At 30.4% G+C, this 53,231-nt stretch carries 58 protein-coding genes; 32 read left to right on the top strand and 26 right to left on the bottom strand.

What is annotated here, in order from left to right; translation table 11 throughout:
• Positions 1-190 precede the first annotated feature (190 nt).
• The 7 genes from ABD816_RS20275 (at position 191) to ABD816_RS20250 (ending at position 5,531) form a co-directional block, all read left to right on the top strand.
• Positions 191-823 (top strand): hypothetical protein, encoded by a 633-nt coding sequence (locus tag ABD816_RS20275; RefSeq protein WP_344930536.1) that lies wholly within the window; start codon positions 191-193, stop codon positions 821-823.
• 193 nt (positions 824-1,016) lie between these two features.
• Positions 1,017-1,952 carry an alpha/beta hydrolase gene (locus ABD816_RS20270; protein WP_344930535.1) on the top strand — a complete coding sequence of 312 codons (936 nt, stop codon included), beginning with the start codon at positions 1,017-1,019 and terminating at the stop codon, positions 1,950-1,952.
• A 164-nt stretch (positions 1,953-2,116) separates the two neighbouring features.
• Positions 2,117-2,746: a hypothetical protein gene (locus tag ABD816_RS20265; protein ID WP_344930533.1), complete on the top strand. Its 630-nt coding sequence runs from the start codon at positions 2,117-2,119 to the stop codon at positions 2,744-2,746.
• A gap of 212 nt (positions 2,747-2,958) precedes the next feature.
• The gene (locus tag ABD816_RS20260) at positions 2,959-3,807 is read left to right on the top strand and encodes an AraC family transcriptional regulator (protein ID WP_344930531.1); all 849 of its coding nucleotides are present in this window, start codon (positions 2,959-2,961) and stop codon (positions 3,805-3,807) included.
• 70 nt (positions 3,808-3,877) lie between these two features.
• The gene (locus tag ABD816_RS20255; RefSeq protein WP_344930530.1) at positions 3,878-4,597 is read left to right on the top strand and encodes a metallophosphoesterase family protein; all 720 of its coding nucleotides are present in this window, start codon (positions 3,878-3,880) and stop codon (positions 4,595-4,597) included.
• Positions 4,587-4,796 (top strand): DUF7220 family protein, encoded by a 210-nt coding sequence (locus ABD816_RS22340; protein WP_425549131.1) that lies wholly within the window; start codon positions 4,587-4,589, stop codon positions 4,794-4,796. Before ABD816_RS20255 ends, ABD816_RS22340 begins: the two co-directional genes overlap by 11 nt.
• A 96-nt stretch (positions 4,797-4,892) precedes the next feature.
• Positions 4,893-5,531, top strand: coding sequence for a DUF6624 domain-containing protein (locus ABD816_RS20250; protein ID WP_344930527.1), 639 nt, complete (start codon positions 4,893-4,895; stop codon positions 5,529-5,531).
• Positions 5,532-6,027: 496 nt separating this feature from the next.
• On the opposite strand, the gene ABD816_RS20245 is transcribed toward ABD816_RS20250, so the two are convergent.
• Together ABD816_RS20245 and ABD816_RS20240 are read right to left on the bottom strand one after the other, a co-directional pair.
• Positions 6,028-6,516, bottom strand: a complete 489-nt coding sequence (locus ABD816_RS20245) for a hypothetical protein (RefSeq protein WP_344930526.1) — start codon at positions 6,514-6,516, stop codon at positions 6,028-6,030.
• A 104-nt stretch (positions 6,517-6,620) separates the two neighbouring features.
• Complete coding sequence (locus ABD816_RS20240) at positions 6,621-7,097, bottom strand: Hsp20/alpha crystallin family protein (RefSeq protein ID WP_344930524.1); 477 nt, start codon at positions 7,095-7,097, stop codon at positions 6,621-6,623.
• Between the two features lie 484 nt (positions 7,098-7,581).
• Between ABD816_RS20240 and ABD816_RS20235 the strand changes: the two genes are divergently transcribed.
• From ABD816_RS20235 to ABD816_RS20140, 20 genes are all read left to right on the top strand, one after another.
• Positions 7,582-8,166 carry a Crp/Fnr family transcriptional regulator gene (locus ABD816_RS20235; protein ID WP_344930523.1) on the top strand — a complete coding sequence of 195 codons (585 nt, stop codon included), beginning with the start codon at positions 7,582-7,584 and terminating at the stop codon, positions 8,164-8,166.
• Between the two features lie 78 nt (positions 8,167-8,244).
• The gene (locus ABD816_RS20230; protein WP_344930521.1) at positions 8,245-10,008 is read left to right on the top strand and encodes an alpha/beta fold hydrolase; all 1,764 of its coding nucleotides are present in this window, start codon (positions 8,245-8,247) and stop codon (positions 10,006-10,008) included.
• 216 nt (positions 10,009-10,224) lie between these two features.
• Positions 10,225-10,392 (top strand): hypothetical protein, encoded by a 168-nt coding sequence (locus tag ABD816_RS20225; RefSeq protein WP_344930520.1) that lies wholly within the window; start codon positions 10,225-10,227, stop codon positions 10,390-10,392.
• A 32-nt stretch (positions 10,393-10,424) separates the two neighbouring features.
• Positions 10,425-10,835 carry a hypothetical protein gene (locus ABD816_RS20220; RefSeq protein ID WP_344930518.1) on the top strand — a complete coding sequence of 137 codons (411 nt, stop codon included), beginning with the start codon at positions 10,425-10,427 and terminating at the stop codon, positions 10,833-10,835.
• Positions 10,836-11,108: 273 nt separating this feature from the next.
• Positions 11,109-12,149 carry an alpha/beta hydrolase family protein gene (locus ABD816_RS20215; protein ID WP_344930516.1) on the top strand — a complete coding sequence of 347 codons (1,041 nt, stop codon included), beginning with the start codon at positions 11,109-11,111 and terminating at the stop codon, positions 12,147-12,149.
• A 75-nt stretch (positions 12,150-12,224) separates the two neighbouring features.
• The gene (locus tag ABD816_RS20210) at positions 12,225-12,965 is read left to right on the top strand and encodes a YqjF family protein (protein WP_344930515.1); all 741 of its coding nucleotides are present in this window, start codon (positions 12,225-12,227) and stop codon (positions 12,963-12,965) included.
• A 70-nt stretch (positions 12,966-13,035) separates the two neighbouring features.
• Positions 13,036-13,425, top strand: coding sequence for a hypothetical protein (locus tag ABD816_RS20205; protein WP_344930513.1), 390 nt, complete (start codon positions 13,036-13,038; stop codon positions 13,423-13,425).
• 345 nt (positions 13,426-13,770) lie between these two features.
• A complete protein-coding gene (locus ABD816_RS20200) occupies positions 13,771-16,569 on the top strand; it encodes a bifunctional aconitate hydratase 2/2-methylisocitrate dehydratase (protein ID WP_344930512.1) in 2,799 nt (932 codons plus the stop codon).
• Between the two features lie 344 nt (positions 16,570-16,913).
• Positions 16,914-17,621: an ATP-grasp domain-containing protein gene (locus ABD816_RS20195; protein ID WP_344930511.1), complete on the top strand. Its 708-nt coding sequence runs from the start codon at positions 16,914-16,916 to the stop codon at positions 17,619-17,621.
• Between the two features lie 81 nt (positions 17,622-17,702).
• Positions 17,703-18,137, top strand: a complete 435-nt coding sequence (locus ABD816_RS20190) for a hypothetical protein (protein ID WP_344930509.1) — start codon at positions 17,703-17,705, stop codon at positions 18,135-18,137.
• Positions 18,138-18,376: 239 nt separating this feature from the next.
• Positions 18,377-18,598: a DUF6500 family protein gene (locus tag ABD816_RS20185; protein WP_344930507.1), complete on the top strand. Its 222-nt coding sequence runs from the start codon at positions 18,377-18,379 to the stop codon at positions 18,596-18,598.
• A 16-nt stretch (positions 18,599-18,614) separates the two neighbouring features.
• On the top strand, positions 18,615-18,917 hold the full coding sequence (locus ABD816_RS20180; protein ID WP_344930505.1) for a hypothetical protein: 303 nt from the start codon (positions 18,615-18,617) through the stop codon (positions 18,915-18,917).
• A gap of 391 nt (positions 18,918-19,308) precedes the next feature.
• Positions 19,309-19,887 carry a Crp/Fnr family transcriptional regulator gene (locus tag ABD816_RS20175; RefSeq protein WP_344930503.1) on the top strand — a complete coding sequence of 193 codons (579 nt, stop codon included), beginning with the start codon at positions 19,309-19,311 and terminating at the stop codon, positions 19,885-19,887.
• Between the two features lie 82 nt (positions 19,888-19,969).
• Positions 19,970-20,416, top strand: a complete 447-nt coding sequence (locus ABD816_RS20170) for a nuclear transport factor 2 family protein (protein ID WP_344930502.1) — start codon at positions 19,970-19,972, stop codon at positions 20,414-20,416.
• A 423-nt stretch (positions 20,417-20,839) separates the two neighbouring features.
• Positions 20,840-21,631 (top strand): YHYH protein, encoded by a 792-nt coding sequence (locus ABD816_RS20165; protein ID WP_344930501.1) that lies wholly within the window; start codon positions 20,840-20,842, stop codon positions 21,629-21,631.
• Positions 21,632-22,019: 388 nt separating this feature from the next.
• Entirely contained in the window at positions 22,020-22,931 is a 912-nt protein-coding gene (locus ABD816_RS20160) for a DUF6892 domain-containing protein (protein WP_344930499.1), read from the top strand.
• Between the two features lie 514 nt (positions 22,932-23,445).
• Positions 23,446-23,928, top strand: a complete 483-nt coding sequence (locus ABD816_RS20155) for a hypothetical protein (protein WP_344930498.1) — start codon at positions 23,446-23,448, stop codon at positions 23,926-23,928.
• 135 nt (positions 23,929-24,063) lie between these two features.
• A complete protein-coding gene (locus ABD816_RS20150) occupies positions 24,064-24,909 on the top strand; it encodes a DUF2911 domain-containing protein (protein WP_344930496.1) in 846 nt (281 codons plus the stop codon).
• Positions 24,910-25,224: 315 nt separating this feature from the next.
• Entirely contained in the window at positions 25,225-25,590 is a 366-nt protein-coding gene (locus tag ABD816_RS20145; protein ID WP_344930494.1) for a hypothetical protein, read from the top strand.
• A 295-nt stretch (positions 25,591-25,885) separates the two neighbouring features.
• Entirely contained in the window at positions 25,886-26,434 is a 549-nt protein-coding gene (locus tag ABD816_RS20140) for an ASCH domain-containing protein (RefSeq protein ID WP_344930491.1), read from the top strand.
• 102 nt (positions 26,435-26,536) lie between these two features.
• Here the strand turns inward: ABD816_RS20140 and katG are convergent, their stop codons facing one another.
• From katG to ABD816_RS20020, 24 genes are all read right to left on the bottom strand, one after another.
• Complete coding sequence (katG, locus tag ABD816_RS20135) at positions 26,537-28,786, bottom strand: catalase/peroxidase HPI (RefSeq protein ID WP_344930489.1); 2,250 nt, start codon at positions 28,784-28,786, stop codon at positions 26,537-26,539.
• A 471-nt stretch (positions 28,787-29,257) separates the two neighbouring features.
• On the bottom strand, positions 29,258-29,395 hold the full coding sequence (locus ABD816_RS20130) for a hypothetical protein (protein WP_344930487.1): 138 nt from the start codon (positions 29,393-29,395) through the stop codon (positions 29,258-29,260).
• A gap of 63 nt (positions 29,396-29,458) precedes the next feature.
• The gene (locus ABD816_RS20125) at positions 29,459-29,830 is read right to left on the bottom strand and encodes a hypothetical protein (protein WP_344930485.1); all 372 of its coding nucleotides are present in this window, start codon (positions 29,828-29,830) and stop codon (positions 29,459-29,461) included.
• Between the two features lie 10 nt (positions 29,831-29,840).
• Positions 29,841-30,281: an SRPBCC family protein gene (locus ABD816_RS20120; protein WP_344930484.1), complete on the bottom strand. Its 441-nt coding sequence runs from the start codon at positions 30,279-30,281 to the stop codon at positions 29,841-29,843.
• Positions 30,282-30,339: 58 nt separating this feature from the next.
• Positions 30,340-30,918 carry a Crp/Fnr family transcriptional regulator gene (locus tag ABD816_RS20115; protein WP_344930483.1) on the bottom strand — a complete coding sequence of 193 codons (579 nt, stop codon included), beginning with the start codon at positions 30,916-30,918 and terminating at the stop codon, positions 30,340-30,342.
• A 187-nt stretch (positions 30,919-31,105) separates the two neighbouring features.
• Positions 31,106-31,543, bottom strand: coding sequence for a hypothetical protein (locus ABD816_RS20110; protein WP_344930481.1), 438 nt, complete (start codon positions 31,541-31,543; stop codon positions 31,106-31,108).
• Between the two features lie 246 nt (positions 31,544-31,789).
• Positions 31,790-32,524 (bottom strand): septal ring lytic transglycosylase RlpA family protein, encoded by a 735-nt coding sequence (locus ABD816_RS20105; RefSeq protein ID WP_344930480.1) that lies wholly within the window; start codon positions 32,522-32,524, stop codon positions 31,790-31,792.
• Positions 32,525-32,778: 254 nt separating this feature from the next.
• Positions 32,779-33,276: a thioredoxin family protein gene (locus tag ABD816_RS20100; RefSeq protein ID WP_344930478.1), complete on the bottom strand. Its 498-nt coding sequence runs from the start codon at positions 33,274-33,276 to the stop codon at positions 32,779-32,781.
• A gap of 314 nt (positions 33,277-33,590) precedes the next feature.
• Positions 33,591-34,088 carry a hypothetical protein gene (locus ABD816_RS20095; protein ID WP_344930477.1) on the bottom strand — a complete coding sequence of 166 codons (498 nt, stop codon included), beginning with the start codon at positions 34,086-34,088 and terminating at the stop codon, positions 33,591-33,593.
• Positions 34,089-34,119: 31 nt separating this feature from the next.
• Positions 34,120-35,214, bottom strand: a complete 1,095-nt coding sequence (locus tag ABD816_RS20090) for a hypothetical protein (protein WP_344930475.1) — start codon at positions 35,212-35,214, stop codon at positions 34,120-34,122.
• Positions 35,215-35,719: 505 nt separating this feature from the next.
• Positions 35,720-35,869: a hypothetical protein gene (locus ABD816_RS20085; RefSeq protein WP_344930474.1), complete on the bottom strand. Its 150-nt coding sequence runs from the start codon at positions 35,867-35,869 to the stop codon at positions 35,720-35,722.
• Positions 35,870-36,100: 231 nt separating this feature from the next.
• Positions 36,101-36,934 (bottom strand): oxidoreductase, encoded by an 834-nt coding sequence (locus ABD816_RS20080; RefSeq protein ID WP_344930472.1) that lies wholly within the window; start codon positions 36,932-36,934, stop codon positions 36,101-36,103.
• 4 nt (positions 36,935-36,938) lie between these two features.
• The gene (locus ABD816_RS20075; RefSeq protein ID WP_344930470.1) at positions 36,939-37,598 is read right to left on the bottom strand and encodes a peroxiredoxin-like family protein; all 660 of its coding nucleotides are present in this window, start codon (positions 37,596-37,598) and stop codon (positions 36,939-36,941) included.
• A 100-nt stretch (positions 37,599-37,698) separates the two neighbouring features.
• Complete coding sequence (locus ABD816_RS20070; protein WP_344930468.1) at positions 37,699-38,298, bottom strand: Crp/Fnr family transcriptional regulator; 600 nt, start codon at positions 38,296-38,298, stop codon at positions 37,699-37,701.
• A 75-nt stretch (positions 38,299-38,373) separates the two neighbouring features.
• Positions 38,374-39,402 carry a DUF7638 domain-containing protein gene (locus tag ABD816_RS20065; RefSeq protein WP_344930467.1) on the bottom strand — a complete coding sequence of 343 codons (1,029 nt, stop codon included), beginning with the start codon at positions 39,400-39,402 and terminating at the stop codon, positions 38,374-38,376.
• Between the two features lie 656 nt (positions 39,403-40,058).
• On the bottom strand, positions 40,059-40,553 hold the full coding sequence (locus ABD816_RS20060; RefSeq protein ID WP_344930465.1) for a VOC family protein: 495 nt from the start codon (positions 40,551-40,553) through the stop codon (positions 40,059-40,061).
• Positions 40,554-40,629: 76 nt separating this feature from the next.
• Positions 40,630-41,445 (bottom strand): AraC family transcriptional regulator, encoded by an 816-nt coding sequence (locus tag ABD816_RS20055; RefSeq protein WP_344930464.1) that lies wholly within the window; start codon positions 41,443-41,445, stop codon positions 40,630-40,632.
• Positions 41,446-41,645: 200 nt separating this feature from the next.
• Complete coding sequence (locus tag ABD816_RS20050) at positions 41,646-42,194, bottom strand: GNAT family N-acetyltransferase (RefSeq protein WP_344930462.1); 549 nt, start codon at positions 42,192-42,194, stop codon at positions 41,646-41,648.
• 19 nt (positions 42,195-42,213) lie between these two features.
• Positions 42,214-42,876 carry a suppressor of fused domain protein gene (locus ABD816_RS20045; RefSeq protein ID WP_344930461.1) on the bottom strand — a complete coding sequence of 221 codons (663 nt, stop codon included), beginning with the start codon at positions 42,874-42,876 and terminating at the stop codon, positions 42,214-42,216.
• A gap of 100 nt (positions 42,877-42,976) precedes the next feature.
• Entirely contained in the window at positions 42,977-44,113 is a 1,137-nt protein-coding gene (locus tag ABD816_RS20040) for a hypothetical protein (protein WP_344930460.1), read from the bottom strand.
• Between the two features lie 187 nt (positions 44,114-44,300).
• The gene (locus ABD816_RS20035; RefSeq protein WP_344930459.1) at positions 44,301-45,206 is read right to left on the bottom strand and encodes an ATP-grasp domain-containing protein; all 906 of its coding nucleotides are present in this window, start codon (positions 45,204-45,206) and stop codon (positions 44,301-44,303) included.
• Positions 45,207-45,285: 79 nt separating this feature from the next.
• Positions 45,286-46,185, bottom strand: a complete 900-nt coding sequence (locus tag ABD816_RS20030; RefSeq protein ID WP_344930458.1) for a hypothetical protein — start codon at positions 46,183-46,185, stop codon at positions 45,286-45,288.
• Positions 46,186-46,416: 231 nt separating this feature from the next.
• The gene (locus ABD816_RS20025; RefSeq protein ID WP_344930457.1) at positions 46,417-47,016 is read right to left on the bottom strand and encodes a hypothetical protein; all 600 of its coding nucleotides are present in this window, start codon (positions 47,014-47,016) and stop codon (positions 46,417-46,419) included.
• A gap of 236 nt (positions 47,017-47,252) precedes the next feature.
• Complete coding sequence (locus ABD816_RS20020) at positions 47,253-49,568, bottom strand: neutral/alkaline non-lysosomal ceramidase N-terminal domain-containing protein (RefSeq protein WP_344930455.1); 2,316 nt, start codon at positions 49,566-49,568, stop codon at positions 47,253-47,255.
• A gap of 175 nt (positions 49,569-49,743) precedes the next feature.
• Between ABD816_RS20020 and ABD816_RS20015 the strand changes: the two genes are divergently transcribed.
• The 5 genes from ABD816_RS20015 to ABD816_RS19995 all read left to right on the top strand — a co-directional run bounded on the left by ABD816_RS20015 (position 49,744) and on the right by ABD816_RS19995 (position 52,976).
• Complete coding sequence (locus ABD816_RS20015; protein WP_344930453.1) at positions 49,744-50,130, top strand: DoxX-like family protein; 387 nt, start codon at positions 49,744-49,746, stop codon at positions 50,128-50,130.
• Positions 50,124-50,864: a DUF2071 domain-containing protein gene (locus tag ABD816_RS20010; protein ID WP_344930451.1), complete on the top strand. Its 741-nt coding sequence runs from the start codon at positions 50,124-50,126 to the stop codon at positions 50,862-50,864. The genes ABD816_RS20015 and ABD816_RS20010 overlap by 7 nt, the downstream gene beginning before the upstream one ends.
• Complete coding sequence (locus tag ABD816_RS20005) at positions 50,852-51,616, top strand: class I SAM-dependent methyltransferase (protein ID WP_344930450.1); 765 nt, start codon at positions 50,852-50,854, stop codon at positions 51,614-51,616. Before ABD816_RS20010 ends, ABD816_RS20005 begins: the two co-directional genes overlap by 13 nt.
• A gap of 109 nt (positions 51,617-51,725) precedes the next feature.
• Entirely contained in the window at positions 51,726-51,995 is a 270-nt protein-coding gene (locus ABD816_RS20000) for a hypothetical protein (protein WP_344930449.1), read from the top strand.
• Positions 51,996-52,358: 363 nt separating this feature from the next.
• Positions 52,359-52,976, top strand: a complete 618-nt coding sequence (locus ABD816_RS19995) for a hypothetical protein (protein WP_344930447.1) — start codon at positions 52,359-52,361, stop codon at positions 52,974-52,976.
• Positions 52,977-53,231 lie beyond the last annotated feature (255 nt).

The following is a 53,231-nucleotide window of genomic DNA, read 5'->3' as shown; positions in this document are numbered from 1 at the left end:
CATAATTTGGAATATGGTCACTAAAGGAATCCCATATCAAAATCCAGAAGACTATCTCTACCTCGACCAAAAAAGAAAACTAGGTCTGGTCAAAAGAATTAGAAAACAAATTGATAAATTTGGATTAACTAATGATGATTTGCAAATAACTGTAAATCAGTGATGTATTTTTACGTTAGTCAGAAGAAAGATGAAACAGATAAACCTTCTAATTACTATATTTTTATGTATAAATTTTGGTTTTTCTCAAACCGTAAAGAAAATAATAAATGGGACAGAATTTAAAATTATTACTGTTACTATTAATGAAAATGAACAAACTGAATTTATTGAATTATATAGAAATAATAATAAATTGTTGACACACATTCTATCTAATTTTGATGGAGATTGTAGTAGTGAGAATATTGAATTAGGAGAATATGAAATAAAAGATTCTAAATTGATTTTCTATTCATATTGGGCAAGTGGAGATAGAATGATGAAAAATATTTATCCTTACGGTTTTAGAAAACAAATTTATTTAGTAAATGAAAAAGGTTTTGTGAGCCTAGAAAGTTCAAAATTATATATAGAAACATATGTAGACGAATGGAACGAACACAAAGGAATGAAATTTCTAAAAATTAAACCAAAGACTGATAGCGAAACTGAATTGATGAATGATTATATTTCAAAGGCTGAAAAAATGTATTTTGGGAATTTCGTTTTTGGAGATCATAAGAATATATTAGAAAATGAAGTTCGCAAAAAAATTGGAGAAACCATTATAGAGAATACTAAATATTGGAAAGAAGTTTATGGAGAAAATTGTAGAATGTAAAAATACCTGTGGCTAACAACGTGTCCTATGAAATCAAAGTTGAGTGCGAATCGAAAAGTTTATATCTTTTAGGCAAGGCGCAATGCTTGCAAAATTAAAAAGTTAATAACTAATGCGCAAAAAAATCAAAAAGCAAGATAACGTCTTGCTCTGCTACGACACATATATTAAACCAACAGCATACACTTAAAGAATGAAAAAATATTTCTACCTACTTACTTTATTCATCCTATTAATTGCTTGTAATAAAAAGAATGAATATGAATCAAACCTGAAAATTGAAAATCAAAGTTTAAGAAATAAAATAAACGACCTTGAAACTCAAATTCGATTGTCTGACAGTTTGAAAAGAACTTCTCAGGTTACTATTGCAAATACTGACGTTAAAGAATTAATCTCAAAATTTAACAATCAGAAATATCAAATTAAAATTTCTTATCCCAAAAGTTATTTTCAGAATAAGGATATAACTTATCCTGTTTTATATGTAATTGATGCAGAAACAAACTTTGGAGGTGTCAGCTACATAGTACAAAGACTTATTAAAGATAAGCTAATTCCAGAAATATTGGTTGTGGGAATTGCCTATAATACGGATTACAAGAACTTTTATAGGTTAAGAAGCAGAGATTTGACACCTGTAGAGGATAAAGACTTAAGAATGGGGAATAATGATGTTGACCCGACAGGTGGTGCATCAAAATTTAGTGACTTCCTCGAATTTGAACTTTTCCCATTTATCGAAAAAGAATTTAGAACTAAACAGGAAGATAGAGCTATGTATGGTCACTCTTACGGAGGACTTTTTGGTTCATATGCTTTCTTAGACAAACCACATCTTTTTAACAGATATTTACTATTAGGACCTTCATTATGGTATAAAGACAAATTATTAGTTAATCAAGCTTCAAGTAAAAGTTTAAATTTCAACAAACGGATAAAATTATATATGGCTTCAGGAGAATTAGATGTTAGAACAAATAACTATCAGGAAGAGTTCATTCAATTTTTAAAACAGAAAAATATATCAAATTTAAAGCTTGAATCAGAAGTTATTGAAAATGAAACTCATCGTACCATTTTTGGAGTGGGTTTCACAAATGGTTTAAGATTTATTTATGGAAAATAAAAACATATGCTAACAAAACATCCTAATTAATAGCGGTTTAAGTAACAAAACGAAAGTACAAACATAAAAAAAGATCAGTACAAAACCGAAAGGTTTGTGAGTAAAAACCAGCCACTACTCATACACAAACCATTGTATACAATAGCTCAAAAATTTAAAACAAAATGAAAAAAACAACTATTATATTATCTCTTTTTATTCTTTTTTCTTGTACTTCAAATAACGACAAAATAATTGCAGATCCAATTACCGGATTTACTCTAAATATAAAGGATGAATACACTGAATTAAATAAAAACGAACTGTTAGAACGATTTTTAAGCAGTCATAAAGAAACTCCAGAATTTGAGGAAATAGGATACGATAAAAAGGAATTAATAAAAACTTATAATAATAGACCCAACACAATATTTTTACACCTTGAGAAAAATAATACGAACTATTTAGAAGCTAGCACATTTCCTATTTATAAAGAGTATCAAAATGATCCAAAAAAAGAAAAAGGATATGTTGATATGATGTACGACTACATTAAAGAAAATGTGCTTATTGAAATTAGATCTGCAAATTTAACCCAAAAGAACCTAAAAGAAGATTTAAAAGAAATTGATAAAAAAGATTTTCGACATTTTTCGATGGATATTTTTCGAAATGACAGTTTAATTGCTAATCAATCATTTTACATAGGAGCTGTTAATGAAGGAGTTGTTTTTTTAAAAATAAGATCCTCACAAAATGACTTTAAACTTGACATAGATAAAAGTATTTTAAAAGCCGAAATAATAGAAAACTAGGTGCAACTATGTAAAAAACATAGCAAGCTTTTGAGAAATCGAAAAGTCCAGTCTTTTTCAAAAACCGCTAAATTTTTAATTTGATTATATTTAGTTAAAAAACTATACATAAAAATTAAAATTTGGCTCAATGTTGAATCGAAATCATTGTATACTTATGATGCGTTTCATATACTGAACATTGCCACTTAAAACAACAATTCTTTACTCATATGATTCAGTTTGAAGAAATAACTTCAACCCCCACCTTTTCCAATCAAATGGAAAATAAAATATTGTATTCTAATCATTCTGAAAGAGTTTCAATTACTTACCAGTCTACCTATACATTAAAATATGTTATTGACGGCACTAAATATTACAACATTGGTCATAAAGATATCAAAGTTTCAAGAAGTGAATATGTAATTTTAAACGATTGTCAAATTATTACCGAAGCTAAAAAAGGAACGAAAGGTTTATCATTGTTCTTATCACCTAAGCTAATTAATGAAATATCACATTTTTACCTTGGTGATAACTCTTCATTACAATTTCTTGAAATAATTCATAAAAGTTCTAATCAAAAAGTCAAAAACTTACTTCATAAAATAGTTTATTTATATGAACATGACCAAGTCCATTTAAATCAACAAATTGAAGAGTTATTCTTGACAATTTCTGAACTAATTATTCAGGAACAAGTCTCAATTGACACCAACTTTAAAAAGTTAAAAATAATAAAGCATGATACTAAAAGAGAATTATACAAATCAATTATAGAAACAAAAAAATACCTGAATGATAATTTTAGAGATAAAATATCACTTGAGAAAATTAGTAAGGATATTGGGATTAGTAAATATCATTTACATAGACTCTTCAGAGAAATAAACGGGAATACACCCCTTGAATATTTAACTGCTATTCGATTAGAAAATGCAAAGAATAAACTTCGATACTCAAAGGATTCTATTTTTGAAATTGCAATTTCCTGTGGTTTTGATAGTTTACCTTATTTTTCAAATATTTTTAAAAAGTTTGTAGGTCTTTCACCCACAACATACAGAAAAATGTTTTAAAATGAGCAAGATTTTATAACTGCTAAACTTAATATGAAATTATTTTTGATGTACTTAAATATCAATTATAGTGTATAAAATAGCTCAAATTACAGATTTACATTTAGACGAATCCTACCCATTTGAAAATAAATCAGTAGCTAGAAAACGTCTTGATATTATTTTAAAAGATATAGAATGTAGAGATATCTCTCAAGTTGTGTGTACTGGTGATATTGGAGAAAATGAAGGGATAGAATATTTTTTCAAGCGATTAAATAAAAGAAAATTATCAATTACCCTTGGTAACCACGATAAGTTCTCAATATTATCTAAATATTATTTTAATGGAATAAATAGTAGTTCAAAAAAAATTTACCGAGCCGACTCAAGAAAATTTTATAAATACATATACCTAGATTCTTCAAAAGGTATTATCGATGATAAACAACTCTTATGGCTTGAAAAAGAACTCAAGGTTTCAAAAACTATGATAATTTTTATTCATCACCCAATTATTGGACTTAATCTTAAAGTAGATGCCATAGGTAAGCTAATTAACCAAGACAAGGTTATAAATATATTAACATCTAGTTCCAACAAGATCACTATATATTGTGGGCATTATCATATGGAAAGTCATAAAATATATAAAAATATAACCCAATTTATCACACCTGCAGTATCGTTTCAAATTGAAAAAAACATTGATACTATCGAAATCAATTCAAAAAAATTTGGATACCGAATTATTAAATTATATAAACATGCTATGTCTTCTGAAGTTATAATATTTAAAGATGCAAACTAAAAAACAATCATTCATGGAAAGTATTTTTAATGTAACCGTAGACTTTGTTATAACTATGGTCTCGCTACATATTATTTTCCCGGTATTGGAAGTGGAGAATAATTCAGGAAAAAATATAATTATTACAACTTATCTAACTGTATTGAGCATTTTAAGAAACTATTTAATAAGAAGATATTTTAATAAAAAAAATAAGTAGAAACCTAGGTTACAATTGACACTAGTCATTAAAATTAAACTAACCCTTAGTTCAACTAAAGGTTTATTTGTATTCACACTCATTTAAAATTTAGATATGAAATATTTATTTACAATACTATACTTTTTTGTAGTAACATCATTATTTTCTCAAACAAGTTTTCATTTTGAAATACCGACCAAAAAGCAGTTAGATTCATTAAAAACTGAATTAGAAACGATATTTATGAAAGATCAAACTTTTAGGCGTATCTATATTGAGGCGGAAAAAAAACTTGGAAAAGATTCTGATGCTTATGAATATTTTTGGGAGGTTGTAGAAGCGCAAGATAAGATTCTTGAAAAAGAAGTGACAAATATTATAGATACATATGGCTGGTTAGGAATTTCTCAAATTGGTAGATTAGCAAATACAGCTCTATGGGGTGTTTTACAACATGGAAGTATCACTTCTAAAGAAAAGTATGCATCGTTATTAAAAAATTCTGTTTTAAAAAAGGAATCACAATCAATTCATTATGCTCGACTAATTGATAGAATGTTGATTAATTCTAATAAAGCTCAATTATATGGTACGCAAATCAACTATGATAATGAAGAACCCGTATTTTACGAAATAAGCCAACCTGAATTTGTAGATAAAAGAAGAAAAAAAATAGGTTTAAGTACAATTAAAGAATATGCAAAGTCAAGAAAAATTGAATGGACTATAACTCAAAAAAAAAGAAATAAATAAACTTAGCATACTTTCTTGGAATTAGCCTTCACTTATTGCGCAAAATGTTAGCTATTACAAGTAATTATGACACAATCATGCTTTATCATTTATATAAATTACAGGAATTCACCCTGTAGATTGTAATACTACTAGCAAAACTTCTCATTACATTTTCAAATACGATAGATTAAACAGAATATCTAAAATAACAAACAATCATTATGACTTATAAATAAATTCATCCTTTAGCCTTTTTGGGTACTCATAAAGTTTTAATTGCCTATAGAAGATGGTAAAAAGTTACATCATAAATTAGGAAATAATATTCAACTTAATCTATACGACGTCATACATAAAATCATTAGTACTCGATATATATTTAAACACTTCAATCAGATGAAGTCAAACTGCTTCAAAAAAAGATTCAATAGAAATAACAAAAAAATCTTTAGACTACATTTTTAGGAAAGGCTATAAAATAACCCAACTCAAAAAAGGAAAAGACGAAAACTATTTAGTTTTCGTCTTCAGGTTTATTAAAGTCTGACTGATATTTTTCTAAAAACAATTTCTGCCTGGTAATCATCTGTTGCCTGATTTTGTCGATATCCATAAATTCTGAACCAAAATCACTTTCAAAAAAATCATCATTAAAAAAATGGTTGCTAAAAAGTGAATCTTTAGAAAAAACATCTTCAAACCCTTGATTTTTAAATCCCGAAAACTTGGTGAAAAATCTAGATTTAAAAGATTGCATCAAACTATCACGCTCTGACAATGATAGATTATCGTACTTATCATTAGAAGACCAGGAATAAATACTGTCATATCTAATTAAATTTCCATTTTCGTCAAACTCTTTATTTACTTCCCAATTACCTTTTGGTTCTTTTACTACTTTTTCATCGATTTCCTTTGATTCCGTATTTTTTATCTCACTATCCTGACTATTACAATTGACACTTACTAAGCCAATCATAAATAATAAAACATATTTTTTCATCTCTTTAAATTTTAAAAATTAAATTAAATCAGAAGTATTTAGGAGACCGATTAATCGGTCTCCTTTAAAATACTACATTCTTCAATCAAAAATTAATGATTCAATTATGATATTTTAATGCTTCTTACAGGCTTTTGTTTTGCCTCTTCTTTTTTTGGTAATAGAATGCTCAAAATACCTTGGTTATAACTCGCATTAATTTTTTCATCATTCACACTTTCAGGTAAAGTAAAGGTTCGTTTAAAAGAAGCGTAACCAAACTCTCTACGAGTATAATTTTCTTCTTTCTCTTCACTCTCTTCTTTAGTTTCTGTAGAAATTGATAAAATTTTATTGTCAATATCAATATGAAAATCTGACTTTTTCAGACCTGGAACTGCCATGTCTACCATAAAAGCATCAGCAGTTTCTTTAATATTTACTTTTGGCAAAGTAATTCCAGTATTGAAGTTTGAGTTAAATACTGATGGTAGATCTCGATTAAAAATATCATCTAACCAATTTGACAATGTCGGAAAGTGTTGATTTGAATTACTGTTCGCTAAACTTCCGTTTTTAGGAACACTAACTAAATTGCTCATAATTACAAAATTTTAAATTAAACATTATTTCAAATTTGAAATCTATATTGATTTCGACGTCAATAAAACAAAAAAAATACCAAAATAGATGAACCATATTTTATACTATATTTTTTATTAAAATAATTTGTTCTGTTGCCTATTTTCAAGACATATTGTCATTTTTTCACCAAAACAAATGTCAAATCGACGTTTTTGATAGAGGCAAAGTATAATATTGCTAACAGGAATTCCTTACATATACAATCTACCTGATGGGTGTATAAAACATATCTAACATCTGCTAAATTAAAAAGTAAATTCTTATTAAGAAGATGATCAAATTTTTAAATTTGAGTCTTGAAAAGAGAAAAAGAAAGAAAGAAAGAAAGAAAGAAAAAATTTGGCTTTGCGTTAATCTGAAAAGATACTATCTTTTTACTAGCTACGTTTCAAACACAAGATCCTTACTTTTAAGAGTAAAAACATTCAGTAATTAACTACAATGACAGAACAAAATGAATTAATCGACTACCTCAAAAAATTTGGTCACCTATCTAATGACGATATCACACTAATTTTAGAACAATCAGTGTTTAAAAGGTTTAAAACGGGAGCCATTTTTGTGGAAGCTGGTAGAAATGTAAATGAGGTAGGGTTTATAATATCAGGTGTTTTTCGATATTTTTTTTATGATAAAGAAGGTAACGAAATCACCTCACTATTTATGTCAGAAAGCGATTTTGTGACCAATATCAATAGTTTTAATGAGTATATACCTAGTTCAGGGACAATTATTGCTGAAACTGACTGTACCACAATTCTAATTTCTAGGGATGTATGGAAGATGTTTTCTGAAAAAATTTCTAGTTGGAATAGTATAATGCAAGCTATAACTAACAAAACCTTGTTAGCAAAAACCAACTTTCAACGAAAACTAATAAGTCAGGATGCTAAAACCTCATATCTGGATTTTTTAGAAAAATATCCTACCCTTATTAAAAGAGTTCCATTAGTGCATATAGCTTCCTTTTTAGGTATTACAAAATTTTCTTTAAGTAGAATTCGCAAACAAATTACGCAAGAATAGTATTTGTTGTCATATGACAATCTAAATTTATTTTAATCGACAGATATTTGATTCATAATAATTATCAAACGAACAATTATGAAAAAAATACTTAAAATAATTGGAGGGATTATAGGCTTTCTTATGCTTGCAATTGGAATTATTTATTTCTTTTTTCCTCAGAAATTAGTTGATTTCACTTATTCTCAAAACGCTATCTCAGCTGATTTAAAATCTAAAAATATCTTGGTAAATGGTAACAAAACTCACTATTATACGAACAATAATACATCGGCAAAAGATACACTAGTATTAGTTCACGGTCTTGGTGATGATAAAAATAGTTTTGTACAATCTGCTAAGTTTTTAACAAACGACTACTATTTAATTCTTCCAGACCTTCTAGCTTCGGGAGAAAACAATAAAGATAAATTTTTAGATTTAAGCATTAAAGGTCAAATAGAATTCCTACATAAATTTTTAACTAAGCTGGGAGTTAAAAAGTTTTATTTAGCAGGAAACTCCATGGGAGGACACATTTCTGCCGCTTATGCAATTGCTTATCCTGACGATGTAAAAAAGCTCGTGCTTATCAATGCAGCAGGTTTAAAATTAGATGACCATATGGTGTATACCGGATTTGATAATATTTTACAAAACGAGATCGATTTAGATAAAGTATTGTCCCGAGTTTTCTACAAAGTGCCAGATATGCCTAGGCCCCTAAAAAAAATGTATATCTCTCAAATTAATGATAGTCGCGATTTTTTAAATAATTCTATTATTCCACAAATCAAAAAAGGAAAGTATTTTGATTTGAAAGACAGCATCAATAAAATTAAAGCACCTACTTTAATTCTTTGGGGAAAGCACGATAAGGTTGTAAAATTTAATGTTGCAGAACGTTATAACAGAGATATTCCTATCTCTGAAATAGAAGTTATAAAAAATGCATCGCATTCGCCACAACTAGAAGTTCCAAACGTAGTAGCAACAAGTATTAATAAATTTATTCAAAAAAAAATGAAAGTATCTACCCCAACAACTAGAGAGCAACATTTAGCAAAAGTTCAATTGCACAGATGGTACCAGTTATACGAAAGAGAAATAAACCCTGAGCGTATTAGTAACCAAATGGAAATTTTGACAGATAATATCTATATGAAAACAGCTGCAGGAGAAATGAACGGTAAAGAAAATTACCCAGAAAGACTTACGGTTTATAAAAGCTGGAAAAATGCACATCACATCGATAATATTAAAATTCTTTCTGCTGAAAATAAAATAAAACTAGAAGCAGACATACATTATCAGAATATACGTCCAGACGGTGAAAAGAAAAGCTATACAATACATTATAATACCGAATTGACAAAAAGTGATACCTTGCCACAATTTTCACATATAGAAATAATTCCAACAGGAGAAACTAATGAAACTTTTATAGATGCTTATCCAGAAAACAGAACAAAATCTTTAATGTATTATTGGTTGGCTTCTATGGAAAGTTTAGATGGAAATGTAGAACCCTTTAAAGAGTTATTGGCGGATAACTTTACACTGAATTTCTCAACCAGCAGCCACATTAAATCTATTCAAGAGTTAGAATCTTGGTTGAATGGAACACCCATGCAACTAAAAAAAAGCAGTCATTATCCTGAAAACTTCTCGGTTAAAACCATTTTGGAAAATGAATATCAGGTAACCGTAGAATTTGATTGGAGAGGCATCACTAAAGATAATAAACAGGTAAAAGCAAAAACCAAACATATTTGGTATGTGGTTGATAACCCTAACAAACGATTTGCAAAAATTTTAAAAGCTGATGTTTCTCAAATAGAACCTTTTAGAATAATGGAATAAAGCTAACAACAAACGACATATTAGAAAAATAGCAGTGAAGATCATCATTGAAGTAATAGTTCTTTTCTGCTATCTTTGTTTATTAACTAAAAAACTATTTATTAAACTGTTATTTTTTCATCTACTAATACACATTGTAACTGAATAAGAAACTTCAAAACCATAAAAGAATACTCTAAAGCAACCGGAATACCACCTGCAAAATATGAACATTATGTGATAAGAAGCTTTCAAGAGAATATGCCTACGGTTGTTCATAAAATGCCAGCGTTTAGACATGCCTTTTATGCAATTGCATTAAAAATAAACGGAGATGGGAAGGCATTATCTGGTCATTATTCTGAATTTCCGGAAGGATCAGTAGTTTTTTTTATCGTATTTTAAAAGGGTACAAAGCAAAAAGAAATATAGTAGAAATGGAACAGGAAGAAAATCAAATTGTAGCAATGTGTCAAGAGTTTGCTCATAAAGCGGACAAATTAGAAACTATAGCATTCCATAATTTTGACTATAAAGAAAAACGATTTGTTACTGATTTTAATACATTGTTTGATCAGTACGCATTTGGAAAACAAAACAGAACAGTATCAGGTCTCAATTTTCGACAGCCTCCTAGATATTCCCATGTTAAAAAAGCAGTTTCTATTGAGTCAATCAAAGTGAATAAATCGAAATATGAAATCTATTTTTGGGCAGAAAGGTCTTTTAATTATATAAAATTTATAGTCCAGAAAAAAAGCGAGGTATGGAAACTAATTAAATTTCAAACTTGTTTAACATCAAATTCAAATGAACGAGACTGTAGTTGGAGAACCCATAAACTCTAAAAAAAACCTACACACCACACAACCTATAAATGATACAGACTTTATTGGTTCAAAGGTTTTGCGTATTTTTATAAAATCCGCAAAATTTTTTGGAATTTGTTATGCACAGGAAAAAATAAATGTACCGAAAAGATTTTGTTACAAGCGTAGCAGAAAGTAAATGCTAGTTTGATACCTTACCGTTTATAGCTCCACTATTGACAGTAATTTGGTGTGGTAAGTGCACATAGTATATTAAGAATTCAAACCATTGTCTTTAAGAAAATCAAAACAATGAATAAAACTATAATATCTATTTTCATTATTTTAATCGCAATTAATACTTATAGTCAGAATACCGAAAAATTATTAGATTTTTATTTTGAAGGAATTAAACTATCAGGAATTTTGAATCTGCCAGAAGACAAAGAGCCTAAAGGAATTGTATTAATTGTTCATGGAGATGGAAAAACTGATGCAGTATCCGGCAACTGGTGGTATGATGTTCGTAAATCAATATTAAAAGCAGGTTATGCCACCTTTATGTGGGATAAAATGGGTTGTGGTAATAGTGGTGGTACTTATCAGAAGGGAAGACCTGTTGAGAATGAAGCTTTAGAAGTAATTTCTGCTATTAAAAGTCTGAAAGAAAAGGAAATAAAAAGTTCTAACAACATAGGGTTATGGGGTATTAGTAGAGCTGGTTGGATTAATCCAATTGTTATTGACAAATTCAAGAAAATTAATTTTTGGATTTCTGTTAGTGGAGTCGATGATGATGAAACATTCAAGTATTTATTAGAAAAAAATTTACTTATTAATGGTCACTCAAAAGATTCTATCAACCTTATCGTGAATGAATGGCATAACAGTATCTTTTTATCGCGGGGTGGAGCGAGTTATCAATACTATCTCTCTGCAACCAAGAATCTTCAAAAAAATAAATTTTGGAAAAAAATCACTAACGGAGGAATTAGTGAAAAAAGTTATTATGACTATCAAAAAACTTTGAAAAAGTACACTTTAGACAAACAAACTGAATTACCATTATATGTCGAAAAATTTGACCAGATCTTATCAAGAATTCATATTCCGGTACTTGCTTTATTTGGAGAAACTGATATGACGGTAGATTGGACTAAAGCAAAGAAACTCTATGAAAAAGAATTGGAAACAAACGCTGATTTAACCATTAAAACCTTCCCAAATTGTAACCATAATATGTGGCAGGCTAAAACTGGAGGTCTTTATGAATTTGAAAATAACAACTCAGAATATGTTAGATGTGATGGTTTTTTAGATTCAATCACAGATTGGTTGAATAAGTTAAAATAAAACTATCTCCAACAAAAGATACTGTTTCCCACTACCCTATTTCCTATATATTCATCATTGTAGCCTATTTAAAAAATGACAATTCGAGAAATATTAAATACAACAGAACACAGGCCTTGGAAAATACCAACTGAGCATTGGAAATTTTATCAAGAATGGAATAATGTAATATTTCTTCATTGGCAAGTGGAACTATCTGAATTACAAAAATTTGTCCCTAAAGAGCTGGAAATTGATCTTTTTGATGGAAAACCCTGGATTTCGGTTGTTGCATTTACAATGGAAAAGATAAGACCAAAAAATCTACCTTCTTTCCCTCCTATTTCGGATTTTGATGAGATTAATATTCGAACTTATATAAAGTCAAATAATAAAAGTGGTGTGTACTTCTTAAGTATAGAAGGAGGAACAAGTTTGTCTTGTAAAATCGCAAAAGGAATGTCTCAGCTTCCCTACAGGTATTCTAAAATAAAACGGACTAAAAACAGATACGAATCCAGTAATGCGGAGTTTAATGATAAATTGAATGTAGAATATGTAATTGGGGGAACAAAAAAAAAGAAAACAGAATTAGACAAATGGCTGACAGAAAGGTATGCTCTTTTTCAGGATACAGAACAGTCGATTAACGAATTTGAGATTCATCATGTAGAGTGGCCAATAAATCAAATTGAATTAAAAAAAAACCAATTGGAGTACCCAAGATTTCGCAATCTCATCAAAAACAATCCTAATAAAATCCAGTTCTCAGAAGGAGTAAAAGTTATAGCTTGGGGGAAGAATACAAAAGAAAAAACTGATTACAATACTAAATAACAATACATAGCTTTCTATTTGCTCTGAAGCATTTGTTATTTTATATATCATACAAACAAAAAAAACGATTATGAAAATAGAAAAATTTACTCAAGTCTTAAACGACACCATAGATTATTTTCTATTAGGAGATGTTGAATTATTGAGAGATTATAAAACTAAAAAAAATCTCTCAAATGATTTAGCTACAGAATTTACAACTAGTGAAAATGGAGATAAAATAGTAGAAAACGGAATATTAATCCCAATGTCTAAAATCATCAATCAACCATATACTATAATTTTCAATTTAACAGAAAAAACTTCTGAGTTTGATCAGGAAGAAAACAATCTTATATTTAAAAAAGACGGATATATCCTCAATGTTGAAAATAATAAATTGATATTATTTACCTGGTGGATTCTTAATGATTTTAGTGATGAGAAAGTTCAAGAACTTGTTGAAAATCCTGCTACGTAGAACAGACCTTTCATAGAACTTGAAAATGGATGGTATGATGTTGAAATTTTAGGAGGGTTTACAAAACAGAATACAAAATTCAAGAATATAGAGGAGAAAATAATAGAGGAAACTTACTCTGAACCAACACTGGAATTTAAATTGATGAGGAGAGAGAAAAAAAGTTCTTTTAAAGCGAATATTAATGATTCTTTTGAATTGAAAGCTGATTGATAAACGGGAATTAAATGCTATTACTCCTTTTTAAAATTCTAAGATATGTTAAACTATATTAAAAATAGTCAATATAAAGCTATGATACAAACAGTCCAATTTTTAACTTTGTAGACTGAGATAACAAAATTTATGAGTGAATATAGTGAATACCTAGACGAGATTGAAGACAGAAAAAAGAAAAATCTTGACCCAAAACCGATTGATGATGCTAAATTGTTAAGTAAAATCATAGCGCAAATCAAAGATGTTGATCATAAACACAGAAAAGATTCAATAGAATTTTTTATTTATAATGTTTTGCCTGGCACTACAACTGCCGCTACTGTTAAAGCTGAATTTTTAAAAGAAATCATTCTTGGTGAATCTATATTAGAAGAAATTTCACCTGATTTTGCATTCGAGCAGTTATCACAAATGAAAGGTGGTCCTTCTGTAAAGGTATTATTAGATTTAGCCCTGGGTGATGATATTACTATAGCGCAAGAAGCTGCAAAAGTCCTAAAAACACAGGTTTTTCTTTATGAAGCAGATACAGATCGTCTAGAAGAAGCTTTCAAAGCTGGTAACACTATTGCTAAAGAAATTATAGAAAGTTATGCAAAAGCTGAATTCTTTACAAAACTACCAGACCTTCCTGAAGAAATAAAACTAGTTACTTTTGTTGCAGGTATAGGAGATATCTCTACAGATTTATTATCTCCGGGTGGTGATGCACATTCGAGATCTGATAGACAACTGCACGGACAATGTATGTTTGAACATAATAAAGAGCAACAAAAAGCACTATTGGCCTTACAAGCTAAACATCCTGATAAAAGAGTAATGTTGATTGCTGAAAAAGGCACCATGGGTGTAGGTTCTTCCAGAATGTCTGGTGTCAACAATGTTGCGCTTTGGATTGGAAAACAAGCTAGTAAATACATTCCATTTATCAATATTGCTCCGGTCGTAGCAGGTACAAATGGAATCTCTCCTATTTTCTTAACAACTGTAGGGGTTACCGGTGGTATTGGATTAGATCTTAAAAACTGGGTAAAAAAGCAGGATGCAAACGGTAACCTTATTTTGGATGAAGACGGAGAACCTGTTTTAGAACAAAAATACTCTGTAGATACCGGAACCATATTAACTATTAATACAAAAACAAAAAAACTCTATGACGGAGAGAAAGAATTGATGGACATCTCTTCTGCCTTTACGCCTCAAAAAATAGAGTTTATGAAAGCCGGAGGCTCATATGCCATTGTATTTGGTAAAAAATTGCAGGCATTTGCTGCAAAAACACTTGGTACAGAAATACTTCCTGTATTTGCTCCTTCAAAAGAAATATCACACGAAGGACAGGGACTAACGGCAGTGGAGAAAATTTTTAATAAAAACGCTGTAGGCACATCTGGTGCTACTCTTCATGCAGGATCTTATGTTCGTGTAGAGGTAAATATTGTTGGTTCTCAAGACACTACAGGTTTAATGACTTCTCAGGAATTGGAGATGATGGCGGCAACTGTAATTTCTCCTATAGTAGATGGTGGTTATCAATCTGGTTGTCATACAGCGTCTGTATGGGATTTAAAATCTCAGGAAAATATTCCAAGATTAATGAAATTCATGAATGATTTTGGTCTGATAACTGCTCGTCATCCGGAACACAAATACCACCCTATGACAGATGTTATTCACAAAGTATTGAATGACATTACAATAGACGACTGGGCTATCATCATTGGTGGTGACTCTCATACCAGAATGTCTAAAGGAGTTGCTTTTGGTGCTGACTCTGGTACCGTAGCTCTCGCATTAGCTACAGGAGAGGCTTCTATGCCAATTCCAGAATCAGTAAAGGTCACATTTAAAGGTAAAATGAAAGACCATATGGATTTTCGGGATGTCGTACATGCTACACAGTCCCAAATGCTTAAAGAGTTTAAAGGAGAAAATGTATTTCAAGGAAGAATTATTGAAGTGCATATTGGCACACTCCCTTCAGACCAAGCTTTTACATTTACAGATTGGACAGCAGAAATGAAAGCGAAAGCTTCTATCTGTATTTCTCAAGACGACACCCTTATTGAATCACTGGAGATCGCTAAAGGTCGAATCCAAATTATGATCGACAAAGGGATGGATAATGAAAAACAAGTGCTTCAGGGACTTATTGACAAAGCAAATAGCAGAATAGATGAGATAAAAACGGGCAAAAAACCACCACTAACTCCGGATGAAAATGCAAAATATCATGCAGAATTTGTAGTAGATTTAGATATTATAGATGAACCAATGATTGCTGACCCTGATGTTCATAATGAAGATGTTTCTAAGCGCTATACGCATGATACTATTCGTGAACTTTCATTTTACCAAGGAGAAAAGCATATAGACCTGGGCTTTGTAGGCTCTTGTATGGTGCACAAAGGAGATATCAAAATTGTGGCTAAGATGTTGAAAAACATGGAAGAACACTACGGAAAAGTTGAATTTAAAGCACCTTTAGTAGTGACCGCGCCAACTTACAATATCATCGATGAATTAAAAGAAGAAGGTGATTGGGAGATCCTCCAGAAGTACTCTGGATTTGAATTTGATGATTCCACTCCAAAAAGTACTGCAAGAACAGAATATGACAACATATTATATCTGGAACGCCCGGGATGTAACCTTTGTATGGGTAACCAAGAAAAAGCAGAAAAAGGTGACACTGTAATGGCTACTTCTACACGCTTATTTCAAGGAAGAGTCGTCAAAGATTCTGACCGTAAAAAAGGAGAATCATTACTTGGATCTACTCCAGTAGTAGTACTTTCTGCAATTCTAGGCAGAACACCTACACTCGAAGAATATAAAATTTCAGTTAAAGGTATTAAGCTTACTCGTTTTGCACCTCCTCTCAAGAAAATGATCTCAAAACCAAATCACCTACTATCTTATTAAATATGTAGAATGATACATCTATAAAGGTATAGAGTTTAGTTGTATTAAGTATAAAAATATAGCTTCAACTCATAAGTTCTTATAGAATAATCGGTATAATTTTATTTTTAAAAATTATACCGATTATTTTAGATTTTGAAGAGTTAGAGTTTCATTTCTCGTTAGATTAGTGTGGTAAAGCTATTATTCAATTAGAAATAATAAAGTTAAATATCTGTTTGCTGGAATTAGTAAAAATTTGCAACTATCACACAGTTAAAGACCACTATCAGACACATTAAATGTATTATATAATTCAAAAAAGCGTATTTCAAGATCCCTGTTATGATGAAATTTTCAACGTCATGAATAGGCTAAATCTTGCACACGAAATCATTGAATTTAAAGCAAATAGTTCTGTATTTGATATAAAAACCAAAAGAAAAGATATTTTTGTTTATGGTTCTGTTAAACTTGCCAAAGTAACCGCTGATTTTGATTGGAATCCTGGTTCTTTTTATGGAAGAAACCATGAGTTCGAAAAATACGCTAAAGGTTATGGAAAGAATAGTATTAATTACGAAAGTTATATTTGTAAGTTAACCGCTGATATTGATTGGTCCAGAACACCTAGATTATTTATTAAACCTAGTAAGGACGCTAAAGTATTTACCGGAAAAGTCTTTAATAAATCAGAATGGAAAGATTTTATGTATAATCGACTAAACGAATCGGATAATACAAGATTGACTTCAGCCACAATGATTCAAATTTCTCAACCATATTTTTTGATAAAAGAGGCGAGAATCTGGATTGTTGGAAAAAAAGTAATTACAAGTTCATATTATCGATTTCATGGTGATATTGAATTTGAAGAAAATGTTGCGGTTGATGGACTCGATTTCGCACAGCGAATGGCAGAATTGTATAATGTAGCTGACGCTTATGTTATGGATATTGCCATGACGCTTGACGGATGGAAAATCATGGAAGTAAACTGTATAAATAGCGCTGGGTTTTATAAAGGTGAGGTAACAAAAATAATTCAAGCTCTTGAAAACTTTTATAAGTAATAAACTACTTCAAGCCTATGGTTAGAAACTCATTTAGTATCAATCCTAATTGTCTATTAAAAAACATTACCTGCAATATGAATGAAAAATAAATTAAGAAAAATTAAACTAAATGATGAAACCTACCTATGGAAACGAGCTCATCATCATTTAACTGAATTTGAACACTCAGAATGTGTCGAAAAGATCACAATTTATCTGGAAGGATTTAAAAATTCGCCACTTCAGTTATCATTTAGAGAAGAAGATAATTTAATACTAAAAACCGATATTAAAGAAGAAAAATGGTGTGTTGGATATCCTGATAATGGAGTAATTTGGTTATCTAAACCTAGAGCCGATAAGAAACCACAAACGAACCATGTCAATATTAATTTAAACAGACCAGCAGTAATAATTGAATTTATTAAATACTTTAATTTAAATGGATGGAATCCAAGGAAAATGTCTAAGCCGTTTATAGAAGAAAATGCTTTAAAATTTCTTGAAATAATTAATCTACCTCAAGGAATTTAATTAAAAAACGAAAGGATAACAAATGCAGGCTTCTTTACCATGATTTCCTGAAAAATGATTGAAATTTAATGAAGACTATAAATGAAAAAACAAACTAAAGTATTGATAACTTAGGTTACAACAGAATAGGCTATTTAAGAATTCAAACAGATTTATTAAGTCATTATGAAACCTAAAATTAATATCCATTCAATCAAAATTGGTAATTAAATAAGGTTATTTATATAAAAAAGTGGTAAATGAATCAGGCAATATGTCATAAAATAATTTCGATTTGTAATAACAAAATAGAAAAAAAGGGAGAAAATGTAGGGCTTTCCTTCTATGCCTTTTTTGCTAATACTAATGATAATCCAGAACTTTTAATGGAAGTAGCCAATTGGTGGATTATGAAGCATCAACTTAACCATTTTGAAAAAGCAGTCAAAATCCGAATGATGGTTAAGAAAGAGTTAGTATAAATAAAATCAAAATGCAATGATACATATCACACAGTTAATTTATATAATTGAAGGAAAGGAAGATATATTTCATCAATTTGAAGAAATAGCAATACCGACAATTTCAAAATACAATGGACGACTTGCACTGCGAGTGAGACCCGAAGAAAAATCTATAATTGAAAATAATATTAAAGTTCCTTATGAAATTCATTTGGTTGAATTCGATACTCAAGAAGATTTTGATAATTTCAAAAAAGATGAAGAAAGAAAAAAGTTCTTACATATGAAACAAGAATCAATTAAATCTTCTATTTTGATACAAGGTGTAAAACTCTGAATAAAACAACCAGCATATTATACTCTACACGAATATTAACTGTTTTATATACATTTAAAGATACCTATTTATTTGAATAGTTATCAAAATAAAATTTAACGACTTTAAAAAAATTAGAAAACAATATAAAAAAACTGGTTTATCTTTATATTTTAAAGTAGGCCACATGTACTTATAGACAAATAAAAGATACCCTTATTGGTTACAATTGGTATATTCTTTTACTATCCTTAAGGATGCAAATACATATACTGGAGAAGTAATGATAATTAGAGGTAAACTCGTACATCCACCAAAAAAATTGTTTTTAACATCAATGTCTGTGACTTAGATCACATAAAATAACATCAACTATACTTATTATTGTGGGTATAATCATATGTAAAAACTGATGCACACTAAAGATGAAATATCTCTTCGCAAGACATTAGATAAATTCAACATATTAAACGATTCAGAATTTTCTGATTTTCTAAAAGTCTGTGAATACAAAGAATTTTCGAAAAAAGAATACTTACTCCTTTCGGGTAACTATAATCATGGGGTTTATTTTGTGATTTCTGGAACAATTGGACTATTCGAACTAATTAATGGAAAAGAATTGTATCAGAATTTCTTTTTAGAAAGTGAATTTGCGAATGAATTAAAAAGCTTAACTACACAAACACCATCAACAAAAAATCTTATTGCTCTTACTAAGACAACATCTTTTTATTTAAGTAGAACAAAACTTCTTGAACTATATGACAAATCAATTGAGTTTGAAAGATTAGGACGAAAACTTTTAGAACATATTTTAAATAGCCAAAATGAAATTTCGTACGTACTTCAGTCATTAAAGCCAGAGGAGCGTTACAAATATTTAGAAAATAAAAAACCAAGACTTCTAAAGTCCATACCTCTCACCTATTTAGCATCTTACTTAGGTCTGGCAAGAGAAACCTTAAGTAGAATACGAGCGAAAAAATAATCTTCTTCATTTTGTGATTATAGTCACTAATACACAGGAATTTACCATATAATTTTGTTTTATAATTAAACATCTGAATAGTATGAAAAACTTATCTGTATTATTACTGACTATGATCTCTTTAAGTTCAATCAATTGTAAATCTCAAACACTAAACAACTCAATAAAAATGGAAAAAGAAATAAAAAATGTAATTGAAACTTTTGTTAAAGCTGGAGAAGAAAGAAATGTAAGCATGTACAATGATATTTTACACGAAGATTTTAGGGTTATAGCTAATAGATATCCTACACCAGATAAAATATCAATCATTTCATCAGAAGATTATATTGCGTTAATTACTAAAAAAGTTATTGGTGGCAGTAAATATGGGATCGTGTATGAAAGCATCGATATTGCAGAACATTCTGCAACAGTCAGAATAGAGTTAAAAGCAAAAAAAGGCGGACAGATTGTTACATTTTTGTTGATACAAAACAATGAAAACAAATGGCTGATAATCGCTGATATGGCAATACAAAAAAAGTAGTATTACAATGCTAAGTCAAAAAACAATTATAATTAAACGATCTCCTTCCCAAAGGCTATAATGGCTAAAACACTTAAGACACACTTCACCTTTAAAACAAAAACTAACGATAAACAGAAATTGGTACTAAAACCACAACTTAGGTTATTCATAATATTTGGTTCTAAGAAAGGAGAATAAAACAATAAAATTCACTTTTATATTAAACCTTTCTAAAATAACAAAGTCAAATTCTAAAGCATTCAAAAATTATCAATTTGCCATTTACTATAACTTTTCCTTTTAGAGAAGTAACCAGTAATAAGAATTTTATAGTAAAGGAAAATAATATAATCGACCTTTTGATTATTTTTTTTAAGATCGAATTCCTTAACGATATTTTCTAAAATTAAATATTTAGTGTTAACCTAAAAAATTAATAAAATGAAAATTCTAACATTTTCAATTTTGCTTCTTTTTACAACCATTATTTTTATTTCTTCTTGTAATGACAATAATGATGATTCAAGTGATGACTCAAATGATTCATCCACTGAAGTCAGTACGCCGATAGCTGCGTTTGATGAATTTAATACCGATGGAGTAGTTACTTCGTTTGATGAAGATGAAATAACTATTGATTCAGATGGTTTCCCTAATCATACTACTCCATACTGGGAAGAGACTGATTCTCTTTATATTGAGCCAGTGGTAGCCATTGCACAGACTCCTGGTCGTATTGGTAGCTTTCGTGATCGTACTTTTACTCTTACCGTTCCTAGTGCACCAGAAATAGCTTCTTCAAGTACTGCAACTGGCTTAGGCCCAATTGGTATTTCTGTAACAGGAGTTCCTATATTTAACGATACAGAAGGAGCTAATAGACCAATAGAAGAAGAGATTGCAGAAACATTTGATTATGCTGGAGCTCACGTTGGTCCATCAGGCTATCACTACCACGCAGAATCTGCTAATGTTCCTGAAAACACTGCACTTTCTCATGATGATGAAAAATTGTTAGGAATTATGGCAGATGGATTTTTAATTTATGGAAGACGAGAAATGGATGGCTCTTACCCTACTGATTTAGATGAGTCAGGAGGACATTATGGTATGACACAACATAGTGATGGAGAAGAATTTTATCATTATCACATCATTAATGAATATTATTTTGGAACTTTAATCGTGCTTTTTGGTGTTGATTTGCAAGGTACTCCTAATAGTATTTTGTAGTCAAATCTTAAGCTTATTGATAGAAAATAAGCTTCTATGCATATTTAATTCTTATTAAGGCTATGACTTGTCGCTTCGTTAAACAAGCGTCTCTTTGCACAAAAATTCATATCCACAAATACTTTAATAATCTATAAAAGTTATAATATAGAACTCATTTTGTTAACTGAAATCGGAGAAAAGCTTCTCTTGATAATTCTTCTTGCCTTGTATCTCTATAAACACAAAATAATTGTATTTTTAGATACTTATATAACAAGTATATTATGTAGGGCAATTAATGTTTTATTGATAGGTTATTTCTTATTTGATTTATCAAAAAGAAAAACCTTTGAATCTGTATCAAAATTGATTTCATGATCATTAAAATACGTTGTCTCAAAAGAAAATGATAAACTTATTCAATACAAAAAATAAATCTTCGGGAATCGTTATTAAAGTTGAGAATGACAAACTTTATATCAAGGAAAACAATCTCGAATTACCAGTGGATTGGAAAAAACTAAAAAAATGGTTTGGAGAACCGACAGAAATTAAAAGAAACGGAATTTATTGGAAATATATAGGAATCAGTACTAATCCGCATGGTAATGGCAGCATAAATCACTTATCATTGCATACGGACTATAATCCAATGGAAGTAAGATCAAAATCTGAACAGAAACCATTCTTTAAAGGTATAATAATTGTTGATGGTATCGAAATTAACAAACGACAGTTTGAAGATATTACCATGTGCAAATATGAGGTAAAGCACTTTACATACACTGGAAAAAAAAGCCCGTGCTTAGTTAGTATTTTATACAACCAGGTTTTTGATAAAGACTTTGTTAGGCCTACGCCAAAAAAAGACAAGTATATCATAAAGAAATTGGACAATGAGCAAATAGAATTTAGTGATTTTGGTTTCAAACTAGCTATCATCCAAGAATTGATGTATAACAAAGAACTTTTGAAACCTAAATTTGTTCTATCTGAATTTATAAAGTTATACGACAAAAGAAAAATTGACCTAGAGCAAGAAGGATACGAACCAATACCTGAGGTTACTCAGTATTTTAAAGATTTACCAATACCAAAAAAATTAGCAACCGAAATAACAGAAATTTATCAAGATGGTGGAAATGAAATTTATATGCAACTTCTGAGATTTGGAGAAGGTTGGGAGGATTACTGGGATATAAAAAATACTGAAGATGCAAAACAGTTTCCTAACTTGAAAAAAGCAATAATCTGTTATGCAACAGAAAATGTAATTGAGGAGTTAAATAGTTTAGGAATTCAATCAAAAAGGATATAAAACTAGTTTCAAAATTGGTTATTTTTTTTGATTTATTAATTTTAGGGTTAGCCTTAGCAATTGTATTTAAAAGGGATTCATATAGGAACTTGTTACAATTTTGATACGAAACAGTGCTTTGCATCTCTAAAAGAAAATCGTGAATAACTAAACCTGTAAATAGAAGGTTACTAAATCTTATTGTAAGGTTTAGTAAGTATTTTTTTTATAAAACAAATCAATGAGGTATTACAGAGAAAAGAAAAGCGATAATTTGATAAAAACGTTTCTAGAGAACCTTTTGAAAACCTCGAAGATAAAATTGAAAGGCATGATATTGATATGAGTAGTTTATTAGATGAAGATCGAGGGACAATCTAGCTTTTAAAACGTATGAATGATTTTAAAAATGGAAAAATACGAAGTCACATTAGAATTTATCATACTATTACTTGAATATGGAGCTGATCCTTCTAAAAAAATAAGTAAGATACTTCTGCACTTGATTGCTGGGGCATCGTAAAAAAACAGGTGAGTGGAACACTCATCACAAAACATTGGAGCAATTATTCAATCAGAACTAAAAATGACAAATAGACTAAAACGCCTAATCGGCTTTATAACCGCTGGTAGCATTGTTATCTTCGGATGTGTAATATTCGGGCTTAATTTGATAAATGATGAAGATGGATTTGGAGATTTAATATACTTTAATCAAAAAGTTGAGAATGGAGATATCATATTTCGTTGTGTCAATAATAAAGAATCAGGTCTTACGACCGATTTTAATGAATTTGGAATTATTGAAAAATCTTCGAGAAAAGTATATATCTGGGACAATCAAAACACCATGAAGAGAGACCTTTACCAATGGGCTGAAAAAGGTAATTCAAAAAAAGTCAAGGTAATGAGGATAAAAGATCCCAACTTTGATATAAATAAAATAAAATTAATAAACGGGAATTATAATTATTTGATAAACTCCGACAAATTGGAATTCATTATCAAAAATTACTAATACAGCTCTAAAAACCAATAATGTTTTGGACACTGCCTCAATAAAAAATAATCATGTATTTTCTAATCTACTTGTCATATGATTAACTTATGCCAAACATAACTCTAAATAAAAAAACACCAATACATTAACTTTATGAAAATTAAAATAGTATTATTTCTTTTATTTACTTTTATCTTATACGATGGTCAGGCGCAGATTGGGAGGCTTCAACTCAGCCCATTCCAGGAAACCAAAATAAAAATAGGTACAACTGATATTATCATTGCATATTCCAGACCTTCTATGAGAGGTCGTGAAATATTTGGTCATCTCGTACCTTTTGATCAATGGTGGAGAACAGGAGCCAATAGAAACACGACTATAGAATTCAGTGAAGATGTAATCATTGGAGAAAAACGCATAGATAAAGGTAAATATGCAATTTTCTCAAGACCCAATCAAAAGGAATGGAAAATTCTATTTTATAAAAAAACGGATAACTGGGATGTCCCTGAAGTGATTGATCCTTCTCATATTGCAGCAACTATGGTTGTAAATTCAACAAAAACAGAAAACACATCAGAGGTATTATCTGTTCACATTGGTGATTTTACCAATTACAAATTTGACTTAAATATTGCATGGGATCAAACGAAGGTTACGGTTCCTGTAAAACTAATTACCGAAGAGATCATGGAACAGAAAATTTCGAAAACACTGAATGGCCCTCTTCCTCATGATTATTACTCTGCGGCCTTATATGAAATGGAATCAGGAGGAAATTTTGAAAGAGGATTAACATGGATTGATTCAGCCATACAAATGCGAGAGCAAACCTCTTGGTGGGACCTTAGAGTAAAAGCTATACTTATGATAAATCTAAATAAAAAAAAGGAAGCTATGACAGTTGCTAAAATAGGACTAGAATTGGCTAAAAAAGAAAATCATGAATATGGTATTAATGAAATGAATAGGATAGTAAACCAATTCAAAGAATAAACTACTGTCAATAACTTGTGTTATAAGATAGATATATACTTATCAATAATAAACGTGCCATATTTTTCATCAACAATTAAAAAATAAATCAAAAGTTTATAGTTTCCTATTTGTACTGTGTATCACAAAATGTATGAAGGTTTTATCATCATCATTACCTTAATGCAAATTAGTTCCTTTATACAAAATGAAAGAAATTAAGCAAGTTCTAATGGGTTAGATAATCCACCGTATTACATAAACATTCAAACCAATAAAAAATGTAAGTGGGATAATAGAAATGAGTATACACAAATTAGGGGAAATACAAATCGTATGGATTTGATCCGCCATATTATTAAAATAAAAGCTAATGAATCTAAGTCTTTTAATAGTATCGAAATTGATCGTTTTGATGGTAGCTTCTGTTCTAATCAATCCTATGAAATAAACATCGATTATAAACCAACGATACTGTTTGATACTGAATTAATAAATTCTTTAAAAAACTCTTATGATCCAATCACAAAAGAAACTAAGAAATTAAACAATTTATTATACCATTATGCGAGTGCTTATAGAAGTTCAGAAAAAGATCATTTTAAAAAGTTAAACGAATTATTAATCAAGATTCTAAAAATGCAATCATTAAACGAGAAAAAATTCACAACAAATAGCGTAATTGCGTCTGAAAAACAGTAGCTTTCACTAATCTAACAGGTGCACATAATCTTAAACAGAAAGATGCTTTCTTATCTATATATAATGAATCTTTAAGGATAATGAGAATAAAAAACAGCTCAACCCGTTGAATGAACTACATCGATACAAGGGTACGAAATATAAAAAACAAGATTCGTTTATACTTCTTCTTGAATCTAAATATTATAATTCTATGCAATATACCACAGACAGAGCCTCGAGGAATTTTGTTGATTAAAAATACATCTACCTTGCTTCCTTTTATAAATTAAAATTCCATAAATACAAAAAAGCTATGAGACTAATACCATTACTTTTATTTCTGATTATAACAAGTTGTAAAAATGATATAAAAACAGGAAATAAGATTGATAAAACTGTATATGAAATTTGGAATGATTTTACCAAATCAAATCCTAAATTTAAAAAAGACGAATTACCTGACTCTTACTTTTTTCATACTAATGAAGCAGCTGCAAATCGGTTAGCTGAATTGATTGTAAATGGTAAAAAGAAGGCTGGTTCTAATTTGTATTTTTGGTATGAAGAAGCTAAGGCTGATTTACCAAAAGTGGGAACAAAAAGTATCATAACAAATTTTGATGGAAAAGCACGTGCAATCATTGAAATAAAAAAAGTAGATACTATTCCATTCAATCAAATTTCTAAAGAATATGCTGAATTGGATATGGGAACTACTATGAATGCTTTAGAAAAATGGAAAAAAGCGCATTGGGACTTCTTTAAAAATGCAATGGAAGAAACTGGAAAGGAGCCCACAGAAGAAATGCTAATCGTCTGTGAAACATTTGAAACCATCTGGGCTAAAAAACAGGATAAGTAATCAATAGTATCATTACTAATAATGTTAACAGAAATAACAAGATTAAAAAAAAGATGATTCCTAACAGAATCATCTTTTTTTAAATAAAATGCCTAAGTCCAATTATGATTTCAAATCAAAACGATCCAAATTCATTACCTTATCCCAAGCAGAGATAAAATCAAGGATAAACTGTTCCTTAGCATCTTCACAAGCGTATACCTCTGCAATAGCTCTGAGTTCTGAATTAGATCCAAAAATTAAATCTGCTCTTGTCCCTGTCCATTTCTTTGATCCTGTAGATCGATCACTTCCTTCAAATATTTGGTCATCTGCAGAAGTAGCTTTCCAAGTAGTGCTTAAATCAAGAAGATTTACAAAGAAGTCAGTACTAAGTACTTCAGGATTTTTAGTAAATATCCCGTGACTTGACCCATCAAAATTTGAGTTAAGAGCGCGCATTCCCCCTACCAGCACTGTCATTTCCGGCACAGTCAATGTTAATAATTGAGCACGATCCACAAGTAATTCTTCTGAAGATGCTGCCTGATTATCTTTTAAGTAATTTCTAAATCCATCAGCTAATGGTTCCAAAGGAGCAAATGCTTCTGCATCCGTTTGTTCTTGCGATGCATCCGTTCTACCAGGGGTAAAAGGTACTTTCATATCGTAACCACTTTGTTTAGCTGCCTGTTCTACAGCGGCACATCCACCAAGGACGATAAGATCTGCTAATGAAACACCTTTACCATCTGATTGTGCACCATTAAAATCTTTTTGAACCCCTTCTAATACCTGTAAGACTTTTGCTAATTGTGACGGATTATTTACTTCCCAATTTTTTTGAGGAGCCAGACGAATACGCGCTCCATTCGCACCTCCACGTTTATCGGATCCACGATAGGTAGATGCTGACCCCCAAGCGGTTGTTACCAACTGGGCTATAGACAGTCCTGTATTCAGTATAGTATGCTTTAGAGCTTCAATATCAGTATCATCAATCAATACGTGAGTTACTGCTGGAACCGGATCTTGCCAAATGAGTTCTTCTTTAGGAACTTCTGGTCCCAGATATCTGGAAATTGGTCCCATATCGCGATGTGTCAATTTGAACCAGGCACGTGCAAAAGCATCTGCAAACTCATCTGGATTTTCATAAAAATGTCTTGATATCTTTTCATAAGCAGGATCTTCTCTTAAAGAAAGATCTGTAGTTAACATAATAGGTGTGTGACTTTTAGAAGGATCGTGTGCATCTGGTACAGTCCCCTCTCCTGCTCCTCCTTTTGGTTTCCACTGATGCGCACCAGCAGGACTCTTAGTAAGTTCCCATTCATAACCAAATAAGTTTTCAAAAAAGTTATTACTCCATTTAGTAGGTGTTGTAGTCCAGGTTCCCTCTAGACCACTGGTAATAGTGTCTCCTGCATTCCCTGTACCAAAAGAGTTTTTCCATCCTAAACCTTGTTCTTCTATTCCAGCTGCTGCTGGTTCTCTGGAAACATATTCATCAGGATTAGCAGCACCATGGGTTTTACCAAACGTATGTCCCCCGGCGATCAATGCCACAGTTTCTTCATCATTCATTGCCATCCGCTCAAAAGTTTCTCGTATATCGTGAGCCGCTGCGATAGGATCCGGCTTACCATTAGGTCCTTCTGGATTTACGTAAATTAATCCCATTTGCACAGCGCCCAGTGGATTCTCTAGTTCACGATCTCCTGTATACCTTTTATCTCCCAGCCATTCTGTTTCAGAACCCCAGTAAATATCTTGTTCTGGTTCCCATACATCTTCTCGTCCACCAGCAAAACCAAAAGTTTTAAAATCCATGGATTCTAATGCACAATTACCTGCAAGAATCATTAAATCTGCCCACGAAATTTTCTTTCCATACTTCTTCTTTACAGGCCATAATAATAAGCGTGCCTTATCTAAATTCCCGTTATCAGGCCAACTGTTTAATGGCGCAAAACGTTGACTACCTGATCCTGCACCTCCCCGACCGTCTGTAACTCGATAAGTACCTGCACTATGCCACGCCATACGAATAAAAAAAGGTCCATAATGACCAAAATCTGCTGGCCACCATTCTTGTGATGTGGTCATCAATTTTATAATATCTTGCTTAACCTCTTCAAGATTAAGCGTATTAAATTCTTTAGCATAGTCAAATGATTTACTCATAGGATCAGACTTTACCGCATTTTGCCTAAGGATATTTAATTTTAATTGATTAGGCCACCAATCCCTGTTAGAAGTTCCGCCACCTGCGGTTTCTCTAGGGGTTCCTCCCATAAAGGGACATTTTCCTGATGCATTACCTGTAGAAGCATTATCCTGATTAATATTGTAGCTACCCTTATTATCCATAATTCTTGTGATTTATTTAAATTATTTGTGATTTTAAAAATGTTCTCTTCTCAAATTTACCGAATATTTAAATTCATATATAATTTTTCAATATTATAAAACAAATTAACTATCAATATAATTTATAGTTAATTATTTATTCATACTTAAAATCAATACACACCGTAACTGTATGCTATAAAAAATATATGTATCTCTTAGCTTATATATTCTAATGATATGTAGACGTAAGTTAAAAATAGAAAACCAAATGGTATACCCTATGATTAAAATCATATCTATATAGAAGTAAAGATGCTTGGATACTATAAAGGTACACTCATCCTCGTACTTATTTTAGTCTTGATAGGATGCACTACCTCTGATAAAGTCAGCGATATGGATGAATGTGATAATAAATCTATCAATCGTCAATTTTAAGTACTTGAAGATTAATAGGCGGGCATATAAGCTTTTATACACCTACCAAATTCAAAGTTTTCTAAAAGCAATACTTTTTATTTTAAAATACTCCCATATCTCAAACGGATTCTTCGATTCAGAAAGTTTATAAAAATCAGATTGACTCTCGCTATAATTTTTTTCACCACTTATTAAAAATATATTCATATCAAGTAATTTTATAAACTACTCATACTTTTATACTTTCTCATCATAGGCTTTTTCAACATTTTAATTCAACCATTCCTTCCACGGTATCAGAAAAGGTAAAACCAAAATCCAAATAATAAAAAACAACGCCATAATTTTGGGAATGGGCATATCATTTCGAAATGCAGGAAGTGCAACTATAAATAACCAAGTTCCTTTATAAATTAGCTGTAGTAATAGTACTGGTGAGAAAGTAACCGGTTTCCACAATCCTAAAACAGATAAAACCGCTATTGCTAACCAAAGGCAGCCTACCAATTTAATAATTTCGGTTGGTTGATAAGCGTTTCCAAATGTTGTGAGAGCAGATTTTTTTGGGTTTGAAAGAGCAGAAATTGCTATTTGTCCTGCAACTATGATATTTAGTATATAAATAATTCTTAGTCCAATCATTTTTTATAATTTATTCTTGCTCAGCAAGCATTTTAAAATTCTTCATTACCTCTGGTAAAACAGCTCTAAAACCACTACCAAGTATACATCCAAATACTCTCTTTAGAAACCCAGTAAATTTAACATCGTCAGTAAATTCGATTTGGTTTCCTTTATTTATAAGGATTCGTTTTATTTCCAGAGTACCAATTGGCATTTTAGTCACAAATGTGTAAGATTTATTGACTATCAGCTCACTGATATAAAATTTTAATGTAGGACCTTTTTTTGGTTTCAAAATACCTTTCGCATTTAGAGAGAATTTTCTCAAAAGATGTGAATCAGCAAGTTCAGTATCCCATTCTTTCCATCTATTCACATTTGTTAAAAATTCCCAAACTTTTTGTTGAGAATTATTTATCAAGATTGAATATTGAAAATGATAGTTCGTTTGTTTTTTTGAGGATGTCATTTTTTTATTTTAGAATTACAAAATTCTAAAATCAATATGACTATATACTGCACCTATGTTAAATTATCTTTTGTCTTGTTAATTTATTTCTAATTCTACTTAAAGATTGTGGGGCAACACCAAAAAAAGATGCCAAATGCTTTAAAGGTATTCTTTGAAGTAATTGAGGTTGATTTTTTAATAGCTTAAGATAACGGTTTTCTGCTGTTTCTGTTTGCAATTCTTCTAAAATTTCTTCTGTGAAAAACTGAACTTCTTGTGTTATTTTACGAGCAAAATTGTTCCAGGATTTTAATTTCAAAAGTTCTTCATTTTTAGTAAAGGATGTTTCCCAAATAATTGATTCTTCTATCGTTTGAATATACTCATTTGAAGGTTTTCCTGAATTAAAACTTGCTTGTGAGGTAAAACAATAAGGTGCTATAGTAAAGAACTTCGTTACTTCCGAACCATCTTTCAGAATAAAATATCGTAGAAGTCCACTCTCTAAAAAATATAGGTTTTCGCAAATTTTACCTTGTTCCAAAAGGTTATAGTTTTTGGGTAATTCTTTCTTTCTAAAACATGCCGAAATTAATTCCCAGTCGGAATTAGGTATTTTTTCATATTGTTCGACAAATTTTCTAAATTCTTTCAAGCTTTAATTTTTATACACAAGTTTGTTTGTTTTCTCTTGACCTAAAATAAGACTACAGGATAGGTTATTCAATTTTTGAATCAATTGCATTATAGAAAGACTCATACTTTTTTTTGTTATTTTCAAGAATGATTTGAATTCCATATTTTTTCAAATTGTATTTAAACACGGCATTAGATAAATGGGTTTAGTTATACTCTTTTTGCAAATCATTCTTTTTTGCAAATTCTTTTTTTAAATTAATACCTTGAATACCTGTGGGATCTAAATTAGTGTAAAATCCAAAGCTCTTATTTAATTCAGATTTATTTATTTTAAATAATTTTTCTATACCTCTTTCAAATTTTCTATTTCCTAAGTATTGAGTATTCCTAAGATTCAGACGTTCATAAAAATAAACATTGTTTTCGTCTGTATATACTTGAGTTATTTCTACATTAGCTTTCCAAGGTATACCTCTTCGTACCCATATTTGAAAAAATTCAGAAACAGTTAATTCTTGTGCCATATCAAGGTGATTTCCTTTTCGTACTTCTTCAATAAGATTAATTTTTTGTCTTTTATTACAACCAAAAAAAAGCATACTTATAATTATTAGTAGAGATAGTTTTTTTAAAATACTCATCTTTTAAACTTATGTATAATATTTAATATCTGTGTAGTTACAAAACAACATGTTGCCTTACCATCGACCTTTTCCTCGTATTTGCTACTAATTCTTATTTTCAGCAAGTATTGCGCCATACCAAAAAGACGATAACCCACCGATTCTTTACGTCGTCGTTATAATTGCGAATTTGATATACTTGTTTAACAACTATCTAGAAAAGCTCTAAAATAAAGATGTAGATTAAATGTTTCTGCTACTGAACTAAAAAGTAATTACAAAACTACCCGTATATTGGTGTTTTAATTTCTCATGAACAATATTTGCATATTCTCTTGTTGAGAAAGGGCCAACAATAATTCTGTAAACCTTTTGACCTTTATTCTCCCCTATTTTTACCAATATATTCTTATTCGTCTCGTTTTTTATGTCTTCGCAACGTTTAATTAAGTTAATCACCTCTTTATAGCTTGCTATTTGTATACCAAATCCTGCGGGCAATACTCTTTTTGTCGCCACTTCATAATACTCTAAATCAAAAGCTTTATTGGCTGTATTTTCTGCTATCGTTAGATTTTGTTTATTTGGGTTAACTAGTACTTGTTTATTTGTTATTTGTGTATCATTTTTAAATTTTACTCCTTTAGAAATATCTAAAACTTCAACTTTTACTTTTGCCACTCCCTCTTTTATGAAATCGAGTTTGTAAGCTGCACTTTTTGATACATCTATTATTCTGTCTTTTACAAATGGACCTCTATCATTAATGATTACATCAACAGTCTTATTATTATCTAAATTGGTTACTCTAACTTTAGAACCAAATGCTAAAGTCCGATGTGCTGCAGTCAGTTTATTTTGCTTAAAGATAGCTCCACTTGCTGTGCGTCTCCCATCAAATTTGTCAGCATAAAACGCAGCATTTCCTATTTCTGTTTGTGCTGATAATATTCCTATCGAAAAGCTAAAATATAATAATATGGTAATGTTATGTAACATGTTATTCCATTTTGATTGTAGGCTTGTTCTTCCTTGATTTATTGATAGCCTAATATGTTTACAACGTGTTTATGTATGGTTAGTTGCGTACTAATATAACTAATTAGCATATGCTAATGACCTTTGAAAAACTCCTTTCAGAATATACTAATCTAATATAACTAAATAGTTAACTAACACTTTCCAGGCTATCTTGTAATTTTCAGTTCTCTATCATATTGATCCAGTCTTGCACTTTCTTAGTGAATGGTTTTTCATCTGTTTTCATAGCAAAACTTGGTTAAATCAGAAATCGTCATTGCACCAGCATATCTTTTAATTTCTTTGCCATTTTTTAATAGAATGAACTGAGGTAAACCTTTAATTTGAAAAGTTTTTACTAATTTTCTGTTTAAATCAGCATTCACTTTAGCTATTTGTATATTTTTTGATTCATTCGCAAATTTTTCTAAAATTGAATTCATCATAAGACAAGGGCCGCACCATTCAGCCCAAAAATCAATTAACACTAATTTTTCTTTTTTTAAAACTGAATTTATATTCTCATCGTTAAGATGTACAATGTTAGATATATTTTTTTTGAAAACAACCTTCTTATATAGGAATCGTAATGGAAGCGTAAACGCCGAAACTATCGTTGAAAAAAAGAAAATAATAAGTGCAAAAATATAGTTTATAATTGTTGAAAAACTTTTACTGTTTTCAAAGCTTTTTTCAGAGTCATTTTGATATTTAATAAGTTTTTCAATCATTTTTTTTGATTATATGTATGCTTTTATATATGTGTCATAATAAGGTAAAATGTTACATTGCTTTTTGATTTCTATACATATTTTATGCTAAATTTTACATTTTACGAGCATTTTATCCCTGCAAAAACACAAAAATCTCCTGATTCGACTCAAAATCGCATTACGTTACCTCAAGTTCAAAGTTTTTTGCATATTGTTTGCTTACTTTTTCAGATTGCAAACATCGTACCTTATCAAAAATGCCAGAATCACTTGATTCATCAATTAGTCACTATAATCACATTAGGATACTGCACGAGTGTTAGCAGTAGTTATTATTTCTTTTGACTATTAATATTAATACTTACATCCTTCAAGTATATTTCTTTTGGTTGTGTAAATCCTTTTTTGAACGAAATAATATTATAATTCAATTTTCCTTTACTTTTGGGGTTAATTTTCTCAATTTCATAGAGATATTGAAAATTCAATTTTGCTATTTCCCATAGACTACTTCTGTTATTATAACTGGGATGTGATTTATCAAAATAGTTTTCAGTTAATTTTAAAGATGAATTATTTTGTAAATCAATCGAATAAGAAAATGTATGTGTACTATCAGTATTACAAAAAACTATACCATTTCTGATAGAATTCTGAGTAGAGTCTTCTTCTTCAATAACAAAAAACACCTCAACTTCTTTAAGATCAATATTTTTAAGTTTTAATATTTCTTTATAATAATGTATATCCTGATCATTAGATTTTTCATTTAAGCAGCCAAAATTTACCAAACCTAAAAGCATTATTACATACAAAATATTTTTCTTCATAGTGTAAAAACGATAATTATATAACATAGCATCAATCCAGCAAATCAGCATTTTCCATCTCAGTATTTTTTAAATCTTTTAATGTCTCTACAGAAAAAGTGATATAATCTATTGACCGAGATTTATTTGGGTTATAGGGTCCTCTCCATGTTAAATGACCGCCTCCACTAGTTTCAAAATAAGGTTCAGATTCTATATGCGTATATATAATATTGTTACTAGATAGAGAACAGCTTTTGTCATAGAAATACAGTCGATGATAATCTAAATCATTACGAGTCAAGTTAGATAAATTTAAGAAATCATACATATCCATAGTTAACCTATAAGGTATATCTCTAAAAATTATTATATCATATGGCTCGTCTGAATATTCGAAATTAATTTTAAACCAATTTAGTAAATAATGGTCTGTGTTTTTATCTTTATAAAAAATTGTATTTATTTCTAAGGTTTCGTAATCTAACTCAATTTTATCAGATATCTCTACAAGTGAATCCCCATAACTTTCTTTTAATTTAATTAATTCATTTCTTCTGAGTTGTTCCAAACTTTTTAAAGTAGCAGTATTATCCTCACCTTCTTTTTCAACTATTTTATTGCCATAACTTTCGCTATCCGGATACTCGTATACAGATAGACTACGTTTTTTTTCATATACATTTTCAAATCTACTGGTTATCGTTTTTATATATGACCTTTCATATATTTTAATTCTACCCTTTGGGTATTTGTAGGTTACTGTTTTTGTAATTCTATCCGATTCACCAAAAACAGAGGTTATATGTTCTAATGAATCTTCTAAAAAGAAAATATTGTCATTATAACTAAACTCACATTTTTTAAATTTAAAACGATGTTTTTGATTTTTAAATTCTGTAATTAAAGAATTAAATTCAGAACTTTTTTGATTTCTGGGTTTTATATTTAATGTAGTAAGATAATCCTCGATTGTTTTATTTTCAATTTCCGCTTTCAATTCTTCTTTTAACTCAACTCTCTTCCTTTCAATTTCCTCAGGTGTATCAGGAAAAATAATAGGGTAAAATAAAATAAATAAAAAAATAAAGAATATAGAAAAAATACCTAAACAGCCTATCGTTATAATTTTTAAAAATTTTTTCATTCTATTTTTTTATTATAACCACTTTTTTCAAACTACTTAACTAATATTTTTTTGAAGAATATCCTTTTAATACACCTCATTTTTTAAATGCCATATTACAAATTCGGTCTAAACCGCCCAATGTTTTTATATGTTGTGACTGTTGCACAAGTTAACAAAAAATTAATACTGCCTTAATATTATTTTCGCTTCGTTTATTTGATTTTATAGTATTCGAAGAAAAGCTTTTTAATAAATTTAGGTTAAGTTATCCTATTCTGTAAAGTCGCTTTACTGTCATTTAAAGAAGGTGAAAAGCGAAGCAGGTGCTATAACAAAGGTTTTTGCTATTTAAAGCCTTACTAAGGTTTGTAAAAAGCCATTTAGAACACAATTATATTCTATAGATATGTATATTCTATAGATATGTGATGTCTCGCTCAAAAATCTGGGATTAGATCGTCAATTTTTAAAATGGTTTATTTTTTAGAAATTTGTGCAACGATCACCTTTTTTAGCAAAAATTTTATATAGATTTTATAACACCACCTGTAACAAAATGAGTTTTTTCAATCTCACCTAAATCATTTAAAAAAATAACAGTTCCGTTACCATTTTTTAAAGTACCATAATCTATTGAATTTCCTTTTAAATTATAGAGTACTTTTATATTCATTAATTTTCCCGAATTATAAGAGTAAATCCCTTTCGTATTACTATTAGGATAAAAAACGTTTTTAATTTATTTATAATTTTATCGTTTTTAATGTTTGTCAATGGTCTTGTGTATGAAACGTAATATATAAAAAGATACCAACTTCTCGGGAAGCAATATACTAATTAGTCACAAAACAGTTCAGGTTTTCACCTGAACCGCTATTTTTCAAAAAATATTGTCATATGTTTTCTATTCGTACACAGCATTTTCGGCCACTTTCCTGTTTGTTTCTAAGTCCGATTTTACGCTGTCCAATTTCATTCCAATTGTCATAAGTGCAACTTTACCAAGCGGTAAACGAAGTGAAGGATTTTCTGAATTAACCAAACCAATAATTGCTTTTGCGGCTTTTACAGGGTCGCCTTCTTGTTTTCCGTCCACGCTTTTTAATTTAGTTCTAAAAGCGCCTGCGGTTTGAGAATAGTCATCAATTTTATTTTTGGCAAGACCAAGTCCATTTCCTGCAAATTTTGTTCGAAATGGTCCCGGCTCAACTATCGAAACCTTAATTCCGAGTGGTGCAATTTCTTGTGCCAATGCTTCGCTAAATCCCTCAACTGCAAACTTGCTCGCATTATAAATTCCAAATCCAGCAAACCCCTTAATTCCTCCGTGAGATGAAATTTGAACAATATGTCCTTTTTTTTCTTTACGCATAAAAGGTAAAATACTTTGAGTTAATTTTATCGTTCCAAAAAGGTTTGGTTCAAAAACGCTTCTCACTTCTTGCATAGAAGTTTCTTCAATCGCACCTACAAACCCCACTCCTGCGTTATTTACTAAAACGTCAATTTTTCCATATTCCGAAATAATTTTATCGATGCTATTATCGATGTTCTTTTCATCAGTAATATCTAATAAGATTGCTTTTGCGTTTTTGAGGTTCTTTTTATTGAATTCTACTACTTGTGATTCGTGGCGAAATGTTCCGATTACAAAATCTCCTTTTTCTATTACTGATTTAGCAAGTGCTTTACCCAATCCACTAGATATCCCAGTGACTAACCATATTTTATTTTTCATTATATTATTTTTTTAAAACGTTAATGATTTCTGAAACTTCTACACGGTTTCTGTAGTCTCCACCCAAAGATTTTGCAAAAGAAATTGTAGCATCTTTTTCGATTATAAATACTGCTGGAATTGGTAATTCTCTGGAATCATCAGAGTAATGTCTATCAAAATCAAACCCCAGTTCTGTCATTGTGTTTATGGATGTATCTGCATTTTTAAAAACAGACGTATATTTTCTAGCTACAATATTTCCGTTATCGCTCAAAACCTCAAAATTGAGTTCGTTTTTTTCTTTTACATTTAAAGATTCATCAGGTGTTTGTGGTGAAATAGCAACCAATCGAGCTCCTAAAGCCTTAATATGTAGTAATGACTTTTGATAGTGAGCTAATTGAAGATTACAATATGGACACCAAGAACCCCTATAAAAGGTAAGCACAACTTTCTTCTCTTCAAGTAAGTCTGAAAGCGTAATGGTTTTATTAGTTGCATTTGAAAGTGAAAAATCTGGTGCTTTCTCACCCACTTTTAGCTTTAAAATTGATTTGTGATTTAATTGCAGATTTTCTGCGTCAGTATCGAAAACATGAAGTGCCTCTTTTGGAAGCATTGTATTTAGATTACTTCGTAAGTCCTTTAAATTTTCTTGATAGGAATTTTTTTCTGTGTTCATTTTACTCTGTTTTTAATTGAAGTCAAAATTGACTTTACAAAGTTGTGGCGATATGCCAATTTTAAAAATGAACTGGATTATGAAATTATCTTGAACTAGTTCAAGATTTTGTAGTCAAACGTTTTTTTATTTTACTTAAAAACTCCGGAGACATTCCTAGATAGGAAGCCAATGCATACTGAGGTACTCTTTGTACGATAGAAGGATATAGATTAAAAAATTCCAAATATCGTTCTTCAGCAGACTTACCTAGATTAGATAATACTCTTCGTTGAGAAAAGGCAAATGATTTTTGAGCAACTAATCGAAAAAAACGTTCAAATTTTGGATTTTTATCACAGAGATTCTCAACATCTTCATACGCAATTTGCTGAACAGTTGAATCCTCTAGAGCTTCAACAAATAAAGATGCAGGGCTTTGATTTACGTAACTATTAAAGTCGCTTATAAACCAATCCTCTATTGCAAACTGAATGGTGTGTTCTGTTCCTTCATCATTCATAAAATAACTTTTAAACGCTCCTTTTAACACATAAGTTTGATGCGAACAAATAAAATTTGGTTGCACAATAAATTGCTTGCGTTTGATTTTTGTTGTTCTTACTATTGAAATAAATTGTTGTTCGTCCTCTTCATTTAAAGAGACGTAACGTTTAATATTGTTTAGTATGTTTTTATAATCGATCACTGTTTCTTCCATTGCGCTACAATGTATATTTTATGCTGTGTTTGCTACCTTCGCATAGCAAATGAACTACAAAAATTATTATCTACTTTATTCATCTTTCGGTTTAGGAACATTCAGATGGGGTAGTTCATATCCTTCTTCTTTCGAAATTAGATAGTGAGACCATCTTTCAATTTCTTTCTCTCCGTAAATAATCATTCGGATTGGAATATCTTTTACATCCATATCTTTTAAAACATAAGTTCTTAGATGTTCGGGAATGTTTTCATAAGCAATCCGCAATTCGTTTTTTAATTTTACAGTTGGATTATTAATATATTTGTTATAAACTTCCAGACAAATTTCAGAAGTAGTTTTGTCTCCATTTAGTTGAGATATGATATCCTTAATTTCACTCAGTTTCTCTTCTATATTTTCAGAATATTGACAAGTCCCTACTGTACATTTTCCAAAACCATATATGTGAACGATAGAATCTTCGGGAAGTTCTGTTAATATTTCGCCGTCTTTAACAAGTAAATTGAATTCATTAACCGTAACTAGTTTAGGGTCTTCAATCCCAAAAATTTGAATTTGAGAGTCAGCAAAGATATTTATATTTACTAAATGGTAATTTAGGTCATCAATTTTCAGGAAGCTCTGAAAGTTATCTCCTTGATGTTTTTTTGAGAAATAATTCTCTGGGTTTTCTACTCTAATCGGTTTCCCATCTGCCATTCCTAATAAAGAAACATTCGTTTTGCCAACTTTTTTTGTCGTAGTGCCAAAGCAGTTATAAAGATTTTTTAATTCTGGGTTTAATTCTTTAATAACTTCTTTTATATGGATAAAATACGATTCTTTATCAAAAAACCATTCTCCGCTTTTTATTGTCCAATTTCCTAAATGATGTATTGAAAGTTTTTTCCCGTTCGGAATTGTTGGTGAAACCCAACCAGAATTTAATTTTCCTTTAAATAATTCTAAATCTACCATTTCCCAACAATCAATAAGTCCATCTTCAAATACTTGAAGATTAATAAAGAAGTAACTTCCTCCATTATTGATTACTCCTGGCACAAATCTTCCTTGCAAAACTTTGGTTCTTTCAATTTTTGGAAATGAATCGAACTTCATATCATTTTCTTTTTATTTCTTCCAGATAATTTTATTATCAAACATCTTGTTTGTCTGCCATTCCACTACTTTCCGAATCCTTAGAACTCTATTTGCTAATTGAGGATTATATAAACACCTTTCTTCATTAAAGCCAATCCAGTTGAGTAAGTGAATTTTTGCAAGTTTAAATATTAGTTTATTAAAGTATTTAGGTCCGTAACCTTCTATTTTATCTTTGTCTTTAATGATTAAGCAAGTCCTACTAATGGATTATATAGACAAAAGCACGAGTCAAATTATATGACGGATTTGATATACTTTCATTCTCCTAATAAAACATCCCAAGACATACCCACCGTCTCCATTTTTGGGATTTGAAACCCAAGCTTCCTTTGGTAATGAGTGCTTATAGCAAATCATTGCTATCCAAAATCGAAAGAAAGGGTATATAAGGATTTTGTATTCAATATGTTTTATTGTCTATAAGAACCTCTGCTATGGTGCGGGAATCAACAAACGATTAATTTTAGATTAAACACTTAGCCAAAAAAATATTTATGTTTTTTTAAAGCCAAATCAAAAGATTAAGCGAACTTTATAAAATTACACTAAACTTTGGATTAAACACTAAAGACCAGTATTAATTATAACTATTTTTGTGTGATCGCTCTTTTTTAATTCGGTGAATGAAGTCCGATTTTATTTCCTTCAGAATCGTGGAAAATGGCAAAAAATCCACTCTCGTCAGCGTGAAGTGTTTTATGAATAATAATTTTTCCGCCATTTCCTTCCACTTTATCAAGAATTGTTTGTAGATTATCTCCACCATTAAGGTAAATAGTAACACCACTGGCAGAAGGTTCGTAACCTTCTCCTTTTATAATAACTCCTGTAACTATCTGGTTTTGGTATGGAAATAAGCCCATTTCCATTTCCGGGAAATCCAATTTCTCTATTTCTACTCCTAAAATTTCTTTGTAAAACTTAATCGCTCGTGAAATGTCTGTGGCTGGAATCTCAAATATTGATATAAAACTATTCATATTCTTATCATTTTTGATGGTCGTTTCTTTTATTGGACTTGACTCAGAAGCTGTAGTCCTTTTGTTTTTGCAGGATACAAAACTAAAGGTCCAGATAGTAATTGTAATAAGTATTATATTTTTCATTTTCCGCTTTGATTAAGAAACAAAATTAAAAGTAAAAAATCGCTTAGAATTGTATAAATGCGACACTATGAATGCATTATTTATAAAAAAGAGCAGAAAGAGCCAAACTTTCGTGAGCAAGAAACTCTTTGGGATTTGTTCCCGTAAATTCTCTAAAGTCTTTTATAAAATGTGCTTGGTCAAAGTATTTACTTTTATATGCAATATCTGTTAAGTTATCAGACTTTGGGGTAAGTAACATTTTTAAAGCGGTTTGTAGTCGAATCACTTTTCCCAATTGTTTAGGGCTTACACCAATTTGCTTTTTGAAATTTCTTTCGAGTTGTCTTCGTTTTGATAAGTCGCCTTTGAGGATTGATTGTATTGAAGCACTTCCATTTGTTGATAAAAGGGTATGCACAGTATTTTTTACAATCCTATTAATTGTTCTTTCGTTATTAAGCTCATCCAAAAGAAATTTTTCGATAATGCTTATTCGTTGTTCCGTACTTTCCGCTTTGATTATTTTTTGCTCCAGATCTTCTGCATTTTCCATTTCAAAAAGTTGGTTTATTGGGGTTTCTTTATTTGCTAAATTGCTAATTGGTTCGGTAACAAAATTAGCAAACCCATAAGGATAAAATCGCACAGCAAATGATTTAACAAATCCTGTTGGCTCAATGTAAAAAGGATCAATCGTTTGTCCGAGTACCATAGCACGAGGTTGAAGTATGTAATCATTTTCCGAAGTGTACCGCTTTATGTCATCTCCTAGAATAAACGCCATCTCAATACAACCATCAGGTACTATTCGTTGTTTTTGCGGATCAGACTGCATAGGTACTTCCAATGTCCAATAACAACTAACTAATGATTTTAAGTCAGAATGAGGTTCAAATGTTTGGTAGTCCATAGTATTCCTATAATTTTTTGAGTATCGCACGACCGCTTCGGCTATGATTAGTAAGGAAGTAAGGAAACGCTAACTTTCGAACTTGCACTTAGCCAAAACTTTTTATTTTGTTTTAATTTTACATTTTAAAAGCCAAATCAAAAGATTTGACGGACTTTATGAGATTACACTAAACTTTGGACAAAACACTAAAGACCTTATTAATTATCACTATTGTCGACAGTAGTTTGATCTATTCTGTTATATACATTCGGATTATGTTTCTCCATATATAATTCAGGATTAGGTATTTCTGTAAACCCAAACTTTTGATAAAGCCATTCAGCGGTATCAGTTAATAAAATCCAGCGTCTTAAACCCTGAAGATTAGGGTGCTCCATTATTTCATTTATCAACCATTTACTTAATCCCTTTCCTCTATATTCCTTTAGAACATAAACATCTCCTAAATATGCAATAGTCGAATAGTCTGAAATTATTCTAGCAAAGCCAATTTGCTTGTTTTTGTAATAAAGACCAAAATTCAAAGAGTTTTCAATTGATGTTTTTAAAGTATTGAATGGAATTCCGTTAGCCCAATCAGTCTCATTTGCAAGGAATTTGTGAATGCTCAAAATATCTAATTTATCCTTGTCAGTTGAAATAATGTATTCTTTTCTATGAGCTTCTATAATTTTCATTTCAGTTTTCTTAATTAATGCCAATGTCTCTTGTATGCTGCGTTTGCATTCCAGAGGGTGTATATGCAAATCGTTGTATGTTGGTTTTTCAAATTACAGAATCTCTATCCAAATCGCTATAAGGATAAATTCCTTTTTCTTTTAGTATTTTAAACAACTCGTCACTTCCATTTTGTCTAGCATAATCCATTTCACTTCTAAATACTTGTAGACAGAGTAATAAATGGTGTTCTCTACCTCCTATTCTAAATTTCTTTCCATCCGGTTCATACAGGTCAAAAATTAAACAAGTATTTTCTTCGTTTTCTCCATTAGGAACTTCTATAGTCTCCTTCGGGTTAAGTATGGCTTGCGAAGAATACATTCCAATAGAAGTTAAAAATCCACAAGCTTTTCTTTCAATTAGATTAAATGGCGTTTGAGTTTCTTCAATCGGGTTATAATCGAATTTTGTAAAAGCAACCAATTCATATGTTCCTAATTTATTTTGAAGCGGACCATTACCATCAGGGTCTAATAATTCCATTGTTGCAAATCCAGTTCCTTTTATATGATTAGGAAAATAGTACATATCGACAGTTCCTCCAATTGCAAATGGTATTATTGCGTGCCCTACCATATTATGCATCTTTCCTAGAACATCTTCTAGTCCTTTAGACTTTAATTCATAATCCATGTTACGTTCTTCTTCCGCAAAATCTTTTTCGACTAGTTTTTCTTTTTTTCCAAATAATTTTTTCAGAAACTCCATAATTAATTTCAATTATTTTACCTTACGACTTATAACAATTAGTATATGAAGCATAGCGTCCAGAAGGAAGCTATGTTTTCATTTAACGTGTTGGGTGTCGTTATTTTTGATTAATCTTGATTTTGTCACTTAAATAAACAGGCATTTTATTGATAGATTGCTTTAATTGAATTAAATTTTCTTTTTGCTCCACTTCATTTTCTAATGATTTATTATAACTGATGTATAAAAAATAGGTAAGTACTCTGTTGTAATCATCCAATTCGGAATCTTCAATCATAGATAACATTTGTTTTTTAAACTGTTCTTTGTTTTTTGATTCAGAAATTGCTCTACCTAGGCTCCCAATACGTCCATAGTAATGGTTTGTCGATGGATTTTCAATTCGAAAGGAAATCCCAATAAGTAAGTCAACTACATTAATATCTAACTCTTCCAGCTCTTTGATATAAGTTTTACGTTCTGCCCAAGCATAACTTCCATCTGACATCCTATCGAATCTATCATTCATTATGTCCAAATGAGATTTTAAAAAAACTTCCCAATTAGTTGTTTCTGCTGAAAGTAAAGCTATGTGAATTGCATGTTCTCTTGGTCTACTATCCATACTGCAACCTCCAACAACTTTTGTGGATCGCATCATATCAAGAAGTTTTTTTTGTTTTTTTGAAGAAATATTTTGCCAATTTTTAGGAAGTTCAACCCATCCTGATTTTGAATCATTCTTGAATTTAGTAGTCAGAGTATCAATTAGACAATCAGAATATCCTATTTGTCTGCAATACTTTAGATCAAGTGGTGTAGTCTTGAATTCCTGAGAAAAATAGAACGCACGTATTGATTCTTTAGAATATTCAGACTTTTCGTTATAATCGTACAGCCAGGTATTTTCAACTTGTTTATTATACAGTCCTTTTTGATTGGTTTGTTGTATTTTAAACCCATAGCTACTATTAAAGTCTACTTCGCTGAATCTAACAACCTCTTCATGTTTATAATTTTGGTATTTATACTTTATTATTAATACATTTTTCTCAATTTCAGAATTCGGATATTTTTCAATAAATGATTCGAAAGAAATATTATTATCCAAGTCCTTTTTTGCTTGTTTTATATTATTGGTATCTAATCTAATAATATGTCCGATTGTTTGAGGTTTTGAATTGAATACTGTATTTAAATCGCAAGTCTTGTACTTAAAGTTTAATGAATCCACAATATTTCCAAGTTTATTCATAGTTTCGTCACTATAAATAAGTCCATTTTTGTATGTCTTAAATTCCGTTTGACCGAAGAGTTGTAAGGTTATTATTATACTTATCAGAGTTAAAAGCAATCTATCCATATGATTTTCGTTTAAGTTGTTCTCTATTATGTTCAAGTCTCTTGTATGGTTCGTTTGTTTCCCAAATGAAGCATAGGCACTATACAAGCTTTTGTAGTACGTTTTCTTTTAGGATATTGTAAAATTCTTTGCTGTCTGCGTTATCAGATAATCCAGCAACTTGTCCATCTCCAAGTTCCATAATTATCCATTCTCCGTTTTTCTTCTTAGCAACGTCCATTGTAAAGAATTTGCTATCAATATTTTGAGCTATTTTGATAAAATCATCAAGTTCAGGTTTTGTATTTCCGTATTCTCCTTCATCCCAATAATCAAACACTTTTACTATTTTCTTATTCGCAAAAAAGATTCTAAATTCCTTAGTTAAAGGCATTCCGCTTTTTGAGTGTTCCGTTAAAAACTCGAGTTCTTCGAACTCACGAAATACTAATCCTTCGTTTAGTGAATCTCCTCTCAATTCTATAAACTTATCTACTACAGACTTTATTATAGCAGAATCAGATGCATTTGGAATAAAACAGGCTTCATCCCAGTTATGCTTTTCAGATTTCACAAAGTCTTTTACTATTATAGGTTTTTCTCCAAAATGACTTGTCAATTCAAGTATTGCATCATTAGTCAATTCCGTTGTCCAATTTGATTTTGGCGTTTTAAACTCTATTTTTTTGTATGAATCTGGGAGATAATGGCAATGTTTATATTCAGTTGGAGAATTTATTAACTCAATATTCTTCTTTAGAAGCCCCTTATAAAGATTTTGGTATTGGTTTGGAGTAAGCATCCAACCTCTATAAATTCCAAGTTGTTTATTTTCCGGTTGTTTAACAAACTGTAAAGCTTTTGCGATGTTCCCGTCAGTCAATTCTTCAAAACTTATTAATGAAAAGTCAAATCCAGCATTAACAGCAGATTTCTTTTCTTCTTCATAATCAGGTTCAATTACTTTATTATCAAAAACACTATCGCAATATATTATTCTCATCATTTATTTTTCCGCAATGTGTGCTAATGTTTAATGTAAAATGTGTTTTAATATATTTTTACGTAATGTTGTGTATAGTAATTTATTTAAAATAAGTAATAGTTCTTTCAGTCAAATAAGTAGTTTTATTTTTATTTGAGAAAGTAATCTTTTTAACCCAATTATGATTTTTATCAAAACTATATTTGTAGAAAGTTTTATTATAATCTACTATCTCTTTTTTAATAATTAATGAATCTTTATAGCTTGTTATTTGGCTCAATTTATCATTATATAACTCTTTGATCATCATTGTTTTATCTGAATTATCAAATTCATATTTATAGTTCCATCGTTGAATTTCATTTCCCAAAGAATCTAGTTCTTTTTTCTCTACAACTTTTTTATTTTCATATGTATATTGATACCAGTCACTAAGAGTATTAGTCCAATGAAACCTTTTAAAGTCAATCAAATTTCCTTTTTCATCATATTTTTTTTCAAACCTAAAACTTAAACGTCCATCTTCTCTACTCCCAATTTTTTTTATGTTATTTCCTGATTTATCGTATTCATAAATAGTTTTATTGATAAGTATATCTTTTTTTGTATCCCTAAACGTACTTTTGATTATTTGACCTGAATCATTATAAAAGTAAAGTTCTTCTGATGCCGTTTCATTGTTTTTATCTAAATTTAACTCTTTTATTTTTTGATTTTTATCATTATAAATCCATAATTCTTTATAAAAAAAATCTCCATTAATTGTTGAACCTCCTTTTTCTATTGTATCATTATTTTTATTTAAAAACACATAAGAACTATTCGTATTAGGAGCAAACTTTTTTTTACTAAGATTTAAAAGGTCAAAATTTTCAATTTTATCGCTATATGATAGGTTTCTTGTTTGAATTTCTTTTATTTTTTGAACTTCCTTAATTGAATTTGTAGATGTGCAATTTATTAAAAAGCTCATTACAATTGATAAATAAATTACCCTCATTTTTTTAATATTTTGTTTTCTATATTACGTACAATGTTAAGCGCAAGAAATATAGAGTATTTGATAATCAATTCGTTACGGATTGACACTAAGCCAAATATAAATATGTTGCTTTTATCTTTTCTTCTACAAACACCAAATTTTATATTTAGCGGACATTGCTATTACTCACAGACATTTCAGTTTAGCACAAACTCCATATGTTTTCTTAGCATTGTTGTGGTTAGTGATTTATTCTTCTTCTGTAATACCTTTTCCACATTCTTCACAAAAATAGTGTTGATGAAATAAGGGGTTCATTTCTACATCTCCTCTATCATAGCATTCCAATCTTATGTCAGTAGCTAATGAAGCTTTTTGTGCCGAAATAACTGGATTTATATGTCTGTGTTCGTAATGATATAGAAACATTGTAAATGCGGTTGTCAAGTCAAGGCTACTAACAGATTGTTTAGCTCCACAAACGTATTTTATATTTTCGCACATTCCCATAAGTTGATAAACAACCGAACCCATTCCACCTTTACAGCAATATAACATTATTATGCTTTCAGGATTTAAACAGTTTGTTTCGCAAATCAGATTTCCGATTTCACTCCAGGTAAGATTAAAGTCCTGATTATCGGTAAAACAAGTTTCGTCTCCATGTCCAGCTAAATATATATAGTCATAACGATTACCTCTTAAAAGCGCTTCCAATTCTCCAACATTTTTTATGTCTTCAGCAACAATATTTATATTAAAGTGTTGAACAAAACTGAATAATCCTTGAGCGCTATTGGTTAAGACATCTTGAGTTATTCTTACAAATAGAAGATTTTTTTTAGTCATAAGTTTAGCTCTTTTTCTTATGTATTCAGCATTTTTTTACATTAACCACAACAATTATATATCCTGCAAAGTAGTAATATATCTATTATATTTCCCCAAATCCAGCAGGTTTTTGATAAACTTAAAACTATTCACCATAACTTGAGTAGAAGCTTTGTTGATTTCGCATTACGATACAATAAAAGAAGCTACAGGTATGAACAATGTAAACATTCTCTATTAATGGATTCTGGCATTTATTCCTTTATTAACTTAAAAATATACTTCTTTCCATCAATTTGTTGAATATTGAGAAAATAGATTCCATTTGATTCTCCTGTCTGCATGGGTATAAAGTTTTGTTCATTGATTTGTCCTGCTTTTATCGTTTTTCCTGACATATCCACTAGCGTATAAGATCCTATGAAATTATCTGGTAGCTGCAATAGTACCTCCCCTTTTGTCGGGTTAGGATATACAGATAGATCAGAACTTATATGCTGTGACTTTTCTGTAATGGCCTTCATTTTTATTGCCTCTTGATCCAATTCATCCTCATTACCTACAAAGAAAGTACTACTCGTTGCGGTATACTCAATAAAACGACCACTAAATATTTGTTTCCAGGTTCCAAAATGTCTGATACGGTAATATCCTGTAGTCATATCTAAAGGAATCTTCCACCCTATCGTTATTTTAGAATTAGAAACTCCACTACGATTCCATGTTAATTTAGTGATTGGATCTCTATCGGTATATACGGGTACCCAATCAGCGCCATCCTGCAATTCGATAACCAAATATGTTTTATTAACTTTTAGATCATTATTGGGGTGCGCACCCCAAAAAACAACCTCAGCGGTTGCTCCTTTAGCATACAAGGCATCTACATCTTCATCAATATCACCAAAATTCCTAAAAAACGGTGCACTATCATACAAAATTGGAGTAGTAACATTAATCGCAGGAGGGTTTTTAAAAGGAATAGCTGGTTCCGGAACAGGCCAAGGGTCTACAGAGGGATCTGCTAATTGCTGAGCCAACCGTTCAAATTCCTGTTGATATGCTCCTAATGTCCATGGGCCAAAGTGTGTGCTTGCCCCTTCATATTGTTGTGATGCATATTCTTCTCTTGTCGTAACATAACCAGCATAGGCATCGACATATCCTGCAAATACCGTCTCTGTGATACCTGTTCCTGGTACTGCCGCCACCGTTGCTCTGGCTCTACGCCCTGACATAATGGTAAATTCTGCCGGTGCTGCCAGAATTCCTAATTGTCCAATTTTTAAAATACTGGTAGGTAGAATTTTTGGCGTAGCAGGATCCTCCTCGTTGCTACCTAGTAAAAATAAAGGAGCAATTGGTTTTTCACCATGACATCTATCTATAGTCGTACCAATATTTGGATTCTTAGTAATCCCTTCTTTAATCCCCAGTCCGCTTCTACCGTCTTCTGCTCCTGCTGTAAACGAAACTCCTAAAGCCGCAATACAGGTATTTTGTTCCTCTCCATCAGTAAATTTTGAGGCTACCGTAATATCAGAAAAATCGCTATATCGTGATACTATCTTTACAGATCCTGTTAATTGTGTTGTAGCTGTATTATAAAGTTCTAAGGCTTTTTCATATTGACGAAACCCAATAATATCTGTACTCTCTTCTTCATTTACTCCTGGTCCGGTAGCATTTTGATTCGGTTCATTATCAGGAGGAAGATTCAAATTAGGAGACATATCACCGGCATTCGTATTCGCAAAGGCTGCTACAAAAGATCCTGATGATTCATATGTAGAATTTTTAAGACGTTCAAATTTTAAAGATGCATATCCTTTATTATCACCACTATTATGTGTATACGTGTTTGATAAATTGGTTGCATGTACTCCAAACCACGAAATCATTCCTACTTCTGTTCCGTTCTGAACAAATTTTAAAACAGTCATTTCATCATCTATACTAGAAAAATCCGATGCGTCTGCATTATTAGCATAGGCTATAAGAGATCGATTAATACTGGCATTAGTAAGCGATCCTTTATTATAAAAGATACTTCCCGATGCCATCGTATTATGGGCGCGTACAATTGCTCCATAAATGCCATCCACCAGATTATCAAAATTAGTTTTCCAGTATCCTCCAGTTGCTAACTCGTAGAGTGTAAAATGAGAAAATCCTCCGGCAGCTACATGGGTATGAGTTGCACTGATCAATACATTTTCATCTTGATACAAATCACCATATTGTACCTTGAGTTTTTCCATAACGGCAAGATTCACAGACTGAAAAGTCGCACCTTTATCTATATTTACAAAAACAACAGGTTGTCCATCGGGTTCCTGAATAATAAACGCCCGTGCATATTGCCGATCCCGTATTCCGTTATTTCTGTGTAATGGGTCTGCATAGCCAAAATAATTAGTTTCTGCGATTTGCCCGGTAATATCATAAATACCTACACCAATGGTATAATTATCTTGAGAAAATCCTTGTTGTATGGTACCTGTAATAAGAGATATTATAAAAAAATAAATAAAATTAGTAACGCTGGGTTTTAAAAATGTGAAGAACATGGTAAGTTGGTTTAGAGTTTGTGTAATGACTTAAAGTTACTAAATATTAATTACATTTAACCTGTCGTACTTTTAGAAACTCACGGAATATTCCGGATATTACAGACCAATCGTAACCAGCTGTAACTTGATAACAATTAATGATTGAACGCTTTTCATTATGACACAACAAAAAATGCAAAAAATTTTCAGGTATCTGATAGCACTGGTCTGGATACTTAATGGACTCTTCTGTAAAGTCCTGAATATGGTTCCCAGACACCAGGAGATTGTTGGGGAAATTCTTGGAGAAACGTATGCCAGAGAATTGACATTTTTAATAGGAATATCAGAAATTATAATGGCAATATGGATTATTAGTGGTATCAAGCCTAAAGTAAATGCGATACTACAAATATTGATTGTAGCAACTATGAATATATTAGAATTTGTTTTAGTTCCTGATTTATTATTGTGGGGAAAGGCTAATTCAAGTTTTGCATTGCTCTTTATTATTTTCGTTTATTTTAATGAGTTTGTTTTAAATAATAAAAATACAATTTCCAAAAATCAGGTATGCTAGATTTTTTAAAAGACCATCCTTTTGCTGTCGAAGCATTTTTTGAAAGCTCTACTGTGCTCACCTTTGCCGTTCCTAAGGAAGAGATAGAACATCTCATACCTCCGTGTCTGGAATTGGATACTTTTAATGACACTTGGGCTTTTATAGCAATGGCGATGGTACAAACTAAAGAATTACGTCCTAAGGGTTTTCCTAAGTGGATGGGAAATAATTTTTTTCTTATTGGATATCGCATTTTTGTCAGATATACTAATAGTGCCGGTAAACGATTAAGGGGACTGTATATTTTAAAATCAGAAACTGATAAAAAGAAAATGGAGTTTATAGGAAATCTCTTTACTCATTATAACTATACCACCACTGACATTGTGCAGCAACAAAGAGAATCCATCAGGAGTATTAAATCTTTATCTTCCGATTTTAATATCGAAATTGATCTTGATTCTACTACGGTTTCATTACCCGCTGACTCTCCTTTTAAAGATTGGAAAGAAGCAAGAAGGTTTGCAGGTCCTTTGCCTTTTACATTCACTTATAATCAAAAAACCAAAGAAGTATTAATTATTGAAGGAGTCAGGCAAAATTGGAAACCAACACCAATACAAATTAATGCATCTCATATTTCATTTCTAAACACATTACAACTTACAAACGTTATTCTGGCCAATGCATTTGTAATTACTAACATTCCTTACTATTGGAAAAAAGGCAAAAAGGAGATATGGAACCAGTAAGAAAGCCTTTTCAAGGAGTATTGAACATTATCCGGTTTAACTGGCACTTCTATATCATTGCCATAGGTATAGTAAGCGTTCTTATCTTAATTGCTACAAATAGTAACGTGTTAATCAGTTCTACACTCTACGTAGTTTGTACTGCGATATTGGTCACCTTGTTCATTTCATTAGTAGTTTCCTGGTATGTTTATGATGTATCTGATTTATATCGCTTTGATTGGATAGAAAATATGGACACACAAAATCCTCAGAAAATTGTTAATATCAATGCAGGTTTGGATGAATCCAGTGCATTTTTAAAACATAAATTTAAACAAGCTGATTGTACCGTTTTAGATTTTTATGATCCCCTTAAGCATACAGAAGTATCTATTAAAAGAGCAAGAAAAGCCTATCCTCCTTATGCTGGCACAAAATCAATTAAGACCACAACATTACCATTAGCAGATAACTCTATAGATAAAGTATTCGCAATTTTATCTGCTCATGAAATTAGAAATGAAGAAGAGCGCATCTTATTTTTTAAAGAATTAAACCGAATCCTAAAGCCCGATGGACAGCTTGTGATGATGGAACATTTACGGGATATCACCAATTTTATGGCATATACGATTGGTTTTTTGCATTTTCATTCTAAATCCACATGGATGCGCACATTCTCCTCAGCCAATTTTAGAGTGAGTAACGAAATCAAAATCACTCCTTTTATTTCCACCTTTATATTAGAAAAAAATGGAACTACATCTTAAAATAATTGGCATATCACTTATGATACTGGGATGTATTCACATTATATTTCCTAAGTATTTTGATTGGAAAAAAGAGTTAAGTTCCCTGAGTTTAATAAATAGACAAGTGATGTATATACACACTTTTTTTATTGCACTTATTGTTTTTTTAATGGGATGGTTATGTTTTACAGAAGCTCGGGAGCTAATAACTACTTCGCTAGGTAAAAAAGTGGCAGCAGGACTTGGTATATTCTGGGTAGTACGACTGATTTTTCAATTTTTCGGATATTCTTCTGAGCTTTGGAAAGGTAAAGCGTTTGAAACCATAGTTCATATTATTTTTTCCATCTTTTGGACATATATTAGTTTGGTGTTCTTATGGATCGGATTTCAATGATTTTTTCCAAACCATTTTGTTGTTGTTTTCAATCTTTCTGATGTACTGAAAACATATATACAACTAACCCTGTCAAAAATAATATAAACGAGTTTATAAATCATTAAAATATAAATGACAATTATCTTGATAATCAGGCAACTAAATTATTTATTTAGTATATATTAAACTACTTATTAAAGGCTTAATAGCATTCATGAATTTTTAATTTACTGACTATTTATAATAGAGGCAACGAAAACATGGTAGGCTACTATTCTAATTGTTTTTTATAGAATCTTTGTAACAAATATATTTTTATATATACCTATAAATAGAAATATATCCTATTGGTTATATCTACTTATCAATAAATATCAAAAAATGTTAGGAGGAGGAGGAAGTATTCAAGCGATGATAACGAGCTTAAGTAATAATAAAAAGTTGCTAAGGTCTAAAAGACTATTTAAAAAGGAACGGACTTTCCTTAACATTAAAAAAGAATACTTAAATGCTACTGAAGGAAAATTAAATTTAAAAAAAGCCTCAAAGGAAGAACTACAACGAATAAGAAAAAAAATAATAAAGGAAAGGCGAAAAGAAAATAAAATAGTTATTGTTATTGCAATAATTATAACAAGTATTATGATCTATTTTACTGTTAATATAATCCAGCAAAATAATTATGAGATAAAGAATCAGAAAACTTTAGTATTCAAAAAAAAAGAAAAAGAGTTTTTAATACTTGTAAATAAAGGAGATGAGTGGTTTGAAAAAGGAAAATGGTATAATTCTATCTTTTATTATGAAAAAGCAAAAAAAATTTTCCAAAAAAACTATGAAATTAATTACAGACTTGTTAGATCATATAGTTATCAATGTGAAAGCGAATTTAAAAATTGCCGTGAAGCTAAAAAACTTGTAGATAAACTCTTGCTAATGTTTCCTGATAAGGAAAAAGAATTATTAGAAATTAAAGGTAAATTAGAATATGAATATTAAAAAACGTTTGTTAATAACGCATATGCGATAATACTTAGTTTAAGTAACTGAAAAACTTAAACACTAAAATTATATTATAAAAATGAATCATCTACTCTTACTTCTGGGAATTTTAATGACATCAATTCTATAATACTCCCCATTTTTAAGACAGCTATTTAAATTGTAAATTTAAAACTGTACATATGAAAAAATCGAGAAGAAAATTTAGTTCTGCATTCAAAGCAAAGGTTGCTTTGGAAGCTATCAAAGATC

The sequence above is a fragment of the Aquimarina addita genome (assembly GCF_039539305.1).
GTDB lineage: Bacteria > Bacteroidota > Bacteroidia > Flavobacteriales > Flavobacteriaceae > Aquimarina > Aquimarina addita.
This window is presented reverse-complemented; position numbering and strand designations above follow the sequence as displayed.

Bases quoted from the DNA above. Each gene is read 5' to 3' on its own strand.
- ABD816_RS20085 (WP_344930474.1), bottom strand. From the start codon at position 35,869: ATGAATATAAAAGTACTCTATAATTTAAAAGGAAATTCAATAGATTAT.
- ABD816_RS20200 (WP_344930512.1), top strand. From the start codon at position 13,771: ATGAGTGAATATAGTGAATACCTAGACGAGATTGAAGACAGAAAAAAG.
- ABD816_RS20165 (WP_344930501.1), top strand. From the start codon at position 20,840: ATGAAAATTCTAACATTTTCAATTTTGCTTCTTTTTACAACCATTATT.
- ABD816_RS20065 (WP_344930467.1), bottom strand. From the start codon at position 39,402: ATGAAGTTCGATTCATTTCCAAAAATTGAAAGAACCAAAGTTTTGCAA.
- ABD816_RS20185 (WP_344930507.1), top strand. From the start codon at position 18,377: ATGAATCAGGCAATATGTCATAAAATAATTTCGATTTGTAATAACAAA.
- ABD816_RS20220 (WP_344930518.1), top strand. From the start codon at position 10,425: ATGGAACAGGAAGAAAATCAAATTGTAGCAATGTGTCAAGAGTTTGCT.
- ABD816_RS20245 (WP_344930526.1), bottom strand. From the start codon at position 6,516: ATGAAAAAATATGTTTTATTATTTATGATTGGCTTAGTAAGTGTCAAT.
- ABD816_RS20175 (WP_344930503.1), top strand. From the start codon at position 19,309: ATGCACACTAAAGATGAAATATCTCTTCGCAAGACATTAGATAAATTC.
- ABD816_RS20105 (WP_344930480.1), bottom strand. From the start codon at position 32,524: ATGTTACATAACATTACCATATTATTATATTTTAGCTTTTCGATAGGA.
- ABD816_RS20025 (WP_344930457.1), bottom strand. From the start codon at position 47,016: ATGACTAAAAAAAATCTTCTATTTGTAAGAATAACTCAAGATGTCTTA.
- ABD816_RS20035 (WP_344930459.1), bottom strand. From the start codon at position 45,206: ATGATGAGAATAATATATTGCGATAGTGTTTTTGATAATAAAGTAATT.
- ABD816_RS22340 (WP_425549131.1), top strand. From the start codon at position 4,587: ATGCAAACTAAAAAACAATCATTCATGGAAAGTATTTTTAATGTAACC.
- ABD816_RS20055 (WP_344930464.1), bottom strand. From the start codon at position 41,445: ATGGACTACCAAACATTTGAACCTCATTCTGACTTAAAATCATTAGTT.
- ABD816_RS20005 (WP_344930450.1), top strand. From the start codon at position 50,852: ATGGAACCAGTAAGAAAGCCTTTTCAAGGAGTATTGAACATTATCCGG.
- ABD816_RS20080 (WP_344930472.1), bottom strand. From the start codon at position 36,934: ATGAAAAATAAAATATGGTTAGTCACTGGGATATCTAGTGGATTGGGT.
- ABD816_RS20075 (WP_344930470.1), bottom strand. From the start codon at position 37,598: ATGAACACAGAAAAAAATTCCTATCAAGAAAATTTAAAGGACTTACGA.
- ABD816_RS20020 (WP_344930455.1), bottom strand. From the start codon at position 49,568: ATGTTCTTCACATTTTTAAAACCCAGCGTTACTAATTTTATTTATTTT.
- ABD816_RS20240 (WP_344930524.1), bottom strand. From the start codon at position 7,097: ATGAGCAATTTAGTTAGTGTTCCTAAAAACGGAAGTTTAGCGAACAGT.
- ABD816_RS20190 (WP_344930509.1), top strand. From the start codon at position 17,703: ATGAAAAATAAATTAAGAAAAATTAAACTAAATGATGAAACCTACCTA.
- ABD816_RS20180 (WP_344930505.1), top strand. From the start codon at position 18,615: ATGATACATATCACACAGTTAATTTATATAATTGAAGGAAAGGAAGAT.
- ABD816_RS20125 (WP_344930485.1), bottom strand. From the start codon at position 29,830: ATGATTGGACTAAGAATTATTTATATACTAAATATCATAGTTGCAGGA.
- ABD816_RS20060 (WP_344930465.1), bottom strand. From the start codon at position 40,553: ATGAAAAATATAATACTTATTACAATTACTATCTGGACCTTTAGTTTT.
- ABD816_RS20195 (WP_344930511.1), top strand. From the start codon at position 16,914: ATGAATAGGCTAAATCTTGCACACGAAATCATTGAATTTAAAGCAAAT.
- ABD816_RS20110 (WP_344930481.1), bottom strand. From the start codon at position 31,543: ATGAGTATTTTAAAAAAACTATCTCTACTAATAATTATAAGTATGCTT.
- ABD816_RS20150 (WP_344930496.1), top strand. From the start codon at position 24,064: ATGAAAATTAAAATAGTATTATTTCTTTTATTTACTTTTATCTTATAC.
- ABD816_RS20215 (WP_344930516.1), top strand. From the start codon at position 11,109: ATGAATAAAACTATAATATCTATTTTCATTATTTTAATCGCAATTAAT.
- ABD816_RS19995 (WP_344930447.1), top strand. From the start codon at position 52,359: ATGTTAGGAGGAGGAGGAAGTATTCAAGCGATGATAACGAGCTTAAGT.
- ABD816_RS20140 (WP_344930491.1), top strand. From the start codon at position 25,886: ATGAGACTAATACCATTACTTTTATTTCTGATTATAACAAGTTGTAAA.
- ABD816_RS20030 (WP_344930458.1), bottom strand. From the start codon at position 46,185: ATGAGGGTAATTTATTTATCAATTGTAATGAGCTTTTTAATAAATTGC.
- ABD816_RS20235 (WP_344930523.1), top strand. From the start codon at position 7,582: ATGACAGAACAAAATGAATTAATCGACTACCTCAAAAAATTTGGTCAC.
- katG (WP_344930489.1), bottom strand. From the start codon at position 28,786: ATGGATAATAAGGGTAGCTACAATATTAATCAGGATAATGCTTCTACA.
- ABD816_RS20205 (WP_344930513.1), top strand. From the start codon at position 13,036: ATGAAAATAGAAAAATTTACTCAAGTCTTAAACGACACCATAGATTAT.
- ABD816_RS20040 (WP_344930460.1), bottom strand. From the start codon at position 44,113: ATGAATAAACTTGGAAATATTGTGGATTCATTAAACTTTAAGTACAAG.
- ABD816_RS20090 (WP_344930475.1), bottom strand. From the start codon at position 35,214: ATGAAAAAATTTTTAAAAATTATAACGATAGGCTGTTTAGGTATTTTT.
- ABD816_RS20145 (WP_344930494.1), top strand. From the start codon at position 25,225: ATGGATTTGATCCGCCATATTATTAAAATAAAAGCTAATGAATCTAAG.
- ABD816_RS20130 (WP_344930487.1), bottom strand. From the start codon at position 29,395: ATGAATATATTTTTAATAAGTGGTGAAAAAAATTATAGCGAGAGTCAA.
- ABD816_RS20100 (WP_344930478.1), bottom strand. From the start codon at position 33,276: ATGATTGAAAAACTTATTAAATATCAAAATGACTCTGAAAAAAGCTTT.
- ABD816_RS20070 (WP_344930468.1), bottom strand. From the start codon at position 38,298: ATGGAAGAAACAGTGATCGATTATAAAAACATACTAAACAATATTAAA.
- ABD816_RS20015 (WP_344930453.1), top strand. From the start codon at position 49,744: ATGCAAAAAATTTTCAGGTATCTGATAGCACTGGTCTGGATACTTAAT.
- ABD816_RS20170 (WP_344930502.1), top strand. From the start codon at position 19,970: ATGAAAAACTTATCTGTATTATTACTGACTATGATCTCTTTAAGTTCA.
- ABD816_RS20275 (WP_344930536.1), top strand. From the start codon at position 191: ATGAAACAGATAAACCTTCTAATTACTATATTTTTATGTATAAATTTT.
- ABD816_RS20160 (WP_344930499.1), top strand. From the start codon at position 22,020: ATGATAAACTTATTCAATACAAAAAATAAATCTTCGGGAATCGTTATT.
- ABD816_RS20250 (WP_344930527.1), top strand. From the start codon at position 4,893: ATGAAATATTTATTTACAATACTATACTTTTTTGTAGTAACATCATTA.
- ABD816_RS20000 (WP_344930449.1), top strand. From the start codon at position 51,726: ATGTATATACACACTTTTTTTATTGCACTTATTGTTTTTTTAATGGGA.
- ABD816_RS20210 (WP_344930515.1), top strand. From the start codon at position 12,225: ATGACAATTCGAGAAATATTAAATACAACAGAACACAGGCCTTGGAAA.
- ABD816_RS20045 (WP_344930461.1), bottom strand. From the start codon at position 42,876: ATGGAGTTTCTGAAAAAATTATTTGGAAAAAAAGAAAAACTAGTCGAA.
- ABD816_RS20260 (WP_344930531.1), top strand. From the start codon at position 2,959: ATGATTCAGTTTGAAGAAATAACTTCAACCCCCACCTTTTCCAATCAA.
- ABD816_RS20265 (WP_344930533.1), top strand. From the start codon at position 2,117: ATGAAAAAAACAACTATTATATTATCTCTTTTTATTCTTTTTTCTTGT.
- ABD816_RS20120 (WP_344930484.1), bottom strand. From the start codon at position 30,281: ATGACATCCTCAAAAAAACAAACGAACTATCATTTTCAATATTCAATC.
- ABD816_RS20095 (WP_344930477.1), bottom strand. From the start codon at position 34,088: ATGAAGAAAAATATTTTGTATGTAATAATGCTTTTAGGTTTGGTAAAT.
- ABD816_RS20270 (WP_344930535.1), top strand. From the start codon at position 1,017: ATGAAAAAATATTTCTACCTACTTACTTTATTCATCCTATTAATTGCT.
- ABD816_RS20230 (WP_344930521.1), top strand. From the start codon at position 8,245: ATGAAAAAAATACTTAAAATAATTGGAGGGATTATAGGCTTTCTTATG.
- ABD816_RS20010 (WP_344930451.1), top strand. From the start codon at position 50,124: ATGCTAGATTTTTTAAAAGACCATCCTTTTGCTGTCGAAGCATTTTTT.